This window comes from Ruegeria sp. YTSA219 (assembly GCF_059609985.1).
On the sequence record NZ_JBXWMT010000012.1, the window covers coordinates 54,769 to 111,985 of the forward strand.

Annotated in this window: 54 protein-coding genes (2 of these 54 running past the window's edge); 27 read left to right on the forward strand and 27 right to left on the reverse strand. The window is 57.5% G+C overall.

The genetic code is table 11. From position 1 onward, the window contains the following. The 5 genes from AC2FFB_RS15675 to AC2FFB_RS15695 form a co-directional block, all read right to left on the reverse strand. Window positions 1–2,097 carry the 5' portion of a response regulator gene (locus tag AC2FFB_RS15675; RefSeq protein WP_496875153.1) on the reverse strand. It extends 120 nt beyond the left edge of the window, so only the first 2,097 of its 2,217 coding nucleotides appear in the window; it begins with the start codon at window positions 2,095–2,097; the stop codon falls past the left edge of the window. A gap of 313 nt (window positions 2,098–2,410) precedes the next feature. Next, window positions 2,411–4,453 carry a hypothetical protein gene (locus AC2FFB_RS15680; RefSeq protein ID WP_496690276.1) on the reverse strand — a complete coding sequence of 681 codons (2,043 nt, stop codon included), beginning with the start codon at window positions 4,451–4,453 and terminating at the stop codon, window positions 2,411–2,413. Beyond that, complete coding sequence (locus AC2FFB_RS15685) at window positions 4,450–7,230, reverse strand: DUF4159 domain-containing protein (protein ID WP_496875154.1); 2,781 nt, start codon at window positions 7,228–7,230, stop codon at window positions 4,450–4,452. The genes AC2FFB_RS15680 and AC2FFB_RS15685 overlap by 4 nt, the downstream gene beginning before the upstream one ends. Continuing rightward, window positions 7,227–8,102: a DUF58 domain-containing protein gene (locus tag AC2FFB_RS15690; RefSeq protein WP_496694308.1), complete on the reverse strand. Its 876-nt coding sequence runs from the start codon at window positions 8,100–8,102 to the stop codon at window positions 7,227–7,229. Before AC2FFB_RS15690 ends, AC2FFB_RS15685 begins: the two co-directional genes overlap by 4 nt. Next, window positions 8,099–9,106, reverse strand: coding sequence for an AAA family ATPase (locus AC2FFB_RS15695; protein WP_496875155.1), 1,008 nt, complete (start codon window positions 9,104–9,106; stop codon window positions 8,099–8,101). The genes AC2FFB_RS15690 and AC2FFB_RS15695 overlap by 4 nt, the downstream gene beginning before the upstream one ends. Before the next feature lie 64 nt (window positions 9,107–9,170). Here AC2FFB_RS15695 and AC2FFB_RS15700 point away from each other — a divergent pair, with 64 nt between their 5' ends. Beyond that, window positions 9,171–9,746, forward strand: coding sequence for a DUF1285 domain-containing protein (locus AC2FFB_RS15700; RefSeq protein WP_496789786.1), 576 nt, complete (start codon window positions 9,171–9,173; stop codon window positions 9,744–9,746). Here the strand turns inward: AC2FFB_RS15700 and AC2FFB_RS15705 are convergent. Beyond that, window positions 9,729–10,673, reverse strand: coding sequence for a DMT family transporter (locus tag AC2FFB_RS15705; protein ID WP_496875156.1), 945 nt, complete (start codon window positions 10,671–10,673; stop codon window positions 9,729–9,731). The two genes, AC2FFB_RS15700 and AC2FFB_RS15705, sit on opposite strands and share 18 nt — an antisense overlap. A gap of 178 nt (window positions 10,674–10,851) precedes the next feature. On the opposite strand from AC2FFB_RS15705, the gene AC2FFB_RS15710 reads away from it, so the two are divergent. After that, the gene (locus AC2FFB_RS15710; protein ID WP_496875157.1) at window positions 10,852–11,607 is read left to right on the forward strand and encodes a hydroxypyruvate isomerase family protein; all 756 of its coding nucleotides are present in this window, start codon (window positions 10,852–10,854) and stop codon (window positions 11,605–11,607) included. Window positions 11,608–11,678: 71 nt separating this feature from the next. Beyond that, a complete protein-coding gene (locus AC2FFB_RS15715) occupies window positions 11,679–11,909 on the forward strand; it encodes a DUF2798 domain-containing protein (RefSeq protein WP_142638700.1) in 231 nt (76 codons plus the stop codon). A 42-nt stretch (window positions 11,910–11,951) separates the two neighbouring features. Here AC2FFB_RS15715 and polA read toward each other — a convergent pair whose 3' ends face one another. The 3 genes from polA to AC2FFB_RS15730 form a co-directional block, all read right to left on the reverse strand. Further along, complete coding sequence (gene polA / locus AC2FFB_RS15720; RefSeq protein WP_496875158.1) at window positions 11,952–14,750, reverse strand: DNA polymerase I; 2,799 nt, start codon at window positions 14,748–14,750, stop codon at window positions 11,952–11,954. 70 nt (window positions 14,751–14,820) lie between these two features. Beyond that, window positions 14,821–15,288, reverse strand: coding sequence for a hypothetical protein (locus AC2FFB_RS15725; RefSeq protein WP_496690282.1), 468 nt, complete (start codon window positions 15,286–15,288; stop codon window positions 14,821–14,823). Between the two features lie 411 nt (window positions 15,289–15,699). Further along, window positions 15,700–15,879, reverse strand: coding sequence for a zinc-finger domain-containing protein (locus tag AC2FFB_RS15730; RefSeq protein ID WP_142638543.1), 180 nt, complete (start codon window positions 15,877–15,879; stop codon window positions 15,700–15,702). 87 nt (window positions 15,880–15,966) lie between these two features. On the opposite strand from AC2FFB_RS15730, the gene AC2FFB_RS15735 reads away from it, so the two are divergent. Beyond that, window positions 15,967–16,959 carry an ABC transporter ATP-binding protein gene (locus tag AC2FFB_RS15735; RefSeq protein WP_281995753.1) on the forward strand — a complete coding sequence of 331 codons (993 nt, stop codon included), beginning with the start codon at window positions 15,967–15,969 and terminating at the stop codon, window positions 16,957–16,959. Here AC2FFB_RS15735 and AC2FFB_RS15740 read toward each other — a convergent pair. Next, on the reverse strand, window positions 16,956–17,423 hold the full coding sequence (locus AC2FFB_RS15740) for a DUF1203 domain-containing protein (protein ID WP_281995733.1): 468 nt from the start codon (window positions 17,421–17,423) through the stop codon (window positions 16,956–16,958). The two genes, AC2FFB_RS15735 and AC2FFB_RS15740, sit on opposite strands and share 4 nt — an antisense overlap. Before the next feature lie 165 nt (window positions 17,424–17,588). Between AC2FFB_RS15740 and AC2FFB_RS15745 the strand changes: the two genes are divergently transcribed. Together AC2FFB_RS15745 and AC2FFB_RS15750 are read left to right on the forward strand one after the other, a co-directional pair. Beyond that, complete coding sequence (locus tag AC2FFB_RS15745) at window positions 17,589–18,020, forward strand: group III truncated hemoglobin (RefSeq protein WP_281995734.1); 432 nt, start codon at window positions 17,589–17,591, stop codon at window positions 18,018–18,020. 112 nt (window positions 18,021–18,132) lie between these two features. After that, the gene (locus AC2FFB_RS15750) at window positions 18,133–19,071 is read left to right on the forward strand and encodes a DMT family transporter (protein ID WP_496690284.1); all 939 of its coding nucleotides are present in this window, start codon (window positions 18,133–18,135) and stop codon (window positions 19,069–19,071) included. 53 nt (window positions 19,072–19,124) lie between these two features. On the opposite strand, the gene AC2FFB_RS15755 is transcribed toward AC2FFB_RS15750, so the two are convergent. Further along, the gene (locus tag AC2FFB_RS15755) at window positions 19,125–20,237 is read right to left on the reverse strand and encodes an S-(hydroxymethyl)glutathione dehydrogenase/class III alcohol dehydrogenase (RefSeq protein ID WP_142638535.1); all 1,113 of its coding nucleotides are present in this window, start codon (window positions 20,235–20,237) and stop codon (window positions 19,125–19,127) included. Window positions 20,238–20,367: 130 nt separating this feature from the next. Here AC2FFB_RS15755 and AC2FFB_RS15760 point away from each other — a divergent pair, with 130 nt between their 5' ends. Then, window positions 20,368–20,655 carry an I78 family peptidase inhibitor gene (locus tag AC2FFB_RS15760; protein ID WP_142638533.1) on the forward strand — a complete coding sequence of 96 codons (288 nt, stop codon included), beginning with the start codon at window positions 20,368–20,370 and terminating at the stop codon, window positions 20,653–20,655. A 34-nt stretch (window positions 20,656–20,689) separates the two neighbouring features. On the opposite strand, the gene AC2FFB_RS15765 is transcribed toward AC2FFB_RS15760, so the two are convergent. Then, entirely contained in the window at window positions 20,690–21,415 is a 726-nt protein-coding gene (locus tag AC2FFB_RS15765; RefSeq protein ID WP_142638532.1) for an SDR family NAD(P)-dependent oxidoreductase, read from the reverse strand. Between the two features lie 178 nt (window positions 21,416–21,593). Here AC2FFB_RS15765 and AC2FFB_RS15770 point away from each other — a divergent pair, with 178 nt between their 5' ends. From AC2FFB_RS15770 to AC2FFB_RS15790, 5 genes are read left to right on the forward strand one after another with little or no spacing between them, the layout of a single operon-like run. Next, window positions 21,594–22,928 (forward strand): NAD(P)/FAD-dependent oxidoreductase, encoded by a 1,335-nt coding sequence (locus AC2FFB_RS15770; protein WP_496690285.1) that lies wholly within the window; start codon window positions 21,594–21,596, stop codon window positions 22,926–22,928. Continuing rightward, entirely contained in the window at window positions 22,879–23,424 is a 546-nt protein-coding gene (locus tag AC2FFB_RS15775; protein ID WP_496690286.1) for a hypothetical protein, read from the forward strand. The genes AC2FFB_RS15770 and AC2FFB_RS15775 overlap by 50 nt, the downstream gene beginning before the upstream one ends. Further along, window positions 23,424–24,647 (forward strand): MFS transporter, encoded by a 1,224-nt coding sequence (locus tag AC2FFB_RS15780; RefSeq protein ID WP_496875159.1) that lies wholly within the window; start codon window positions 23,424–23,426, stop codon window positions 24,645–24,647. The genes AC2FFB_RS15775 and AC2FFB_RS15780 overlap by 1 nt, the downstream gene beginning before the upstream one ends. After that, window positions 24,644–25,261: a DUF3833 family protein gene (locus tag AC2FFB_RS15785; RefSeq protein ID WP_496714013.1), complete on the forward strand. Its 618-nt coding sequence runs from the start codon at window positions 24,644–24,646 to the stop codon at window positions 25,259–25,261. Before AC2FFB_RS15780 ends, AC2FFB_RS15785 begins: the two co-directional genes overlap by 4 nt. Beyond that, a complete protein-coding gene (locus AC2FFB_RS15790; protein WP_142638524.1) occupies window positions 25,258–25,800 on the forward strand; it encodes a DUF3833 domain-containing protein in 543 nt (180 codons plus the stop codon). The genes AC2FFB_RS15785 and AC2FFB_RS15790 overlap by 4 nt, the downstream gene beginning before the upstream one ends. Window positions 25,801–25,860: 60 nt before the next feature. Here AC2FFB_RS15790 and AC2FFB_RS15795 read toward each other — a convergent pair whose 3' ends face one another. The 6 genes from AC2FFB_RS15795 to AC2FFB_RS15820 all read right to left on the reverse strand — a co-directional run bounded on the left by AC2FFB_RS15795 (window position 25,861) and on the right by AC2FFB_RS15820 (window position 30,277). Then, window positions 25,861–26,868, reverse strand: coding sequence for a porin (locus tag AC2FFB_RS15795; protein ID WP_142638522.1), 1,008 nt, complete (start codon window positions 26,866–26,868; stop codon window positions 25,861–25,863). Window positions 26,869–27,310: 442 nt separating this feature from the next. Next, a complete protein-coding gene (locus tag AC2FFB_RS15800) occupies window positions 27,311–28,444 on the reverse strand; it encodes an energy transducer TonB family protein (protein ID WP_496875160.1) in 1,134 nt (377 codons plus the stop codon). Beyond that, entirely contained in the window at window positions 28,441–28,818 is a 378-nt protein-coding gene (locus AC2FFB_RS15805) for an ExbD/TolR family protein (RefSeq protein ID WP_496875161.1), read from the reverse strand. Before AC2FFB_RS15805 ends, AC2FFB_RS15800 begins: the two co-directional genes overlap by 4 nt. Window positions 28,819–28,822: 4 nt before the next feature. Beyond that, on the reverse strand, window positions 28,823–29,188 hold the full coding sequence (locus tag AC2FFB_RS15810) for a biopolymer transporter ExbD (protein WP_271951790.1): 366 nt from the start codon (window positions 29,186–29,188) through the stop codon (window positions 28,823–28,825). Then, entirely contained in the window at window positions 29,181–29,846 is a 666-nt protein-coding gene (locus AC2FFB_RS15815) for a MotA/TolQ/ExbB proton channel family protein (RefSeq protein ID WP_142638516.1), read from the reverse strand. The genes AC2FFB_RS15810 and AC2FFB_RS15815 overlap by 8 nt, the downstream gene beginning before the upstream one ends. After that, on the reverse strand, window positions 29,843–30,277 hold the full coding sequence (locus AC2FFB_RS15820; protein WP_496694292.1) for a hypothetical protein: 435 nt from the start codon (window positions 30,275–30,277) through the stop codon (window positions 29,843–29,845). The genes AC2FFB_RS15815 and AC2FFB_RS15820 overlap by 4 nt, the downstream gene beginning before the upstream one ends. A gap of 448 nt (window positions 30,278–30,725) precedes the next feature. Between AC2FFB_RS15820 and AC2FFB_RS15825 the strand changes: the two genes are divergently transcribed. The 6 genes from AC2FFB_RS15825 to AC2FFB_RS15850 all read left to right on the forward strand — a co-directional run bounded on the left by AC2FFB_RS15825 (window position 30,726) and on the right by AC2FFB_RS15850 (window position 39,417). Further along, window positions 30,726–33,929 carry an adenylate/guanylate cyclase domain-containing protein gene (locus AC2FFB_RS15825; RefSeq protein WP_496875162.1) on the forward strand — a complete coding sequence of 1,068 codons (3,204 nt, stop codon included), beginning with the start codon at window positions 30,726–30,728 and terminating at the stop codon, window positions 33,927–33,929. A gap of 53 nt (window positions 33,930–33,982) precedes the next feature. Continuing rightward, window positions 33,983–34,864: an encapsulin gene (locus AC2FFB_RS15830; RefSeq protein ID WP_496824029.1), complete on the forward strand. Its 882-nt coding sequence runs from the start codon at window positions 33,983–33,985 to the stop codon at window positions 34,862–34,864. 14 nt (window positions 34,865–34,878) lie between these two features. Next, the gene (locus AC2FFB_RS15835) at window positions 34,879–35,706 is read left to right on the forward strand and encodes a DUF3237 domain-containing protein (protein ID WP_496824028.1); all 828 of its coding nucleotides are present in this window, start codon (window positions 34,879–34,881) and stop codon (window positions 35,704–35,706) included. Next, window positions 35,699–37,747, forward strand: a complete 2,049-nt coding sequence (locus tag AC2FFB_RS15840; RefSeq protein WP_496678489.1) for a hydroxysqualene dehydroxylase — start codon at window positions 35,699–35,701, stop codon at window positions 37,745–37,747. Before AC2FFB_RS15835 ends, AC2FFB_RS15840 begins: the two co-directional genes overlap by 8 nt. Window positions 37,748–37,750: 3 nt before the next feature. Beyond that, window positions 37,751–38,821 carry a polyprenyl synthetase family protein gene (locus AC2FFB_RS15845; RefSeq protein ID WP_496875163.1) on the forward strand — a complete coding sequence of 357 codons (1,071 nt, stop codon included), beginning with the start codon at window positions 37,751–37,753 and terminating at the stop codon, window positions 38,819–38,821. Between the two features lie 131 nt (window positions 38,822–38,952). Then, complete coding sequence (locus AC2FFB_RS15850) at window positions 38,953–39,417, forward strand: hypothetical protein (RefSeq protein WP_142638504.1); 465 nt, start codon at window positions 38,953–38,955, stop codon at window positions 39,415–39,417. Between the two features lie 470 nt (window positions 39,418–39,887). Here the strand turns inward: AC2FFB_RS15850 and AC2FFB_RS15855 are convergent, their stop codons facing one another. Both AC2FFB_RS15855 and AC2FFB_RS15860 read right to left on the reverse strand, forming a co-directional pair. Beyond that, window positions 39,888–40,784 (reverse strand): alpha/beta fold hydrolase, encoded by an 897-nt coding sequence (locus AC2FFB_RS15855; RefSeq protein WP_496875164.1) that lies wholly within the window; start codon window positions 40,782–40,784, stop codon window positions 39,888–39,890. Window positions 40,785–40,807: 23 nt separating this feature from the next. Next, a complete protein-coding gene (locus AC2FFB_RS15860) occupies window positions 40,808–42,058 on the reverse strand; it encodes an MFS transporter (protein WP_496714020.1) in 1,251 nt (416 codons plus the stop codon). Window positions 42,059–42,128: 70 nt separating this feature from the next. Here AC2FFB_RS15860 and AC2FFB_RS15865 point away from each other — a divergent pair, with 70 nt between their 5' ends. Further along, window positions 42,129–42,545, forward strand: a complete 417-nt coding sequence (locus AC2FFB_RS15865) for a helix-turn-helix domain-containing protein (protein ID WP_142638500.1) — start codon at window positions 42,129–42,131, stop codon at window positions 42,543–42,545. Window positions 42,546–42,640: 95 nt separating this feature from the next. Here the strand turns inward: AC2FFB_RS15865 and AC2FFB_RS15870 are convergent, their stop codons facing one another. Beyond that, a complete protein-coding gene (locus AC2FFB_RS15870; protein WP_496694285.1) occupies window positions 42,641–43,663 on the reverse strand; it encodes an alpha/beta hydrolase family protein in 1,023 nt (340 codons plus the stop codon). Between the two features lie 137 nt (window positions 43,664–43,800). Here AC2FFB_RS15870 and AC2FFB_RS15875 point away from each other — a divergent pair, with 137 nt between their 5' ends. After that, window positions 43,801–44,823 carry a helix-turn-helix domain-containing protein gene (locus AC2FFB_RS15875; protein WP_496875165.1) on the forward strand — a complete coding sequence of 341 codons (1,023 nt, stop codon included), beginning with the start codon at window positions 43,801–43,803 and terminating at the stop codon, window positions 44,821–44,823. 237 nt (window positions 44,824–45,060) lie between these two features. After that, window positions 45,061–45,717: a helix-turn-helix domain-containing protein gene (locus AC2FFB_RS15880; protein WP_185956716.1), complete on the forward strand. Its 657-nt coding sequence runs from the start codon at window positions 45,061–45,063 to the stop codon at window positions 45,715–45,717. Here the strand turns inward: AC2FFB_RS15880 and AC2FFB_RS15885 are convergent. The 5 genes from AC2FFB_RS15885 to AC2FFB_RS15905 are packed head-to-tail and all read right to left on the reverse strand — an operon-like array spanning window position 45,695 to window position 50,057. Continuing rightward, a complete protein-coding gene (locus AC2FFB_RS15885; protein WP_496714021.1) occupies window positions 45,695–46,192 on the reverse strand; it encodes a GNAT family N-acetyltransferase in 498 nt (165 codons plus the stop codon). The two genes, AC2FFB_RS15880 and AC2FFB_RS15885, sit on opposite strands and share 23 nt — an antisense overlap. A gap of 28 nt (window positions 46,193–46,220) precedes the next feature. Then, window positions 46,221–47,288 carry a heme-dependent oxidative N-demethylase family protein gene (locus tag AC2FFB_RS15890; RefSeq protein WP_281973361.1) on the reverse strand — a complete coding sequence of 356 codons (1,068 nt, stop codon included), beginning with the start codon at window positions 47,286–47,288 and terminating at the stop codon, window positions 46,221–46,223. Between the two features lie 13 nt (window positions 47,289–47,301). Next, window positions 47,302–48,264, reverse strand: coding sequence for a PDR/VanB family oxidoreductase (locus tag AC2FFB_RS15895; protein WP_281973362.1), 963 nt, complete (start codon window positions 48,262–48,264; stop codon window positions 47,302–47,304). Continuing rightward, window positions 48,261–48,857, reverse strand: a complete 597-nt coding sequence (locus AC2FFB_RS15900) for a dimethylamine monooxygenase subunit DmmA family protein (RefSeq protein WP_496824017.1) — start codon at window positions 48,855–48,857, stop codon at window positions 48,261–48,263. Before AC2FFB_RS15900 ends, AC2FFB_RS15895 begins: the two co-directional genes overlap by 4 nt. A 54-nt stretch (window positions 48,858–48,911) precedes the next feature. Further along, entirely contained in the window at window positions 48,912–50,057 is a 1,146-nt protein-coding gene (locus AC2FFB_RS15905) for an aminomethyl transferase family protein (protein ID WP_496875166.1), read from the reverse strand. Window positions 50,058–50,397: 340 nt separating this feature from the next. Between AC2FFB_RS15905 and AC2FFB_RS15910 the strand changes: the two genes are divergently transcribed. The 6 genes from AC2FFB_RS15910 to glnT all read left to right on the forward strand — a co-directional run bounded on the left by AC2FFB_RS15910 (window position 50,398) and on the right by glnT (window position 56,519). Next, complete coding sequence (locus tag AC2FFB_RS15910; protein WP_142638482.1) at window positions 50,398–51,771, forward strand: ammonium transporter; 1,374 nt, start codon at window positions 50,398–50,400, stop codon at window positions 51,769–51,771. An 11-nt stretch (window positions 51,772–51,782) separates the two neighbouring features. Beyond that, a complete protein-coding gene (locus AC2FFB_RS15915; RefSeq protein ID WP_142638480.1) occupies window positions 51,783–51,998 on the forward strand; it encodes a hypothetical protein in 216 nt (71 codons plus the stop codon). 148 nt (window positions 51,999–52,146) lie between these two features. Continuing rightward, window positions 52,147–53,076, forward strand: a complete 930-nt coding sequence (locus AC2FFB_RS15920) for a class II glutamine amidotransferase (protein ID WP_496824015.1) — start codon at window positions 52,147–52,149, stop codon at window positions 53,074–53,076. Between the two features lies 1 nt (window position 53,077). Continuing rightward, complete coding sequence (locus tag AC2FFB_RS15925; RefSeq protein WP_281995750.1) at window positions 53,078–53,761, forward strand: GltB/FmdC/FwdC-like GXGXG domain-containing protein; 684 nt, start codon at window positions 53,078–53,080, stop codon at window positions 53,759–53,761. 20 nt (window positions 53,762–53,781) lie between these two features. Then, window positions 53,782–55,110, forward strand: a complete 1,329-nt coding sequence (locus AC2FFB_RS15930) for an FMN-binding glutamate synthase family protein (RefSeq protein WP_142638687.1) — start codon at window positions 53,782–53,784, stop codon at window positions 55,108–55,110. An 80-nt stretch (window positions 55,111–55,190) separates the two neighbouring features. Further along, window positions 55,191–56,519, forward strand: coding sequence for a type III glutamate--ammonia ligase (glnT, locus tag AC2FFB_RS15935; RefSeq protein ID WP_142638474.1), 1,329 nt, complete (start codon window positions 55,191–55,193; stop codon window positions 56,517–56,519). Between the two features lie 435 nt (window positions 56,520–56,954). Here glnT and AC2FFB_RS15940 read toward each other — a convergent pair whose 3' ends face one another. Next, on the reverse strand, window positions 56,955–57,217 hold the 3' portion of the coding sequence (locus AC2FFB_RS15940; RefSeq protein ID WP_281995751.1) for a group II truncated hemoglobin. 172 nt of this gene lie beyond the right edge of the window; the window shows 263 of its 435 coding nt (coding positions 173–435); its start codon lies beyond the right edge, outside the window — the gene reads right to left on this strand; its stop codon occupies window positions 56,955–56,957.

Sequence of the window (57,217 nt, forward strand, 5' to 3'; positions counted from 1 at the left end):
CGATAAAATACCCTGGTCATCTCCGCTCATTGCATGTGCGGTCAGGGCTACGATCGGGACGTGCTGATTGGTTTCAACCTCGCGGCGGCGGATTTCACCTGTGGCCTGTTTACCATCCATTCCGGGCATCGAGATATCCATGAATATCAAATCCGGGTCGAATTCCAGATGGGCGGCGACCGCCTCAAGCCCGTTGCCCGCAAAGCGAAGATCAATGTTCAGATCCTTGACCATCTTGCGCAGGATCAGCTGGTTGGTCTTGTTGTCCTCAGCAGCCAGAACCCGCATGAGCCTTTGATCCTCGGCAATCGGTCTGACCTGCGCAACCGTTGGGTTTTGCATGTCGGAACCATTCGATATCGAATCCGCTGATCGTCCCAGAGCGGTCAGACGTGCATATAATTCTGAACGAGGGATCGGCTTTTGCAACACTCCGTCAATGAGCTGGCAGGCCGGATGAGCATGAATCACGCCGGGATTGGCCGACATGACCACGACAGAGATATCCGTCCACCCCCGGCCCTTTATCGTGGCCGCCAAATCCAGCCCGTCCATGTCCGGCAGATCGTGATCGCACAGCACCAGATCTACGGTGTCATCAAGCGTAGCCAGCGCCTCGGTTCCGGTGGTACATTCGGTAACCTTGGCACCCAGGCGACCAAGTTGCTTTGACAGGATCGCTCGATTGACAGCCAGATCTTCAACCACGACCACATGGCGCAGACATCCTTCCAGATTCGGGGGGGCGGGTTGCGGACCTTCGACCGTCGGCAGCGTTATCCGAAATCCAAAACAGGACCCCTGGCCCGGCTCGCTTTCGACCCAGATAGCACCGTCCATCAATTTAATCAGTCGTTTGGTGATGGCCAGACCCAACCCGGTCCCTTCAAACTGTCGGTTTTGTTCATCCTCGACCTGATTGAATTCACCAAAGATATGCGCCGCTTTATCCTCGGCAATACCGATACCGGTATCTTCTATGGCAACATGAATATCACAGGCCTGGGCCTCCGCGCGAGGGACCCCCGTGACGCGGATCAAGACATGCCCTTCCGCGGTGAACTTGACAGCGTTGCCAACCAGATTGGTCAAGACCTGACGCACCCGGCCCGGATCGCCTACGAACAAGGTTGGCAAAAACAAGTCATAGTCGACTAAAAGGCTTAAACCCTTGTCACGAACACTGGGCTGCAGCAGCATCGCCACCTCAAGGATACAGCGTTCGAAATCGAACTGTTCGGGGTGCAAGACCAGCTTATCCGCCTCAATCTTCGAGTAATCCAGAACATCGTTGATGATCACCAGCAAGGCTTCACCGGAATTGCGGATCGTGTTGAGATAGAGCCGTTGTTCTTCATCCAGCGCGGTTTCGGTCATCAACTCGGTCATGCCAACAATACCGTTCATGGGCGTGCGGATTTCATGGCTCATATTGGCCAGGAATGCAGATTTCGCGCGGTTTGCAGCCTCGGCCCGTTCGCGCGCCGCGGTCAGTTCGGCCTGATGCCGGACCGAGGCGGTTATATCAAGCGCAAGGCTGACCACATCGCCACCGCCACCGCGTTGATCAATCAGCTTGATATAGAGCCCGTTCCACAGCTTGACGATTTCTGACGGCGGGTTGGACAACTTCCAACGGGCCAGCATCCTGGCGCGCCAATCATCCTGCGCCTCGTCCACGGTATCAATCAGACCCTCCTGCGTGAGGGTTTCCAGAATTCTGCCATAGCTGATGCCGGGCGCTACTTCATCCAGCCCCTCAAACAGGCTGAAATATGAAGTATTTGCCCCGATCAACCGGCTCTCTTCGTCGAAGAATGCAAACCCGTCTGGGAAGGTCTGGATCGAATGCCATAGCCGCCGTTCGGCCACTTCGATCTTGGCATTGGCCAATGTCAGGTCCGATTTAACTTTTTCATTTTCATCGCGCACCGTCTCAACCTCGGCCCGCGTTTCACCAATGCGTTTAGTCAGAGCCATCGCGTGCAGGCCCAATTTCCGGTTGGCCGCTGATAGCTCGGCTTGTTTCATCTCAAGCAGACGTTCAGCGGCAAGCCGTGCGCGTCTTTCCTGTGCCAGTTTGGTTGCAAGACTCATCAAAGGTGATCCCGGTACAATCTGCCCACAGCATCCCAACAGAGCGTGAAAAAGTGTTTAAGTCGTTGCCTGTTGCAACAGACCAAATGCAGGCTCAGAGGCCGTAAACGCCCAAAACTGCCTGCCTCGCCGGTACCTGCCTTTTCCTACTCAACGCAAAATCTGCGGTATCTGAATGCGCTACAGGCGCTCAGATCAAAGAAATTGTGTGGGATTACACGACAAACCTGACGCAGCAAAGCCGGTTCAAACGGTGCTTTACCAAGACTGATGCTGGTGGTTGGGGCCACAATCAGCGTTGTGGTCGAATGACCTAACGTCGACCTTCACGCAGCCAACCCGCCAGAAGGAAACCGCCGGCCAGCAAAAGCACCAGCCAGGGCGGTAGAACACCAGCCTGTGTTACAGAGCTGGTCTGGTAGGCATCGCGCGGGGTCAGCCCGATCCAACCGCGCCCCGATGCTGGCCGCCCAGCGCGGACATTTCGGATCGAAGGCAAACCGTCCTCGACCCGGATCACACCGCCGCGCAATTCGGCCAGAACCGGCTCAAGGATCTGATCAGTAGCAATCGTGCGCTCAAATTCTTTGGGGGCCGCAGGGCCCAACCCAATTACCGCCGAATGTTCACCCTCTTGCAGCCGATAGAGGCCAATCTCGGGGCCGAAGATCTGAGCTTCGAACCGCCCCGGAGAAACTTCGTTCAGCGTCACCTCAAGTGTCTCGCCATTGGGCTGCGTGATGGTAACTGTTCCGACGTCATCCCCCAGGGTTTGACGGATGACGCGCATGATTTGACCATTTGCTTCGGCCCACAGAGCCTCTTCCTCAAGCTCGGGTTCTTTCATCATCCAATGTGCCAATCGCCGCAGCAGTTCAAGCTGCGGACCACCGCCGTCGAAGCCACGGCTCCAGAGCCAGGCGTGGTCAGAGGCCAGCATTGCCACGCGCCCCTCTCCGACCCGGTCTAGCACCAGCAGCGGCCGGTCATCGACGCCGGTCATCAGCGTTTCACCTGATCGGAACAGGACATCAACCTGGCGCAACCATGCTCCCCAATGCTCGGAATCGCCCAGATCCGTCGTCACCGGGTGCCGGTGCCCCATATCTGTAACTGTGGGGACAAAGCGTTCTTCGATGACCCGCGCGGTGGGTTGGGCCGGAAGAATCGGCGCCAGCGGCGAGCGGAAGATACTGTCGGCACTGGCAAAATCAGGGCCAGCCGCAATCAGAACCGCACCACCATCATTGATGTAATTGGTGACATTCTCCAGATAGACCGCAGGCAGAATACCGCGCCGCTTATAGCGATCAAAGATGATCAGATCGAAATCGTTGATCTTTTCCAGAAACAGTTCTCGAGTCGGAAAAGCGATCAAAGACAACTCGTCCACAGGCACACCATCCTGCTTTTCAGGCGGTCGCAGGATCGTGAAATGCACCAGATCGACCGAGCTGTCGGATTTCAGAAGGTTCCGCCAGGTCCGTCCACCGGGATGCGGTTCACCCGAAACCAGCAGCACCCGCAGACGGTCGCGCACACCATTCATCTGAATCAGTGCGGTGTTGTTGCGGTCGGTCAACTCTCCTTCGACGCCTGGTACGGTAAACTGGATGACATTCCGCCCGCCATGGGACAGCTTGACCGGTAGCTCGACATCGACACCGATTGGAATGGTGAAATGCTCTGGCGCATTGCCATCAACCGAAATTTCCAAAGGCGCATTCGCAGCCGCAACAGGAACTGCGCCGCTATCCTCAACCCGCAACGTCAGCGTGACCGGTTCTCCGATAATGGCAAAAGCCGGTGCATTGCGGACGATCAGACGGCGGTCCCAGTCGCTGGCCCGCCCAGTCTGCAACAAGTGCATCGGTGCAGGCAGGTCAGGGGCCTGATCAACGTCATGCACGATCCCATCCGAAACCACGAGGATCCCCGCAATGCGCGCACGGGGTTCCTCGGCCAGGACTTTGTTCAGCGCAGCCATGACCTGTGTGCCCTCATCCCCATCGCTGTCAGCCACCCGGATCCGGCGCAGCTCGGTATTGTCGCGCGTGTCGATCTCGGCCGCCAGTTCGGCAGCGGCCTGTGCTGTCTGTTCCGGGCGATCGGACAGGGTCTGGCTGGCGCTTTCATCCTCGATCATCACCACGATGTCGGTCAGCGGAGTGCGATCTTCGACCTGATAAACAGGCCCCGCCATGGCCGCGATCACGACCAGGGCGGCCAACCCGCGCAAGGCCCAGCCAGACAGGCCCCGCCACAGGGCTAGAACAACGCCTGATATGGCAATCGCGGCAACGACCATCAGAACGGGCCACGGAATCAGAGGGTCAAATATAACGGTTCCGGTCATTGTCCCAACCTGTCCAGCAGCGCAGGCACATGGACCTGATCCGATTTGTAATTCCCGGTCAGCACATGCATCACCAGATTGACGCCAAACCGATTGGCCAATTCCCGCTGCCGCTCACCGGCATATCCGCGCCCGACCGGCAACAGGGCCTGCCCGTTTCGGTCGACGGCCCAGGCTCCGGCCCAGTCATTCCCGCCGATCACTACCGGGGTCACATTGTCGTTTAGGTTGCGGAACGGCATGCCGTCGATTTGTTCCGCATCCGGCGGGGCGGCTTCGACCCAAATCTCGGTACCGGCATATCGGCCCGGGAAATCCTGCAGCAAATAGAAGGCCCGCGTCAGAACATGGTCATCCGGAACAGGCTCTAACGAAGGGATATTCAGCGGGGCGGCCAGTTGTTGCAGCTTGCGGCCATTGGGGCTGGCTGCACCGAAACGCGCCACATCCGCGTCGCGCGTGTCGAACAGGATCATGCCGCCCGAGCGGAGATAGGCATTCAGCTTGGCATAGGCTTCGTCCGAGGGTTGCGGCTGTTCTGGCGTGATCGGCCAGTACAGCAGCGGGAAAAACGCCAGCTCGTCCCGTTCCAGATCAACGCCGATGGGCTCTGCCGGTTCGACCGAAGTGCGGAAGAACAAAGTTTGCGCCAAGCCACGCATCCCGGCGCCCGCGATATCGTCAACCTCCGCGTTTCCGGTCATGACATGAGCCAGTACCAGCTCTTGCGTTGCCATCAGGGCAAAATCGGTTTCCTCGGGCGTCTGAGCCTGAAGGTCAGGTGCAATCAGCAACGCACCCAGCGCCATCGCCGCGGCCCGGGCCAGCCCAAGTCGCCCCGACAACAGAAGTGACGCAATGACGTCCACTGTCAGCAAGATCAGCGCGAGGCTAAGCAAAATGCCCCCGACCGGCGTTTCGGCGCTGATTTCCTGCCCTTTGATCGGCACATCAGATGGCCAGATGGCTGGCGTCAGCACCGTATCCGCATCCAGTACATTCAGCGCCAGTTTTTGCTTGCCGCTTTCATACAGGCCCGGCCGCAGGTCCGGCCCGATTGCGCCCGAGGCCAGATCAACCCCATCGACACCGGCCAGGTTATCCGCATCCGACAAACCTCCGAACCCATCCATGACCTGCAGCGGTTCCCAGGTCGTGCCCTGTAGTTGCGATTCTTCCCGGGATTTCGCAGCCGAGGCAACGGCGAGCCGGTCCAGCATCTCGACAAACAGGCCCGACAGAGGAAGGCTCGACCATTCGGCATCAGCGGTGACATGGAACAGCACCACCTGCCCCAACCCCAACGCCTTGCGCGTGACCAGAGGTGTGCCATCCGAGAGCGATGCAATCACCCGATCGGCCAAATTAGGGTCTGGTTGCGCCATGACCTGCGTGGTCACCGAAACATCCGGTGGCACGCGCAGCCCGTAGAAGGGTGAGGTTTCGGGGAACGGGGCCAGACCTTTGGCCTCACCCCAGCTCATCGCGCCGCCGACCGAACGGCCACCGCTGCGCAGGCGCACCGGCAGCAAGGTATCCTCGACATCCCGCCCCAGATCGCTGGCGGCCATGCGCGGCCCGGCAAAGCGCAACAGCAGCCCACCCTGTTCGACCCATTCGGTCACCGCCAGTTGTTCCGCTTCGGCCAATTTCGCCACATCCGCCAGAACAATCACATCCGGATTGGCGGGCAACACATCCATCAACCCGCCCTCGACAAAATCCGCGGTCGGGACCAAAACCTGTGTCAGATAATGCAGCGGCGACAACAGCTCTAACCCTTCACGGTTCAAACTGCCCGCAAGCAGGGCCACCTCACGCCTGCGCAGGCTGTCATCGGTCAGCGTTACGGCACCCGCCGACCGCTGGCCCTGAATCTCAAACCGGGTGATTCTGGCCCGTAGTTCCGAGGGCAGCGCCAGCTCCACCTGAGCAAGCGTTTCGCCTTCAGCAAAGACGATATTGGCGGATTGCAGAACCCGCATTGCGCCCGCCGGATCGCGCCCCTGTGCCAAAATGGTCAGGATGTTTTCCGGACCAGCAGTGGCGCGTTGGGCCGTCAGTTGAATGACACCATCCTGATAGGCGGCGGGCAGAATCGCATAAACAGGCGAGCCTGACTGGTACACGGTCACTTCCCCGCGCGATTGCAACGCAGCCAGAACCGTTGCCCGACCCGCAAATTCCAGACCGTCGCTGAACCAATATGTATCAAAGCCACCATCAAGCTGATCCAGCACATCAAGCTGATCCAGCACATCGAGCACCTGATCCATCTGCAGCTGAGTTGGTTGCCAGGGCATCGGAGTCACCCCCGGAAGCCGTCCCCGCCATGCTTCGGCGGCCTGAAAGACAGGGGCTTCTGGCTCCGTCAAGTTGAGCAAGGCCACCGTGCGTCCGGCGCGTCCGGCCTCGGTCAGCTGCGTATCAAGCTGGTCCTGAAGCGATGGCCAGCCGCTTGCACCTGCCCAGCTGGCATCCAGCACCAACAACAGCGGCCCCGAACCCACCTGATCCCGCGAGGGATTCAAAACCGGCCCGGCCAGACCGATAATGATCGCCGCCGCCGCCAGCATTCGCAACAGCAGCAACCACCATGGTGTCCGATCCGAAACACTCTCGTCGTCCTTCAGCCCCAGCAGCAGCGTTACGGCCGGAAACATTTGCCGGATCGGCGCAGGCGGCACAGCGCGCAGGACCAGCCACAGGATGGGCAGGGTCAACAATCCCAGCAACACCCAGGGCGCGGTAAAGCCTATCCCAGCCAAAACCGTCATACTCTGCCCCCGTCCAAAGCGCGATACAGCCATAACAGAGCCGCCTGTGCGCTGTCGCCAGTGTGGTGCAGCCCCAGTTGCCATCCCGTCACCCGACACAAGCGCATCAAGGCATCCTTTCGTTCGGCAAGGCGCGCAAGATACCGGTCACGAAGATCAGAAGCCTTGAGCGTTTCATGCCGGGCCGAGCCGCCAACGCTTTCGAAAATGGTGCGCCCGCGATAGGGGAAATTCTCTTCACCGGGATCCAGCACCTGCAGGACCACCCCGCGGACGCCACGATCCGCAGCTTTGGACAGGGCCAGTTCGACCTCTTCCATCGGGCCGAGAAAATCAGAGATGAACACCGCCCGCGCATGTGGGATCATCGCGCGGTGCTCGGGCGGGGCATAATCGGCCTGATCATCCTCGGACCAGGCCTGCGCAAGCCGGATGATCTGGGCATTGCCGCGCCGGGGCGGCAGGGTTGTGCCCGTCAGGCCCACACGCTCACCACCGCGCGCCAACAGGATCGAGGTTGCCAGCCCCAGCAAGCGCGCGCGATCCGCCTTGGTGGGCAGCGAAGCGTCCGAGGCAAAGCGCATCGACGCGCCCTGATCCACCCACAGCATCACCGATTGGGCAATCTGCCATTCGCGTTCGCGCACAAATTGTTGATCGCCACGGGCCGAGCGGCGGTGGTCGATCATCCGGCGGCTGTCGCCAACCTGTGCCGGGCGGTATTGCCAGAAATCATCGCCCATCCCGGACCGACGGCGCCCGTGGTCACCCAGCAGGACTGTTCCGGCCAGATGCTCTGCCCGCGCCAAAAGGGGCGGCAGCCGGGATGCCTCGGCCTCGGATCGTTCACGAAGGGTCAGCCCGGCATTCACGCCGCAGCCTCGGTTCGGATCAGCCCAAGTGCGGTCGAGTCAATCAGATCGGCCAGGCTGTCACCGCGCGCCCGGGCCGCAAAGTTCAGCGCCATACGATGGCTGAGAACCGGGCGGGCCATCTCAAGAACATCCTCGGCGTTGGGGGCCAGTCGCCCCTGCAACATGGCGTTGGCACGCACCGTCATCATCAACGCCTGCGCCGCGCGGGGGCCAGGGCCCCAGGCCACGGTTTCGGCCACACGATCGGACACGCCTGCTTCGCCGGGGCGGAATGCGCGGACCAGATCCAGAATCAGTTCGACCACAGACTCGCCAACCGGCATCCGGCGCAACAGAAGTTGCGCCGCCAGCAATTCCTTTTTGGTGAAAATCTGATGGGCGTCGTCTTCTTCGACACCGGTCGTGGCCAGAAGGATATCCCGCTCGGTCTGACGATCCGGGTATTCGACGTCAATCTGCACCAAAAAGCGGTCCAACTGCGCCTCGGGCAGCGGATAGGTGCCTTCTTGTTCAATCGGGTTCTGCGTGGCCAGCACGTGAAACGGCTCATCCAGCGCACGATCCTCGCCCGCAACGGTGACGGTGCGTTCCTGCATCGCTTGCAGCAAAGCCGACTGTGTACGCGGGCTGGCGCGGTTGATCTCATCCGCCATCAGCAATTCACAGAAGATCGGGCCGGGAATGAACCGGAAGTGGCGACTGCCATCCTCGGCCGTATCCAGAACCTCGGACCCCAGAATATCAGCCGGCATCAGATCCGGCGTGAACTGGATACGGTTGCCATGCAGGCCCATCACGGTCGACAAAGTCTCAACCAGCCGGGTCTTGCCCAGCCCGGGCAAGCCGATCAGCAACGCGTGCCCGCCGCATAACAGCGCTGCCAGCGTCAGGTCCACGACCCGCTCTTGCCCGATAAAGCGTCGGGTGATCGAGGCCTTGGCCTCTTGCAGTTTAGTTTCCAGCGCTTCGATCTCGGATACGAGGTCGGCAGGTTCGCTCATGACTTTCCCTTCCGTGGACGAGTATGGTTGAAGTGTATCGCGCGAAAAGGAAATGGCAAAAGTAATGAGCGGACAAATCCCTGTGACACCTTCTCCTGATGGCATTGCGGCATCAGTCAAAGCCGCGAAAACACGGGATTTACCCCCTGTTCACCTGTGGAATCCCCCGTTTTGTGGCGATCTGGACATCAGGATCGCAAAAGATGGTTCTTGGAGTTATTTAGGCTCGCCGATCAACAGGTTCGAGCTTGTGAAGCTTTTTTCCTCAATTCTTAAGAAAGAAGAAGGCAAATATTACCTGGTGACCCCGGTCGAAAAGGTGGGAATCACGGTCGAGGATGTCCCGTTCGTCGCTGTCGACTTTGATGCCGCAGGCTCAGGCGCGGCGCAGATTTTGACTTTCAGCACCCATGTGGGTGACACGGCCAAGGCCGGTCCGGATCACCCGATCCGTGTTGAGTTTGATCCGAAGACCCAGGAACCCTCGCCCTATATCCTGATCCGCGCAAATCTAGAGGCGCGCATTGACCGCAAAAGCTTTTACCGGCTGGTCGAGATCGGCACCGATCATGAAGACTGGTTCGGGGTGTGGTCGGGCGGTCAGTTCTTTCCGCTGATCCGCTCAGCCGATCTGGGCTGAGCGCGGCCTGCGATCCTGCGCCAGAACAACAGCGACCGCCACGATGCCCGCGCCAAGCGCGCGGGTTGAATTCCACTCATCCCCCAGCACAATCATGATCAGCATCACGTAAAATGGCGCGATGTTCATATGGAATGAGGCCAGCGCCACGCCCAGCTTGCCAACCGAAGCAACGAACAGGATCTGGCTCAGCCCCAGAGAAATCAGCGCGTAAATCCCCAGCATCCCGATCTGCTGCCCGTCAATCGCAACCTTAGGCACCACATCCATACCCATCAGCCCAGCGGCAAAGCAAAAGATCACGGCCATGGCAAAGCCCCCGATCAACGTGATCGTCGCGCGCCCGGTCTGGCTGAGTTCAGGAAAATCGCGCGCTGTGGTCATGCTGCCCCAACTGAAAAAGACGACCGACACGACCGCGCATAAGGCCCCAAGGCCCAGCTGCGCCGGGGCGACGGCGCTGGTGGCGATCAGCCCGCCGATAATTGAAACCAGAACGCCCAGGCCAAAATTCCAGCTCAGCCGACGTGTGCCCGCCTTAAGCTCTAGAAGGGTTGCGATTAGTGGCGCGCAAGAGGCGATGATGACGACGGTTACCGGATCGGTCAGCTTTTGCGCCAGGATCAGCAGGAACATCGGGCAGCCAAAGCCAAACGCTCCGACAATCATCGCCCATCCCCATCTGGCCCTTAGAATACGGCTGGGACCGTCCAGCATCAGCCAGATCGGCAGCAGCACCAGAACCGCCAGACCCAGCCGTGCCGCCAGCAAGCCCACCGGCGACCAGCTTTGCAACAAGACCTCCGCCGCCGGAAAGCCTGCGGCCCATGCCAGCATCGAGGCAACCGCCAACCCGTTGCCAGACAAGGCGGAGTTGCGGTCGGCGGACATAGGAATAGCGGTCCCGCGCACGGGGTCGGGGCTCATTGCCATGGGTCATACCTCTGGTCAAAGCGGCGTCAGAAATGATTCGCCGCATTGTCCCGAACGTCACTGAATTAAACCGGGTGATCTGGCCGATTTTCGACAATCTGTCGTTTTCAGTCCCTTTCGCTGAAATCACCCGACCGATATGGTCCGGCGAACAGACACGCAAAGGCCATCCATGCCCAAATTCGCTGCAAATATCTCACTGCTCTTTGCCGAACTGCCCTATCTCGACAGGTTTCAAGCTGCCGCGCAGGCCGGGTTCAAGGCTGTTGAGGTTCTGTTTCCCTATGATCTGGCTACCAAGGAAACCCGCCGTGCTCTGCTGGCTAATGGGCTCGACCTGGTGCTGATCAACGCGCCGCCACCCAACTACACCGGCGGCACTCCCGGATATGCCGCCGTTCCGGGCGGTGAGGCGCGGTTCCAGTCCGACATCCGCCGTGTTCTACGCTATGCTCAGGCGCTACGGCCCGAAAAAATCCACATCATGTCCGGATATTCCTCGGGCGCGGATGCTATGGATTGCTTTGTTCAAAACCTGCAATGGGCAGCAGACCACGCGCCCCAACAGCCGTTCACGATCGAACCGCTCAACCCGGTGTCACAGCCTGAATATTTCCTGAACTCTTACGATCTGGCCGCCGAGGTTTTGGATCGCGTGAACCGGCCCAATGTCGGCCTGCAATATGACAGCTTCCACGCCCAGATGATCCATGGCAACGGGCTGCAAGTCTGGAAGGATTACCAAGACCGCATCGTACACGCCCAGATCGGAGCGGCCCCGGATCGCGCAGAGCCCGGTCGAGGTGAGATGAATTTTGCCGAGTTGTTCCGAGCGATTGATGACAGCGGCTACACCGGCTGGGTCAGTGCCGAATATCAGCCCTCGATCCAACGTACCGCCGAGACGCTCGGCTGGATGCACCTTTGATTGTCCGCTCGCACTGGTATTACCCGGAAAAATGGCGCAGATCATTGCCACCTCACACCAAGGATGTCCGGATGATCCCTGCCCGCTATGCCCGCGCCCTGTTCAGCCTGATCATGTCAGGCATGATGTCCTGCATCGTCACCGGTATCGCCACGGCCAAGGCCGTCGGCTTCGGTCCCGCGACGCTGGGCGACTGGATGGGCTCATGGGTTTTCTCCTGGCCCATCGCGTTCACAGTTATCCTACTGCTGGGCCCCAGCGTGCAACGGATGGTCAACCGCATGGTCAGACCACAGGGCTGACCCGCCGCGAAGAGGGCCCGCAGGGCTTGATGAACGGCGGCGCTAGTGCGCCTCGGCCCAATTCGCGCCCTGTCCCGCATCAACGTTGAGTTTCACATCCAGTTTCACTGCTGGGTCCGAAGCCCCCTCCATCACGTCGCGCGCCGCGTCGATCAGCGGGTCAACGGCGTCCTCGGCCACTTCGAACAGCAATTCGTCATGCACTTGCAGCAACATTTTCGCCGGCAACCCATGGATCGCATCCGGCATCCGCACCATGGCGCGTCGGATCACGTCGGCCGCGGTGCCTTGAATCGGAGCGTTGATCGCTGCCCGACGCGAAAATCCCGCATGCGGCCCCTTGGCATTGATTTCGGGCGTATGGATTTTGCGCCCGAATAGGGTCTGCACATAGCCATTCTCTTTGGCAAAGGCGACGGTGTCGTCCATATAGGTCCGAATGCCGGGGAAGCGTTCGAAATAGCGGTCGATGAAGCCCTGCGCCTCGGCCCGTGGAATACGCAGGTTGCGCGCCAGACCAAAACCCGAGATGCCATAGATCACACCGAAGTTGATCGCCTTGGCCTGACGGCGAATATCCGGCGTCATCTCATCCAGCGGCACGTCGAACATTTCGGACGCAGTCATGGCGTGAATGTCCAGCCCATCGGTAAACGCCTGCTTCAAGGCCGGAATATCGGCAATATGCGCCAGAATGCGCAGCTCGATCTGGCTATAATCCAGGCTGACCAGCACATTTCCCGGCTCGGCAATGAACGCCTCGCGGATACGGCGGCCTTCTTCGGTGCGCACAGGGATGTTCTGCAGGTTCGGATCGGTCGAGGCCAAACGACCGGTGTTCGCCCCGGTGATCGAATAGGATGTATGTACCCGGCCCGTATCGGGGTTGATATGGGTCTGCAGCGCGTCCGTATAGGTCGATTTCAGTTTCGATAGCTGCCGCCAATCCAGCACCCGACGCGGCAATTCATGCTCGGTCGCCAGATCCTCAAGGATATCGGCCCCGGTTGAATATTTACCGGTCTTGCCCTTCTTGCCGCCTTCCAGACTCATCTTGTCGAACAGAATCTCGCCCAGCTGAGCGGGCGAGCCGACATTGAAGCTTTCACCAGCCAATTCGTGGATTTCAGCCTCTAACCCGGCCATTTTCTGGGCAAACGCGTTGGACATGCGGCTGAGGACATCGCGGTCAACCTTGATGCCATGCATCTCCATTTCGGCCAGAACCGGCACCAGAGGGCGCTCCAGCGTTTCATAGACGGTCGTTACCTGAACCTGATGCAGCTGAGGTTTGAACAGTCTCCACAGACGCAGCGTTATATCGGCGTCCTCGGCCGCATAGGCGGTCGCTTCATCAATCGGAACCTTGTCGAATGTGATCGCCGATTTGCCGGATCCCAACAGCGGTTTGATCGGAATCGGCGTGTGGTTCAGATAACGCTCGGACAGGGTGTCCATGCCATGCCCATGCTCGCCGCCATGCATCGCATAGGACATCAACATCGTGTCATCAATCGGCGCCACATCCACGCCATAGCGGGTAAAAATCTTGGCATCGTATTTCATGTTTTGCCCGATCTTGAGGATCGACGGGTCCTCTAACATCGGTTTTATCAGTGTTAGAGCCTGTTCAATCGGCATTTGCCCCTCGGCCAGAGCGTCCGAGCCGAACAGATCGTCGGTGGCGCTTTGACGATGGATCAATGGGATATAGCAGGCCTCGCCCGCCTCAATGCAGAGCGAAATGCCGACCAGATCTGCGATCATCTCGTTCAGCCCAGTGGTCTCGGTGTCCACTGCAACCCAGCCACGCTCATATGCCTGGTCTATCCATTTCTGCAAAGCCCCCGCGTCGCGGACGCATTCATACTTCGACGCGTCGAATGGAATGTCTTCAGCCTCGGCCACATCTGCAACGGGCGCAGGCGCGTCTGCAATCACCGGTGCCTCGGCCCCCAGCTTGTCCGCTATGCGCTTGGTGAGGGTGCGGAACTCCATCTCAGCAAGAAAGCCCAGCAGAGTGTCCGGTTCTGGGTCTTGCACCTCAAGATCGTCTAAGGTGAAATCCAGCGGCGTATTCTCATCCAACTGCACCAGTCTTTTCGACAGCTCAATCTGGGCGCGTTTGCCGATCAGGGTCTGGCGGCGTTTGGGTTGTTTGATCTCTTCGGCGCGGTCCAGCAGGGTTTCCAGATCCCCAAATTCATTGATCAAAAGCGCCGCCGTCTTGATCCCAATGCCCGGAGCCCCCGGCACATTGTCCACGCTGTCCCCGGCCAGCGCCTGCACGTCCACCACACGTTCAGGCCCGACGCCGAATTTCTCGAACACGCCATCGCGGTCGATGCGTTTGTTCTTCATCGCATCCAGCATTTCGACCCCATCGCCGACCAGCTGCATCAGGTCCTTGTCGGAACTGACGATCGTGACGCGACCACCGGCCTCACGCGCCTGTATGGCAAGGGTGGCAATGATGTCGTCGGCCTCATAGCCCTCAAGCTCTTTGCAGGCGATATTAAAAGCGCGGGTCGCCTCGCGTGTCAGGGGCATCTGAGGGCGCAGATCCTCGGGCATGGCCTCGCGGTTGGCCTTGTAGAGGTCATACATGTCATTGCGGAACGTATGAGAGCCCTTGTCAAAAATCACCGCCACATGCGTCGGCGCGTCTGGCCCGGTGTTTCCTTCGACATATTTCTGCAGCATGTTGCAAAAGCCCGACACGGCCCCAATCGGCAACCCATCCGACTTCCGCGTCAGCGGCGGCAGCGCGTGATAGGCCCTGAAGATAAAGGCCGATCCGTCAATAAGATGAAGGTGACACCCTTTTCCGAAATTGCTCATGCGCGCGCTCCCTGTCGGTCAGGGATGGTTCTGCCACAGGGGCGCACGGGTGACCAGTACAGAAGGTGAACTATCCGCCGAACAGGCCGCCAAATACATCCGAAAAGCTGTTGAGCAGCGCCATAATGACCAGCACACCGAGGAAAGCGAAAAACGCAAAAGCAAAGAACTGAAACAGGATTGCGCCGATGCCGATTGCGATACCCGCAATGGCCGGGCGCAGTTTTTCGTGGCGCAGAATGCCTATGGCCGACAGGATGACGGCCAATCCTCCCAAAAGGGCTATGCCGATCTGCAGAAAGTCGTCCAGATCACGGACCCGGGCCACCGGCTCGGGTTGGTCCAGCCCGGCGGCCGAACGCAGGGTGGATTTTCCAAGCTCGGCTGCAAGCTCTCCCAAAGACACGCCAGTCGATTGTTGCGGTGCGAATGGCCCGGCCCAGAACAGGAACAGGGCGCCCAACAGGGCCATCGCGGAAACACTAAAACCAATCCATCCGAAGACCGGTTGGTTGGTATTTTGGATACTGGCGTCCATCAACACACTTCCTCCATTGAGCCGGCGCAAAGCTATCGTCAGAACACGACATTAGTTGGGCAGGTTAGACCTTGCCTGATTGGTTTATCAAGCAGGACAAAGTGATCGAGTAAGGCAATGGCATCCTTGTGCCGAAGTCTTCATTCGCAGCCCACAGCACCTCACCGGCCCAGACATGGCAGGTTCGCAGCGCGTTGAAACGCCCTCTGGCCTTAAAACTGATTTCGGTCGAAAAAACCCGGCACCCAGGAGGCCTGTAGATCGGCCCGCTGACCAGGTGATTTCGATCGTATCATCGCCCTGCGCCCGATTTCCTGATCCGATTAGAAGCATTCCGATAGCGGCGGCCAGACAATAGCCAACAGCTCCAATGATCAGGCAGAGGTCAAACCTGCCCGCGGCTTTGCACAATCAGGCGCTGGCCTCGTGCCCTTTTAAGACAAATTTGCAGTCGCAATAGGGGCACTCGACCCAGCCGGTGTCTTCGGGGATCTGTAACCAGACACGTGGGTGGCCTAATGCACCTTCGCCACCATCACAGGCGACACGAGAGGTTTCGACGATCTTGGTTTCCGGCGCTTCGATTGTCACGGCTGGCGATCCTTCACTGGTTGTCGGCCTCGCGGGCATGCATTAGGTGCGTTTATGAGCGATGAGCAAACCGGGGGCAAGAGCCACATGGACAATGCGGCAATCAGGATCGAAGGGCTGCGCAAGACCTATCGCGGCAGCAAGGGCCAGCCTGAAAAGCAGGCGCTGAGGGGCATCGACCTGACAATCCCGCGCGGTTCAGTCTTTGGATTGCTGGGGCCGAACGGGGCTGGGAAATCGACCCTGATCAACATTCTGGCCGGGTTGGTGGTGAAATCTGCAGGCCATGTGTCGATCTGGGGTCATGACCAAGACCGCAACCCGCGCCAATCTCGCGCTGCCATCGGCGTTATGCCGCAAGAGCTGAATCTGGACCCTTTCTTTACCCCGCGCGGTGCTTTGGAGGTTCAGGCTGGCCTATATGGTGTACCAAAGGCGCAGCGGCGCAGTGATGAAATCCTCGAACTGGTTGGCCTCAGCGACAAGGCCGAGGCCTATGCCCGCACCCTGTCCGGCGGTATGCGGCGCCGGTTGCTGTTGGCCAAGGCTTTGGTGCATAACCCCAAAGTGCTGGTTCTGGACGAACCCACGGCGGGCGTGGATATCGAGCTGCGCCAAATGCTCTGGGCCAACGTGCGCAAGCTGAACCAGCAGGGCATGACCATCATCCTGACGACGCATTACCTGGAAGAAGCACAGGAGATGTGCGACCAGATCGCCATCATCAACCATGGCGAAAAGATCGCACAGGACAGCACGGCAGACCTGCTGAGCCGCATGGATGGTCGGACGATGGTAATTATTCCGGATGGCCCCGTCACTGAACTGCCTGCGACCGAGGGAGTCGAGGCCACACTGCGCGACGATGGCAGCCTGGTGCTGCGCTATCGCAGTGCCCAGACCAGTGCCGAACAGGTTCTGGAATCCGTCAGGGCCGTGGGCATCCGTATCCGGGACGTTCGCACCGAAGAAGCGGATCTTGAGGATGTGTTCCTGGCTCTGACCTCGACCCGGGCGGGCGATGTCCCGGCAGCTGATCTTGATCAGCCGCGCCGGGGATTGCACCGGGTTAAGCTTTAGGCGCGGTCGATCCGCGCGTGATAGCAGTTATTCGACGCGGATCTGATGTGGATATAGGCGACATCCGCGCGGGCAAAGATACCCCCGGCAGCGTTTTGCAATTCCGCCTGCGGCGTAATGATCCCGGTGCCGTAAACAATCCTGTCGTCCGATCCGTACCCTTTAATCAGATAATTGGGTGAGGCGGTCAGCGCCTCGGGCAGGTTGGTGAGATCCTCATAGCGCTGACAATGCTCTACACAAAGGTAAATCGGCCCGGTTTCAGCAAAAGGTTGTGTCGCTGGAAAGGGCCGGTGGGCCAGCACCAGCATTTCCTTTCCCCTGGGAATATAGGTCAGGCAATGACGGCAGGGGTTTCCTTCCCCGTTCGATATCGCCCGTTCGGGCGGGTTGCCATAACCATCAGGCGCGCCTTGGCGATAGGCCTGAACCTGCGCGGTGGGGAGGGCAGATATTTTGTGCATGTTAGGTCTCCTTCTTTGTACAAAAGATGCCTGACCCGGCGAGGGGAACCGACCCGTTTCCTGCGCAAACGCTTCTTTGAGACAGCGCGACATATACGCGCCGTGGCTTGACAGCACGGGCTACAATCCGATCTGAACGGGGCGCAATTCAGTTTCGGAACGCCCATGTCCAAACCTACCCCTCCTGCCCGCCCAGGAATTCCTCCGAGGTTTCCCGCCACCGCTGAACAGATCATGTCGCAGGTGAGCGCATTCTACGCCCGCGTCCGGCAGGACGAGGCACTGGCGCCGGTCTTTGCAAACCATGTCAGCGACTGGCCCCCGCACGAGAACAAGATCGCCGCGTTCTGGCGCAACGCCATTCTGCATGAGCGTTGTTATGACGGAAATCCGCAGCGTATTCACATCGAAAGGCCCGATATCAGGCCCGAATTGTTCGATCATTGGCTGGACCTGTTCGAGGAGGTGGCCCATAGCACCCTGCCCGCAGAAACCGCGCTGCCCTGGGTGGCGCTGGCCCGGCGCATCGGCGTAGGGATGAAAGTGGGTGTACAATCCGCGCGCCAGCCAAAGGACGCGCCACCGATCCTGCGATGATCTCAGATCATGGCCGGTTGCCATGTTAGCGGTAAAATAAGGGCTATCAGACTCTGAAAAATGGGTTTATGCAACGGATGAACCCACCATTCCGCTGCCCAAGGCCAGACCGATGAGCACTCAAAACACCACCCTCAGGGGCCTTGGCTATGCGTTTCTGGGCTTTGCTGTCTTTGCCAGCCACGATGCGCTGATCAAGGTGCTGGGCGGAACCTATTCGGTGATGCAAATCATCTTTTTCGCCACGCTGTTTTCCTTTGTGCCGATGGCCGTGACAATCCTGACAGACCGCTCTACCGGCAACTTCCTTCCGCACCATCCCTGGCTGGTCCTGCTGCGGTCGGGGTTGATGGTCACAGGCATGTCCTGCGCATTTTATTCCTTTTCGGTCCTGCCTTTGGCCGAGGTATATTCACTCCTGTTCTCTTTCCCGCTGATCGTCACGGTCCTGTCGATCCCCATATTGGGCGAGGTGGTCCGCGCCCAGCGTTGGGCCGCGGTTGGCGTGGGCCTGATCGGCGTGTTGATCGTTCTGCGCCCGGGTACCACGGACATCACGCTAGGCCATCTGGCGGCGCTGACGGCCGCGTTCTGCAGCGCTTTCGCGTCAGTTTTGGTCCGTAAGATCGGCAATGAGGAACGCTCGGCCGTTCTGATCCTTTATCCGATGCTGCTGGCCATAGTGGTCATGAGCATCGCGCAACCGGCCGTTTATCAGCCTCCGTCCCTGTTGCATCTGGCCATGATGGCACTGGTCGGAGTGTTTTCTGTCATTGCCCAACACCTGATTATTCTGGCTTATCGTGCCGCGCCAGCGGGGGTCATCGCCCCCAGCCAATACAGCCAGATCATCTGGGCCACGATCTTTGGCATGGCGTTTTTCGGCGAAAAGCCAGACGGCTGGGTTGCCGTCGGCGCCAGCATCATCATCGCATCTGGTGTCTTCGTCGTCTGGCGCGAGAGCCGGTCGAACACCACCTCAGCCAACACCCCGGTTCTGCGGGTTCGCTCACCGCGTTCGGATACAGGGGCGACGCGACCAGGAGAATGACAAACGGCGCGCCAGAAGCGCGCCGTAACAACTTTTCCGTCTGGATTAGAGCCTTAGTAAACCACAACCGAGCGGATGCTTTCGCCCTTATGCATCAGGTCGAACCCATGGTTGATGTCGTCCAGTCCCATGGTGTGGGTGATCATCGGGTCGATCTCGATCTTACCTTCCATGTACCAATCGACGATCTTGGGCACATCCGTGCGGCCACGGGCGCCGCCAAAGGCCGTACCGCGCCAGGAACGACCGGTGACCAGCTGGAACGGGCGGGTCGAGATCTCGGCCCCAGCAGGTGCCACGCCGATGATGATCGATTCACCCCAGCCCTTATGTGCAGATTCCAGCGCCGTGCGCATCACGCCGACATTGCCCGTTGCGTCAAAGGTGTAATCTGCGCCGCCCTTGGTCAGATTGACCAGATAAGGCACCAGATCGCCTTCGACCTCGGACGGGTTCACGAAATCGGTCATACCGAACCGGGTGGCCATTTCCACCTTGGAGGGGTTCAGGTCGACGCCGACGATCTGGTCGGCCCCTGCCAGTCGCAGGCCCTGGATCACGTTCAGGCCGATGCCACCCAGACCAAAGACAATGGCGCGGCTGCCGATCTCGACCTTGGCGGTGTTGATCACCGCGCCGATGCCGGTGGTCACGCCGCAACCGATATAGCAGATCTTGTCGAAAGGCGCGTCCGGGCGCACTTTGGCAAGCGCGATTTCCGGCAGGACCGTGTGGTTGGCAAAGGTCGAGCAGCCCATGTAATGCAGGATCGGATCACCATCCAGCGTCGAGAACCGCGAGGTGCCATCGGGCATCAACCCTTGGCCCTGCGTCGAACGGATCGCCTGACACAGGTTGGTTTTGGGATGCAGGCAGTATTCACATTCGCGACACTCGGGGGTGTAAAGCGGGATCACGTGATCGCCCGGCTTCAGGCTGGTCACGCCCGGGCCGACCTCGACCACCACACCTGCGCCTTCATGGCCCAGAATGGCGGGGAACAGGCCTTCGGGGTCTGCACCCGACAGGGTGAATTCGTCGGTGTGGCAAATGCCGGTCGCCTTGATCTCGACCAGAACCTCGCCCGCCTTGGGGCCTTCGAGGTTCACATCCATCACTTCCAAAGGTTTGCCGGCCTGCACGGCGACGGCGGCACGGGTGCGCATGATGTACTTCTCCCAGTCAAATTTGGCCTGACCCTGCGTTAAATGCAGGATTTTTTCAACTGCGCTTTGATGGCAGCAATGCTAAATATTTGATATTACAGAAACGACATTGCCAGAAAAAGGAGCGCCAATGCGCCGTTTGACCCCTGTTTTGATTTTGCTGGTCGCATGTACGGAGTCGCCCGCTCCTGAGGACGCGCCACTGCCACTTGAACCCACCCCGGTAGATTTGGCCTTTTGCAAAGGAGAGCCAATTGCCGATGCGATTGGCAAGCCTGTATCGACCATTCAGTCGCAATTACCCGAACGGTCGCGCGTTTTAGGCCCCGATGACATCGCCACACAGGATTATCGCATCGACCGGCTGAACGTCTTTGTAAACGGCTCGGGGATCATACAGAGCCTGACCTGCGGTTAAGCCTGGCAGAATCTCAAAACCCCAATGTTAGGGCCTATCTTCCGCGATATATCACCCAATCCGGCAAATAGCCTACAAGGCGGATCAGCCATGAAAACGGCGCTGGGAAGTCTGTGCGGAATCTGTGGCGGGACATTGCCCGAACCACATGCTGGGCCGCGCCCTGAGGCGTCATCAGCATCGGCATCCGGAAACTGTTCTTTTCGGTCAGGCGAGTCTTGATGAAGCCGGGATTTACGATCCGAACCGTGACGCCCGAACCCGCCAGATCATGCCGCATGGTTTCTGCCAGTGAAATCAAAGCCGCCTTGCTGGCACCATACCCGACTGCAGATGGCAGGCCATGATAGCCGGACAGCGACCCGATCAGCGTGATCTCCCCCTGCCCGGCCTTAACAAACCCAGGAAGTATTTCGCCCAGAACCCGCAAAGCGCCCTGAAAATTCACATCGGACATCCGAAGAGCGGCCTCGGTGTTCCACTCAGTGCTGCGCATCGGGTCATAAGCTCCGGCATTATAGATAAGGCCATCCACTTTTCCGGCAGCGGAAGCGGCACGTCGAACAGAGTCTAAATCAGCGACATCGCAACGAATGGCTTTTGAATTTGGCAGAATGCTGCAGATTTCATCCAGGCGTTTCGCGTTTCGCGCCGACAGGATCACCCGGGCGCCGCGATTGCTTAGAGCTTGCGCCAATGCACGACCCAGACCTTCGCTTGCGCCAACTATCCAATAAGTTTTCCCGTCAAAGCTGTTCATGCCGACCATTTCTGAATTGTGTTATTTCAATACGGTTACACGGCCAGTTTGGATCACCTTCGGTTGCTCGCGGTGAGGCCGCTAAATTGCAGCCGCACCTGAAAAACCCATGTCTTGAATGATCCAATCCTGCCCCTACTGCGTATTCAATATCAAAACGTCACGTAACGAGGCTATCATGTTCGACGAAACCCAAAGGGGCAGGAAAAAAATCGCCATAGTTGGCGCAGGCATTTCAGGCCTTTCAGCAGCTTATTATCTTTCCGAAAACAATGACGTGACACTCTTTGAGGCTGAACCCAGGCTTGGCGGGCATGCCCGCACGGTCATGGCGGGAAAAAATGGCGATCAGCCCGTCGATACCGGTTTTATCGTCTTCAACTATGCCACCTACCCTTACCTGACACGGTTGTTCGATACGCTGAACGTGCCTGTCGAAAAATCCGAGATGAGCTTTGGTGCGACCATCGACAACGGGCGCATCGAATACGGGCTGAACAACCTGCGCACTCTTACGGCGCAGAAACGCAACCTTGCGCGGCCGGCCTATTACAAGATGATCGCCGACATCCTGCGTTTTGGCAGAGAGGCCCCGGACGCAGCCAAGGACGATGACACAACGATCGGAGAGCTGGTTGATCAGTTGCGGTTGGGGCACTGGTTTCGGCACAATTACCTGATGCCCATGTGCGGGGCGATCTGGTCGACCCCGGTTGAATTTGTGGATCAATTCCCGGCGCGGTCGCTGGTGCAGTTCTTTCGCAATCACGCTCTGCTGGCCAATGGCCGCGCCAATCAGCACCAATGGTACACGGTCAAGGGCGGCAGCATTGAATATGTCCGCCGGATTGACGCCACCCTGCGTGCCCGCGGGGCCGAAATACGTCTGGCCAGCCCCGTTCAGAGGGTGCAGCGCAATGAGATAGGCGTGACCGTTCACAGCCAAGGCCAGTCGGATCAGTATGATGAGATCATTCTGGCCACCCACTCGGATCAATCCCTTGCCATTCTGGGCCAGGATGCCACCCCAGCCGAAGCAGCCGCGCTTGGCGCGATCCGGTATCAGCCCAACACGGCCATCCTGCATTGCGATCCGTCGCAGATGCCCAAACGCCGGGCCTGCTGGTCCAGCTGGACCTATCGCTCGCAGGCCGGGAATGTCGGGGTGACCTATTGGATGAACCGGCTGCAGAATATTCCCGACAGTGACCCGCTGTTTGTGACGCTGAACGCCTCATCCGAGATCGCCGCCGACAAGATCTATGATAAGGTCGAATTCGCCCATCCGGTTTTTGACAAGGCCGCACTTTGGGCACAGGGGCAAATCCGCGAGATGCAGGGACAGAACCGCACCTGGTTTGCGGGCGCCTATAACCGGCACGGGTTTCACGAAGACGGGATTGCCAGCGCCATGCATGTCGTCGAGCGGATCACTGGCGGCCCGCAAACCATCGGAGCAGACAATGGCACCCCCGAACAGATCGCGGCCATCCCTGTTGCGGCCGATCTTTGAGCTGTTGCGCCAGGCCATTCTGGCGCTGGCGATGGTGCTGCCCTGCGGTTTAGCGGCGTCACCTTTGGCTGAACGGTTGGGCGATCCGCAGGTTCTGGGCAGCTCTACGTTCCGGTTCCTGGGTTTGCCGGTTTACGATGCCAGGCTTTATACGCCCGGCGGCGCGCCGTTTAACTGGAATCAAGAGTTCGGACTGAAACTGACATACCGCAGATCCATCGCGCAGAAGGCTCTGATCAAGTCGACGCTTGACGAAATGGTGCGACAGGGCAACCCGCCTCCAACCGCCGATCAGTTGCAGGCCTGTTTTCAGGCCGTCAGCAAAGGCGACAGCTATTTGGCAATCTCGAAGGGGCCGGACAAGATCGGGTTCTGGCGCAATGGCAGCAGAACCTGCACCTTGTCGAGCCCGGGCATCACGCGCGCATTCATGTCGATCTTTCTTGGCAGCAACACCAGATCGGCCAACTTTACCCGGCAGTTGAAGGGTCAGTGATGCTGTATCCCCGGGTCAGTCTCTATGCGTTGATGCTCGCCGCTGCAGGCATCCCGCTTTACATTCACCTGCCGCGTTTTGCGGCGGTCAATCTGGGTATTGGCCTTGGGGTGATCGGCGCCGTCCTGTTGCTGATCCGTTTGGTTGACCTTGTGCAGGATCCCCTGATTGGCTGGGCGATTGACCGGTGGCCTGGTGGCCAGCTTTTGTTTGCTGCCCTCGCCGCACTTGGGCTGGCGGTTGGCTTCCCGCTGCTGTTCACTCTGTCTGAGGGCGCGTCCGTTGCCAGTTTGGTGGCCATCCTTATCCTGCTGTTTTCAGCCTACAGCCTGGGAACCATCCTGCTCTATGGCCGCAGCGCCACGTTGGCCAAAACGCCCACCCCGTCCGAGCTGATGACACTCGCCGCCTATCGCGAGGGCGGGCAGCTAACCGGCGTGATACTTGCCGCAAGTGCCCCCGCGCTGTTTGTCGCCTTTGGCGCGCAGGCGCAGGGCTATCCTGCGTTCGGGCTGTTTTTGGGCCTCATCGCCATTCTGACCTTTGTCCTGACGGCCCCGATCTGGCGACGCGCGCCGATAACCGGACAAGCCCTGACCTTTTCCGGGCTCGGCGATGCCGGTGCGCTGCGCCTGCTGGTTCTTGCGCTGATCAACAGCTTGCCGGTCGCCATCACCTCGACTCTGTTTCTGTTTTTTGTCGAAGACCGGCTGCAACTGCCAGGCATGGCAGGACCGCTGTTGATCTTGTTCTTCCTCAGCGCGGGGGCAAGCGTGCCCCTTTGGGCGCGGCTCAGCAATCGGATTGGCCCGAAACAGACCCTAATGATCGCCATGCCGCTGTCGATTGCGGCCTTTGTCAGCGCCGCGACGCTGTCAACCGGCAGCCTAGCCGGGTTCGCCCTGATCTGCATTGCATCGGGCGCCGCACTTGGGGCGGATATGGTGGTGCTGCCGGCCATGTTCTCGGTCGCTCTGACACGCGCAGATCTGAACGCATCCGCCGCATTCGGCATCTGGTCCTTCGCGGGCAAGCTGGGGCTGGCCCTGGCGGCCTTCTTCACCCTGCCATTGCTGGAACGCAGCGGATTCACTCCGGGACAGGCAAATTCAGCCGAGGCGCTGCAAACGCTCAACCTCGCCTATGCCATTTTGCCCTGCATCCTGAAACTCGGCGCGTTTGGAATGGTCCTGACGCTGCCAACTGAGGTCTCAGCCAAATGAAACTACTTGCCATTGCCCTGCTCATCATCTTCGCCCTGTCCATCGCAAAAGGGCGCTATCTCAGCTTTCGGGCCCAATCGCCTGAGGATTACAGCGGCACCGGCCCCGCGTTTAAGATGACGGAAAACCTGAACGGGGAGATCCTGTCCGAAGGGCTGATCTATGGCCCCGACGGTAAGATGTCGAACAGCTTTGTCGCCCGTATGGTCGGGGAATGGGACGGCAACACAGGCACTCTGACCGAGAATTTCACCTATTCCAACGGCAAGAAGATGGCCCGCAAATGGTATCTGACTCTGGGCACAGGAAACACATTCATCGCGACAGCAGATGACATCGTGGGCGAAGGGCGCGGCACGGTCTCGGGCTCGACCGTAAAGCTGACCTACAAGATCATCCTGCCCGAGGACGCAGGGGGACACACGCTGGACGTAACCGACTGGATGTACCTGACGGAAAGTGGCGTGATCATGAACCGGTCCGAGATGCGAATGTTCGGCATCAAAGTCGCCGAGCTGATAGCCACCATGCGCCCGGCGCCCTCCACCAAATCGACCTATCTGGACCGGGCGAATGGCCATGACACCGCCGCTGAAACACGGGTGCTGCAATGAAACCACGTCGTCTTGTCATCGCGGGCCTTGCTGTTCTGGGGCTGACCGTTCTGGCTGCCTGCTCCGCGAAACCCCGAACCCCCAAGACCTTTTTGTCCGATCGGCAGTTGAACCTGGAAGAGTTCTTTGAGGGTCAGACTGTGGCCTATGGTCAATTTCAGGATGTTCTGGGCAATGTGCCACGCCGGTTCACTGTTGATATCAATGGTACATGGGATGGCGAGACGCTGACCCTGATCGAGGATTTCGTTTATGACGACGGCGCAACCGAGCAGCGCGTCTGGACCCTGACCAAAACCGGCGAGGATACCTGGACCGGCACAGCCCCCGGCGTGCTGGGCACCGCCAGCGGGATCGAGCGTGGCGATACCTTCAACTGGACCTACAAGATCGACCTGCCCGTCAAGGATGGGACCATGCGGGTCGATTTCGATGACTGGATGTGGCTGCTGAGCGATGACCGGCTGCTGAACCGGGCCTATGTCTCGCGCTATGGCATCCGGCTGGGTGAAGTCATTTTGTTCTTTGAAAAGAAATAGTCAGACAGAAAAAGGGCGGACCCGAAGGCCCGCCCTTAGATCAATATGGTTCAGATCAGCTTAGAAGTTGAACTGAGCACCAAAGTCGGCACGGATCTTGCCGTCGTCATCGCCGTCTTTGATCTCGCCAACTGCACCACGCAGCGATACACCGCCGCCCAGGTCATAGATGGCGCCAACACCGATGTTGCGGGTGTCGTCGTCAGCCGAACCGTCACCGTAAACCAGCTGCAGCGTGGTTGCCGCACCCAGATCATAGGCGACCGAGAAACCATAAGCGGTGCCGTCTTCGGCGTCGTTGTTGACGTCATCGTCAGCCACGAACAGGGTGCCGTAGAAATCGCCCAGTTCTGCACCCAGGGTCAGAACAGTCAGGCTTTCCTTGTCAACGCCTGCGCCTTCATCAGTTTCACCATATGCCAGCGAGGCGGTGAAGTTGTTGAAGGTGTAAGTTGCGCTTACGTCCCAGCGATCACGGTCGTCAGTGATGCCTGCGCCCAGGAATTTCGTGTCCTGGTCATAGGATGCCGAGAATGCCAGATCGCCAACGGTGTAGCGGAAGAACACAGCATTCGCGCCCGTGCCGGTTGAGCTGTATTCTAGGAAGGAATAGTTCACGCCCGAATACTGACCCAGGAATTCTTCCAGGCCCGGCTCGGTACCGAAGTAGTCATCCAGGTTGTCGAACGAACCCGAAACGTTACCGGCGTCAACACGCAGGCCGCCATAGATAACCGAGAAACGGGCGCCATTCAGGCCAGCTTCGTTCTGCTCGCCGGTGCTTGAATCGTCATCCGCCTGCAGACGAACACGGCCCTGGAATTCAACGCCGCCATCTGTTTCGGCACTGGCGTCGATGTTCAGACGAAAACGCGATACCAAAATGGTATCGTCGGTCGAGGCGTTGTTCGAATTGACCGCACCAGACGCGGTCGTTGTGGTGGTGGTTGCTGAACGGTCTTCTTCATAGCCCAGACCAAAGCGGCCATAGCCGCTGAATTTGACTTCCGCGGCAGCAACACTGGCGGTTGCAATCAGCGCGGTCGATGCGATGAGTACGTTTTTCATGGTTAATCCATAAGTTTTGAGAGGAGTAGTGCCACCGAAGCGGCGGCTAAATTCGTCGAATAATTTCAACATGGGCACAATAGCGAGACGGGATTTTCCACGCCCTCTGCCTGCAACGGTGTTGCCACTTTGCACCGGGCAAAAAGGCCGCAGGGCGTAGATATTCAAGCTTTTCGAGCACTTTGTTCGCTCATTGGAAACGTTACAAAAATTTGAACGCAAAAAAGCCAGACCACCTCTTTAAACCGGGAATTATTGACAGGTCGCATGATTCAGGGATTCTCGGTCCCTACCCCTGTTGTGACTGCAGCCCAATTTCAGGTGAGTCGCAATCTGAGAGTCCGCATTCCGGGAATTGCCACGCCCAAGAGCACGCCCAGTCACACAGCATAATGCCCAGCCGCGCTTCGGGTCGGATGCGATCCTGCTACGGCACCATATGCTAGTTGCTGTTATAGAAAAATGACAGGCTGCGGCTGACACCGCCAGGGGGCAACGGGAAAGGTGACGCCGCACGAACCTGCGCCTTGGCAGCGCGGTCGACTTCGGGGGATCCAGAGCTGTCGACCACATCGACAAAGGCCAAGGTGCCATCCGAGTTGATCTGAAAAAAGACTTGAGCGAAACCGCGTGCCGAAACATAGACCAAAGGCGCCCGGTTCAGATGCATGAGCACACGGCCAGCATAGTTGGTTTTGGTGGAATTGCCTGGCCCCCTTCCCCCTGAACCTGCACTGGTGTTGCCGCGTGTGAACGGGTCAATTCCCGCGCGTTTGTACTGCGACAGCGGGGATTCGACTTCTTTCTCTGGGAACCGCAGATCACTGAAATCGTTGGAGCCCGGCAAGACGCCCTGCGGTTTGGAACTAGGTCGTTGATCCGGTAGCTTCGGACGCACCGAAGAGGTTAGTGCCGTCGCTGTCTCTTCTTCCGCCTCAGGTTCGGGTTCGGGCTCGACAAGTGGGATGTCGACGTCGGGTATGTCAGCTATCAGCGGTATGTCGGGAACCGGCGATGGCTCGGGCGTGGGAACTTCGGCCGGGGCCGGGTCAACCGCTGCCTGTTCTTCGGCTTGCACCGGGCTGGCCTCGGGCACTCCTTCGGGTGTTTCGGCCTGCTCATTGGGTTCGGCCTGAGGCGTGGAATCTTCGTCCTGGCTGGCGGCTTCATTTGCGTCCGAAGGTGTCTCAGATGTGGTTTCCGACGGCTCAACCGTTTCCGTCACAACCGGGCGCACGATTTCGGACTTGCCCAGATCGGGTGAAGGGACCTGCTGAGGGTTATCAGAGGCGACCAATGCTTCGCTGACCGGCACTTCTTCGGGTTCGGGTGCCGGTTCGGGCTCCAGCGGCTCTTCCGGTTCCGGTTCGGATTCGGGGGCGGGCTCGGGCTCAACCGGGTCCGCAACGACATCGGCAATCTCTTCGAACTCATTGCCCAGCGCGATGGCATCGGCCGGGCCTGCAGGTTCCGTGGTTTCAGTCAGACGGGGCGCCGTCACGCTCAACCCGACTAAGTGAATTAACAGGGACACCAGGACCGCAATAGCCGCAATGACAACCGAGCGTCTGATCATTCCAGCGCCTTTTCGGTCACTACAAAGACCGACGTCGCCCCCAACCGCCGCAGAGTCCCCGTCACCTCAATCAGGCGGTGGCCCGGTGCTTCACGGTCGGGCACGATGCGCACCGGCGCGGGTTCGCGACCGGCCATATAGGCTTCGGGGGTCATCGGGCGGCCCCGAAAGCTGAGCAATCCGTTCTTGTGCAGAACCAATGCGTCGGGAGGCTCACTGCCATCCAGTTCTGACGTATCCACAAGTTGCAGATCCGGATCCAGCGGCGGCGCTATCGTTCCGGTGATCAAAAAGAAGATCAGCATCAGAAACACGACATTGATCAAAGCAATGGTCGAATCGCGTTTGCGGCGGGGTCGAAGATTGCGGATCATCGCCTCACTCCAACACCAGAACGCTCAACCCGTCGCGCCCACGCAGCCGCACCAGCAGATTGACCAGCCTTTGCGAGGTTGTATCGGGGTCGAGGCTGACCAGGACCTGACCGGTGTTCACCTGTTCGACCACGTCGTCCAATGTGACCGGCACACCGTTCAGGATCAGGCGCTCTGATCCCAGCTGCAGAAACACCCGCTGACCCGTAACTTCGTCGGTCGAGGCGCCGCCGGTCGCACTGCTCAATTCGATCTCGGCATATTTCGAGAAGGTCGAAGTCAGCATGAAGAAAAGCAACAAAAGGAAAATGATGTCGATGAGCGGCGTCATCGACATTGGCCGTCGCACAAATGGTGCCCGATTACGCATGATCTGCTGTCGTTGGGACAGCGGCCATCTGGGCAGGGTCTGACGATCCCCGCCCCGGAACAAGAACGGTCCTCAAGGCCTTGTCGGCGAAAACCCGTTCGCGCGCAGTGCGACTTTCGAACCAGGACAGAACCATCGAGGTCGGCATCGCCACGGCCAGACCAACCGCTGTGGTGACCAGCGCTACCCAGATACCGCCCGCAAGCAGCGAGGGATCAACCGACGATCCGGCAGTCTGAAGGCTCTGGAACGCTTCGATCATGCCAAGGACGGTGCCGAACAGGCCCAGCAGAGGCGCCAGCTGTGCCACGGTGTCCAGCAGGCGAAAGCCGCGTTCAAGGCCCGCCAAGGCCAACCCGGCCTCGGCATCCAGCCTTTGGTCCAGCCCGGGCATGATGGGCGCATCCATGGCAGTTCTGACTAGCGGCGCAAGATAACTGCGGCTTTCCGCCAGCTTGGCCCTTGCGGCCTGCGTGTCACCTGCATCCCAGGCCGCAAGCGCCTGGGACAGGATCTTGTGCCGACCGACACCGGAAACGGTGAACTGCCAAAGCTTGTACAGCGTGACGGCCAGCGTCACGATCGACATGGCGATCAGGACCGCAACCACCGGCCCGCCAAGGGCAACAATTTCACGCAAAGCATCAAGCGGGCTCATCTGAGAAACTCCACATCTGTTCGGTTGTTTAGCGTAAGGGCTTCGTCGCAAAGATCGCTTTCGGCGCCTTCGACCGTACATGTATTGGATCCGTTGATCAGAATCCGGCCAACATCGCCGCAGCTCATGTCCGCGATGCTGAACTGCCGCACCCGCAGACGTCCCGCAGGAATATCGCGGAAATTATACAGCGACAGGCTGACAACATTGCCCTCGGCGTTGAAGATCACGGTTTCATAATTGGCGGCCTCAATCTCGGCACCGGTCTGATTTTGCAACAGAAATGACAGTCGGCAGTTGCCATCGACCTGTTGCAAATTGTTCAGTTCCATCAACAGCCCAGCGCTTGGGTCCTCGGCGGATTGCGCAAGGGACATGGTTGGAATGCCAAGACAAAGGATCGCGAGTTTCGCCAGGCGGAAAGACGTCACAGGTATTCTCCCGGTAATTCAATGAAGACATCGAAGGCCGGCGTTTCGGTGCTGGCGCGTTATTCTTTTATCCAAGAGCTATGGCCCGCGAAAGGGCTCGCGACGCATTTGTGACCAACCGGCATATTTACGGCCATCCGGTCAGACCACTGGTTTCCGGCCGGATTAACCTGAACCCCTGAGGCCTTGTACCTGGTGCCAATTAACCTCGGACCGACCGAAATTGCGTCTGAGTGGTGCGACCACACCGGGCTGGTTCCGATTTGACAACAAAACCATTCATTTGGGAGGCTTGACCGCAATATCATAGCAATTCGGCCTGACATCTGCCACACTTGTTACCAAATTGGTCTGATACCACGTCAATCTTTTGGATTCGGCGCGATATTGACGCGAAAGAGGCATGCAACGATGTGCCGAAGAAGTACCAGGGGGCAAGCGCTGATCAATGACGACTGTCATCGGGAAATCCACACGCCTTTCAACTATTCTGCAAAACGCCGATCTACATGACTTCAGCGCGCGGTTTCTCGAAGAAGGGATAGACGACGTAATATTGGACGAATTGACAGACCCGGAACTTCGAGATCTGGGTTTGACTGTCGGTCAAAGGAAACGTTTTCGGCAAACACAGGCACAACTGAAGCTTCAGGAAGCGTCCGACAGACCCGCAATGTCCCGCGTTGCCGAACGGCGACAGCTGACGCTTGTATTCTGCGATCTGGTCGGGTCCACGCAATTAGCACAGCGGCATGATCCGGAAGAGCTGATGCAGATCATGAATCTGTATCTGGACACCGCCATCGGCACGATGAAACAACACGGATGCCACCTGGCTTATAAGCAGGGCGATGGCATCATGATGTATTTCGGATATCCGAAAGCCACTGAAGATGATACCGAGCGCGCGGTGCGTGCAGTTTTGGAAACCATCGAAGCGGTTCAGAATCTGGAAAACAAGTTCGGTGAAAACCTGGACCTGCGCGCGGGAATCGCAACCGGAGTTGTCGTTGTCGGGGTTGTTTCCTCTGCCAGCCTGGGAACACAGGATTTCATTGTTGGCGAAACGGCCAACCTTGCCTCACGCCTTCAGGGATTGGCCAATCCCGGTGAAGTTGTCGTCTCGTCCGAGACATGGCGCCTGACAAAAGGGGCCTTTAACTTTGAACCGCGCGGCAATCACGAATTGAAGGGATTTGATGGTGAGCGCTCGGTCTTCCGCGTTATTGACGAAAAGATCGCCGCCAGCCGGTTCGACGCACGCACCGGCAAGTCGACGGTCAAATTGGTTGCCCGCGAAGACGACCTGACCGGCCTGACAGGGCTTTGGGATCATGTGCTGCGCGGATCGGGTCAGGTTGCGCTGGTTGGTGGCCCGGCCGGTATCGGGAAATCGCGGCTGATCAATTCCCTCAGCAAAACGCTGGGACAAAGGCCTATGACCCTGCAATGTGTCCCGCATCTTGCCAGTTTGCCCCTGCACCCGCTGCGTGCCGAGCTTCGGCGGTTTGCAGGGGATGAGACTGATACCGACAAGGTAACCGAGTCGATCAGGGAATACGCGAAAAACGCCTCTCGTTTGACCGAAGAAGATGCTGCGCTGCTATTGGATTTGGCCGGGTTTGAAACTGACGCTCCGGTCGAACCCGATCCGATCAAGAAAGCCCGCAAATCTTTGGATTTGCTGATCCGCTGTGCCGGGAGCATCTGCGATGAACGCGGGTCATTGCTGTTGGTATTCGAAGATGTGCACTGGGCGGACGCAACCACGCTGGATGCCTTGGACGCGCTGATCGACGCCTTGGATCAGTTGCCCATCCTTGTGGTTCTGACGCACCGCCCTGAATACGAGCCTCCGGAACATTTTGAAGGCCGCGCGTCAATCGTCGAATTGACACCTCTTTCGGTTCTCGAAGCGTCTGAACTGGTGCGCCGTGTTGCCGTACCGCGCAGCCTGCCGGTCACTTTGGTCAGACAGATTGTCGAAAAAGCCGATGGTGTACCGCTTTATATCGAGGAAATGACCAAGGCGGTTCTGGATCAACTGCCGCAGGACGTGCCCATCGACGCCGGGGTAATGGGAACCCTCAGTATCCCCGCAACTCTTCATGACTCGCTGATGTCGCGGCTGGACCGGATGGAAAATGCGCGACCTGTAGCGCAGTTGGGATCCGTGATTGGCCGCAGCTTCACGTCGGCGATGATCCATGCGGTAGCGCCCAAGGAAACGGATGTGGAATCGGCATTGATCCAACTGATCGGTGCAGGTCTGGTATCCATCACCAGCGAAGCCGGGGCGCCGACTTACACGTTCCACCATGCGCTGGTGCAGGACACAGCGTACCAGTCGCTTTTACTTGAAGACAGGGAACAGATTCACCTGAAAATCGCCAAAGAATTGCTGGCCGGTCACAAGGCTTTTGGTAACCCGACACCGGATACCGTGGCGCATCACTGCGATCTAGGCGGTCTTAAGGGCGAGGCTGTTACCCACTGGGTTCTGGCGGGTGAACAGGCCCTCAGCCGCCTTGCGAACCTACCGGCGATTGCCGCTTTTCAGGCCGCATTGCGCAATATCGAAACGATGCCCGGCGGTCCCGAACGAGATGGAGTAGAGCTTGGCGTCCAGATGAATGTGTTGCCTGCGTTCATGGCGATACACGGTTGGTCATCCACACAGGTTGGGCAGACCGCAGCCCGTGCGATGCATCTTGCACAGGCGCTGGGTGCGGGCGAAACCCTGTTTGCCGCGACCTTCTGCCGATGGACGCATTTCTTTGTGTCGGGCCAGATGAACCGCGCACTTGAGATGGCGCAGGCCCTTGACGGCATGGCCAGCCTTGCACCGGATCCGGTTACAAACGTCCTTGCTGCTCGGGCGCTCAGCTATACTCATTATTTCCGCGGCGAGTTTGCCGATTGCGAAAGACAGCTTGAACGGGGCCTTGCCCTGATCACGCCCGAGCTTGACATGGCCATGATGCCGATGACCCAGTCCTCGACCAGCGCGTCGTTCTTTGCCATTCAGGGCTGTCTTCTGTGGCAGCTTGGCAAATTCGACGAGGCCGAAGAGGCCCGCTTGAAGTCGATCGAAATCAGCAAGCCGTTCGAACACGCCCCCAACCTTGTTTACATTATGGGCGCGTCGTCGATGTTCCTTCCGTATGCGGGCGAATGGGACTTGCTGGACGATACGATGAACGAAGCGCGTCGGATCGCGGACGAAGAAGGGTTCCTGTATCTTCACGCAATGCAGGATATCTATCTGGGTCTGGCTCAGGCGGGCAAAGGTGACGTGATCGGGGGGGCTGCTCGTGTCGGGACCTATATGGACCTTGTGTCCCAGGCTGGCGGCAACTTTACCTTCCCGCAAAACCAGATTGTCCTGTCGGAGCTGTTGATCGATCAGGGTCATATCGAGGTTGCCCTGAACCGGCTTGAACATGTTTGCACGCCCGGGTGGGAGCGTGGAGAGATGCTGAACAAGCCGGAATATCACCGTGTGCGCGCCAAAGCATTGGCCGCCCGTGGCGACCTTGACCAAGCTGTCACTGAGGCAAATCAAGCCCTGCAGCTTGCACATGACATCGGGGCAGTTGTTCAAGAGAAACGCGCTCTGGATTGCCTGAACAAACTTGCTAAAACGTTATGAAATTAGATAGCTGCCAGATTTAACCGCGCAGTGCCATCCAGAAGGGGGAGACGATGACCGAAGCACTTGAATTGGACCAGCAGCAGTGGGACGCTGTGAACAAGGCCGTCCACGATGAAGCGTTGCGCGCGCGTATTGCTGCCAGTTTTCTGCCGCTCTACGGCCCGCTACCGGCTGATACCCAATCGGTTCCTCTGAACAAGCTTGAACTGGTTCCCGAAGCGACCGGTCCAAAGATGCGCTTTGGCGTGAATGATTTTGATACGACGCGGCTGTCGACAGTGTCCGTGAACGTCCATGTCAAAGGCGCACAGCTTGCAGATCCCGAACTGGCCGCCGCGCTGATTATGTTCCGCCGGGCGGCTGCCATTGTCGCACGGGTTGAGGATGAGATCATTTTTAACGGTCAGGCCGGCACCGGTGAAGGCCCCCAACCCGCGCCCGGCACACCCGTCACGCTGCCCCCGGTTTATACCGTAAGCGGTGGTGGAAAATACGAAGGCCTGCTGGAAGCGGGGGAGGCACAACCCATTTCCAGCGGTTCCAAGAAAAAGCCTACCGGCCCCGAGGTTTTCGAGGCCGTGGTTGCGGGGATCAGTCAACTGGAATCCCTGGGTCATCTTGGACCCTATGCTTGTGTGATGGGTAACGGCCTGTTCCAGGCGGTCACGACACCGATGGAAAACTCGATGGTCCTGCCCCGCGACAGCATTTTGCCATTTCTGGACGGGCCGCTGCTGCGGTCTGGCGCATTTCCGGTGAACAAGGCCGTGCTGGTGTCTTTGCAGGGCGCACCGGTTGAGATTGTTGTACCTTCTGACATTGCGGTCAAATATCTGCAGACCTCGGCAGATGGCGATCATATCTTCCGCGTTCAGCAGAAATTCCGCCTCAGGATCAAAGAAGCTCAGGCTATCTCGACCATCACGTGCTGACCGGCGCGATGGGTATGCGGGAATTCAGCGACGGCGGGGTCACCCTGCGCTGGTCCGAGGCCGCCTTTCAGGCAGCCACCGGGGTACAGCGGGTTCTGGTTGAGGCCGGGCCTGCGATATCTCCGCATGACACGCTGCGCCTGTTCTATCGCGAAGGCGGCGGACCTGAGCGGGCTGTCCGTGGGTGGCCACTGGGTCAGGATCAACAAACGGGGTTGCAACAATTTGCAGCGGCCCTGCCCGTTCCCGCTGTGGGAAAACAGATGACCTGGCGGCCGGTTCTGACCTCGGGCGGGCGCGATTATGACCCCGGAAACGCGGTCGCACCGAAACCAGAAGATCGCGCGCCAAAACACGAGACATCCAGTCCGGTGCTGGATCATATCGCCCATTTTGAGGTGCCGTTTTCGGGCAACTTCAACCCATCGGGTGAAACTCCCGATGGCATATGGCTGCATTTTGCGATCAAAGAAGGCGGTACCGTGACCGGCCCGAAACTGAACGGAACGATCGAGCCCGTGGGCGGAGACTGGATGCGCGTGCGCCCTGATGGCGTGGGTATTCTGCATGCCAAGGCGCTTATCAATCCGACAACCGGCGGTGCCCCGGTCATGTTCGACGATACCGGGATCTGCGATTTCGGTACGGATGGCTATGCCGCCCTTGCCAAGGGCAAGCTGCCACCCAGTGCCCCGGTTCGGCTGGCACCCCGGTATCTGACCTCGAATCCGCGTTATATGTGGATCAACCGTTTGCAGGGTTTCGGGATCGGAGAGGCCAGCCTGTCCGACATCACCCTGCGATTTGACGTCTATTCCGCGAAAGGAACATCCGATGGCTGAAAAGGTGGTCATATTAGGCGGAGGCGTCGGCGGGATGAGCGCCGCGCATGAGCTGATCGAACGGGGTTTCGAAGTCGAAGTCTACGAGCGCCAGCTTATCGCTGGCGGCAAGGCCCGCAGCATTCCGGTGCTTGAAGGCGAAGACGATCACGGTTCGAAAGAGGAACATATCAGAGCGCTGAAAGACTGGATCGGGATGCACGGCTATGACCTGCCACCCGGTGTCAAACGCCCCTGGTTGCCCGGTGAACATGGGTTCCGGTTCTTCCCTAACTTCTACCGGCACATCACCAATACGATGTCGCGCACGCCCTATTATGACAAGGGCACCTGCTACGACAATCTGGTTCCGACAACCCAGGTATTGGTCAGCCAGTTCGACCACCCCGGTATCATCGTACCCGAGCGGTTTCCACAATCGCTAAAAGAGGTCGCCAATGCGCTCAAGACCTTTGCCTATACAATCTCGCCGCGCAACGAAATCGACTTTGAGGATATCGAACATTTCATTGGTTGCATGTGGCGCATTGCGACCTCGTGCAAAGAGCGCCGGTTCGATGAGTATGAACGTATCGGCTGGTGGGAATTCATCGGCGCCGCGGAGCGGTCCGAAGCCTATCAGAAGTTTCTGGCAATCGGCCTGACCCGGTCACTGGTGGCGGCCAAAGCGACAACCGCAAGCACCAAGACCGTCGGCGATGTCGCCATTCAACTGCAGCTTGGGATCGCAACACCCGAGGCGACCAGCAACAGGCTGCTGAACGGGCCGACCAACTTGGTCTGGATTCAGCCTTGGTTGGAATATCTGAAAAGCCGGGGTGTGGTGTACCATTTCGATTCCAAGGTCACCGGGATTGAATGCCGAAACGGCCGAATTGCCAGCGCCACCGTTGAACAGGACGGCACGCAAAAGCAGGTCACCGGTGATTGGTTCATCAGCGCCTTGCCCATTGAACGCATTGCACCTTTGGTGACGCCGGCCATGACAAAGGTAGATCCGGGTCTGGCCAAGCTGCCATTGCTTGCCGAAGACGTGCAATGGATGAATGGCATACAGTTTTACCTGACCAAGGATGTTGAACTAGCCCATGGCCATGTGATCTTTATCGACAGCCCTTGGGCGCTGACGGCTGTTTCGCAAAAACAATTCTGGTCCCAGATAGATTTTGAAAACTGGGCCGATGGTAAGACCAAGGGATTGCTCTCGGTCGATATTTCCGAATGGGACAAGCCGGGCACGAACGGAAAAACCGCGCGCGACAGCTCTCGTGAAGAAATCGCCAAAGAGGTCTGGGAACAGCTCAAACGCAGCCTGAACGTTGATGGCAACATCGTCCTCAGGGATGAAGAACTGCATTATTGGTTCCTGGATCCCGACATCGTTGAGGACCCCGATCATCCTGCCCGAGAAAGCAATGTCGAACCGCTGTTGGTAAACCGCATTAACAGCTGGCGGCTGCGGCCCGAAGCGGCGACGCTGATTCCGAACTTTATGCTTGCGTCCGACTACGTCCGGACCAACACCGACCTGGCCACCATGGAAGGCGCAAATGAGGCTGCCCGAAGAGCCGTCAATGCCATCCTACGGCGCAGTGGTTCTGAGGCGCAGCCCTGTGAAATCTGGGATCTGCATGAGCCCGACATCCTGCAACCCCTGCGGGCCTATGACTATGCCCGATATCAGGCGGGTGAGCCCTGGGATGAACGCTTTGCCATCGCTGTCGAGGCCGCTTTGCGCATGGGACAAGACGCCACCGGCACCAAACGTGGTGGGCAAGGACCGCTGGCCGCGATTGGTCCGCTAACGGCCGAATACTCCAAGCCCGGCGGAATTGTCGAAGACCCTGCGATCTCGGACGCGTTGCGCATGGTCGCGGCACCTCCTGAGCTCTATAATCTGATGGCCGCGCATCTGCCGGGCCGGGACACACCGATCCCCGGCGCGGACTTTGCCGAAGATCTGGCGATCGGCATTGTTGAGGCGACCTCACCGCCAACCGACACGTCCGGTCGCAAAGTCATCATCACACAGAAGGGCTGACAGGTGACTGTTCCCAAGGCGCAGCCGGCATCCGCGGCCACGCAAGGCTTCCTTGACCAACTGACGCGTTATGGCGATCAGGCGCGCAAGGTACTGTTGGACAAAATGCCAACGGGTGAGCCGCAAGCCTATCTCTATGGGCCTATGCGGGACTATATCGAAACCTCGGGCAAAGGGCTTAGACCTGCCCTTCTTTTGGCCACGTGTGAAGCATTCGGCGGAAAAGCCGAGGATGCCGAAATTGCTGCTGCGGTCATCGAATTGCTGCACAATGCATTTCTGGTTCATGACGATATCGAAGACCTCAGCGATTTCCGACGGGGTCGGGAATGTATGCACAAACGTCTTGGTGTGCCCTTGGCGATCAATATCGGCGACGGCATGCAATCTCTGGCGCTAAGCCTGCTGCGCCAGAACCTCGGCCCTCTGGGCCCGATTACCGGCGCGCGTGTGGTGGACGAATTTGATCACCTGCTGAAAGAGTCGATCGAGGGCCAAGCCCTTGAATTGGGATGGATAAAAGACAATCGCCTTGACCTCAGCCCGTCCGACTATCTGACCATGTGTCTGAAGAAAACCTGCTGGTACAGCTTCATTCACCCGATGCGTATAGGTGCCCTGATCGCGCGCCCGGACGATGTCGCCTCCGGGGCGCTGAATCTGGATGACTTCAACGCGTTCGGCTTTTTTCTGGGGGCCGCCTTTCAGATCCAGGATGACGTTCTGAATCTTGTGGGAAGCCAGGGTAAATACGGCAAAGAGATCGGTGGGGATATCTACGAAGGCAAACGCACGCTGATGCTGGGACGTCTTGGGGCGCAGGCGGATCGGCAGGAACAGTCCCGACTGTCAGAGTTTCTAGAAAAGCCAAGAACGGCCCGTTCGGAGCAAGAGGTCGAATGGGTATTGGCGCGGATGAACCACTATTCTTGCATTGAATATGCTCAGGCCGCAGCAAATGACCTGCTTGCGGCGGCCCGTCGGGAATTCGATGTTGTATTTGCAAATACCAACGCGGCGCCGCGCGCGTTTCTTGGTCAGTTCATGGATTATCTGGTGGCGCGTCAGGTCTAACACTCGCCCTATTTTTTTGTAGATATTCAATATCTTAAATTTCGAAATCCCGTGAATCCACCGCCGAATCCAATACGCATTCCTTTCAAGTTTGTCATTTACTAAACGCTGTAGGCTGTGCACATTGAGCTATGCCTTATTTCGAGCGAAAACCATTTGTCAGCGCTCTCCGCACGGCCACCAAGGCCGTTCCGGAGCAGGATACACTTCCGATATCTCAGATCGCACGGGGCATTCTGAATGCGGAAAACAGCACCACACAACAGCTGGACGGACCCTTTCACTGCCGCAAGCCCTGCAGGCCCGGTGAGACAGGAACCATTCTCTTGTCCTTTGCTGCACCTGCCGGAGCAGACGTTGTCGACTTGCAGTTCGAACCGGGCGACATGATCAGCCGCGACGGCAACGTGTTGCCAACCGACAAGATGAGCATCCAACCTTCCGCAGTCCGTATTCCCCCGGGACAGGCCGTCGACGTTGCCGTAAGCCTCACCATTCATGATCTGGCAGAACCCGGCCAGTATCAGGGGCGCGTATACACCAAAGGCAGCGAAAACACCGCCATCGTTGTCACCTTTGAGGTTGTGGCTGACTAAAGTGATCCTGCCCCGAAGGTAGGGTGCAGTATTGCCCGTGGTCGGAGTTTTCTATTTCGATTTGTAATCATCTGCCTCATACGAAGCTGGCACCGGGCGAGGCTAAACATGCGCCTCATAGATAGCTTAACTATTCCTGCCATTGGGCTTTTAGGTGCCACAGCCAACGTGAATGCCGAGCAAGAACAAACAGCTTTTTAAATCGGGTGAGATGGGTCGCCTTGGCACAAAATTCGACCAAAAGATTACCGGCAAAACGATATAAACTGCTGAGCAACATCGACGCGCGAAGCGAAATGACCAGCCAGAATTGTCCCCTGTCTCTCGCATACGGAATCGAAGGCGGTCAGGCATCGCGCTTTGCTTCAGCCACCTCACGCAACCAAAAAAATGACGATGCCCTGAACCCAAATTGCGCGCACTCGGTATTGCCGCGATTGTCCTGTTAGAGAACGCGCTTTGCTCGATTCTCAACCGCTCAAGTCTTCGACGGCTTGGCGCACAGCAGCGATCATCTGCGGCGCCAAACCGTTGTGACCCAGTCTCTCAATCTCCTCAAATTGAAGCTTTCCAGCTTGGGCAAAGGCACGGGCAGGTTCAATCGGGCATATTAGGTCATCCGCCCCATGGATCAAACGATGTGGAAGTACGGCGATTGTATTTGGATCTCCGGGGCCGGTAGCAGGTAGGAAGAAATTATTAAGCCAGTACCAAAGGTACACGCGGGTGCGATTTATGTCGCTTTGGGTGACGGCTGCCGGAAGCCGCACAGTGCCGGGTTGCGGTCCATGAAACGCATCTTCAAGGGCCATCACACGGCGGGCTGCCTCACGTGCTTGCGCGTCATTATCTTCCATACGGGCAAACCATGCTATGGCAGGATGGAGCTGTTCTGTCTCATCGAGAGGATCGAGAAACAGGCCGCGCGCACGCTGCCCGGCTTCGAAACGCTTTGCCCTATCGCGCAACATCCACTGGTCCATTGAAGGGCGGCAGATATGCGTGCTGCGCACGATCAATGCGCGTACCCGATCAGGATGAGCGGATGCGTAGGCCAATGCCAGTGCGCCACCCCATGAACCACCCAGCACTATCCAATCTTCATATCCCAGGGCCATCCGGATAGCCTCGGCATCGCGTAGGGTGTGCTGGGTCGTGTTTGCAGTGACCCGACCAGCTCTGCCCGACAACCCTGTTCCGCGTTGGTCAAGAAGAACCACCCGATGGCGGTCGGCGTCGAAATAGGCTGTGTGCTGCGGGTTGAGACCCGACCCTGGCCCCCCATGGAAAAGGAGCGCGGGCGTATCGCCATGCCCCCAAATCTGTACGTTCAAGCCGTCTATTGGGACAGGTTTAAAAGTGTTCATCGGTAGGACTGCGACCTCCTTTATCATAATCTCGCGACTGTCTTACTGGTGATGCTCTTCAACGAAGTTCGACGCGAAAGCCAATACGCCACGATGGCCAATACCCCGCAGATTACAAAGGTGAGCTGCATCCCGTTGGCAATCGCTTCAGCAGATGCTGCCTCGACGGTGCGGGCCCCGATCCCAAAGGAAAAGACCGTCCCCATGACAGAGGCGCCGAAAATAAGGCCCAGATTGCGCGACAAGCCAAGCAGCCCTGAAACTGTCCCCCGCTGATCTGCCCGAACCCCCACCATGATCATGGTGTTGTTGGCGGCCTGAAACAACTGGTATCCCGGTGTCAGGATGCTGATAGCGCCAATGTAACCAATGACACCGAATGCGACTGGCAGGACCGCAAGCGCAAAGGTCCCGGTGGTCAGAGCAATGAGCCCAAGCGACAGAACACGCGCCGCCCCCCATGCATCCACAAGGCGACCCGATGGGACGCCGAGGAAGATCGATATGATTGGTCCGACCGACATGACAAGCCCCACTTTCGCCGCGCTCAGCCCAAGAGACTGCCCCAGAAAGAAGGGGCCTATCAGCAAAGTGGTCAACATCACATTTGCCACCAGAAAATTTGCCGCAAGGCCGGGGATTGCGCCGCTCTTTCGCAGTGCAGTTAGTCCGACCAGAGGTGTTATCCCAGAGGCAACACTTGCGGGCAAAAGCCGAACGGCCAAAACGGCCGTAGTCAGGCTCATCGGCACCAGGACAAAGAACACTCCTTGCCACCCGAGTTTTCCAATCAGCACCCCACCCAACGAAGGTCCCAGTGCGGTTCCGACCGCCGACATCGTGCCCAACAGGCCCATGGCTTGCCCGACACGCTCTGTTTCAAAAATATCGCGAACGAGTGCGACGGTCAGCACCATGAGGAATGCAGCACCAATTCCCTGAAGAGACCGCGCGGCACTCAACACCTTAAGGTTGGGCGCCAAGCCGCAAAACGCAGAGGCCAGCGCGAAAAGTATAAGCCCGAAGATCAGCATCTGCTGTCGTCCAAAGCGGTCCCCAAGTCGTCCAGCCAGCACAGAGAACAGCGTCAGTGTCGCGAGATATGCGATCACCACCCATTGCACTTGATGTACCGGCGCCTTCAGGTCCTGGGCGATTGCAGGCAAGGCAATATTGGCAATGCTGGTGCCCAATGAGGCCAGCAGCATGGACAGGGAGAAACACAACAAAGCGCCGGGTCTCGTTGTCTTCAATGCATTTGATTTGATGTGCACCACTATTTTCCTCTTGTCGGAATCGCTACAGAAGGTGACGTTACGAATTCAAGTCGACTTGAGGTCAAGCATGAAACTTTTGGATATAGGCGAGGTGTCGAAAAAGACCGGCACCCCAACTTCAACGCTGCGTTACTATGATGAGCTTGGCCTGATCTCGTCTGTTGCGCGGCACGGGCTTCGTCGGCAGTTCACGCCGGATGTCTTATTGCAACTAGCCCTGATCACGATGGGCAAATCTGCGGGGTTTTCACTTGAGGAAATCTCGGGGATGTTCGGCCTTGATGGAACTCCGAATATCCCCCGGCAAGAGTTTCACATTCGTGCGGATGCGCTGGATCGGCAAATCCGCGAGCTGACGGCGCTGCGCGATACCCTGCGACATGTGGCGGATTGCCCGGCGCCATCGCATTTGGAATGCCCAACATTCAGACGGCTCATCGACCTCGCCCATCACCGGGGCACGAAGAAAGCCAGTGGCAGGTAGCGGCAAGCCAACTACGAATTTTTGGTATACCGCTGAGGGGTATGGTCGGCCCGCACGATTGGATGCAATGCCGATATGTAAGTGTCCGAAATACACTAATTCAGATCGAAGTGAGCGGCCAAACTGTCAATTATCATGTCAAGAACTTGGGCGCGGTCCGTTCCCCCAGGATCAGTGCAAACAGGATCGTCCTGCTCTTCGATCAAAATCGCTTCACCGGCGGGCTTACATAATCCAAGCGCGGTGAAATGCGTTGCGGGCGCGATCGTCATCACCGCGGCCTGAGGAACCAGCGCCTCAAAATTGCTTCCCAGGGCGCTCGTGTCTGTTGCATTCAGCCTGTCGGCCCCGTCACCCAATCCAATCAGAAAAAGCGAGGCTGTCACGTCCCGCACATCCTTATGCGCAAGATCCCAAGTTAGTCCCGGATCAATGGCTGCGACGGCACTGACCCGTGGATCCTTGTAAGATGCCTCATATTTTTCCTGATCGATTGCGGTTACATCGACGCCCTCTGCCGTCAGCTTTGCGCAAAATTGTGACCCTGCCCCTGCGGCCTCGCAATAATCGAAAAATCCGTCACGATTGCCCTGGACGCCCGCAAGCGAAAGGGCTGTCCAGCCACCATAAGAGAAACCCGTTGCGTAGATCCGTGAAGTGTCGATGAGGGGGGCGAAAACCGGGTCTTGCAGCGCGTGATCCAACGCGGTGGACATGTCCTGGGCGCGGGTCCAATGATTAAATGCGGTATCGAAATCCAAATCTAAGGTCGTGCTGCCTGGATGGTTTACTGCCACTACGATTGCACCTTGCGAGACCAACCCCGCACTAAGCCACGCCATTCGTGCATAATTGCCGCCCCATCCGTGTGAGAGAAGAACAACCGGATGTTGCCCTGGCACCGGCCTGGCGTTTTCGACTACTGCTGTTCCATAGAACACTGCATTTTCTGCAAACATAGTCTGGCGCTGACCTGCCGCAGGGAACATGACAGCCATTTGCATGTCCTGATCATGATGAGGTGCGGCAATCGTCAATTCGACGAGGCCGACATCTTGTGCAGCAATTTCCGTGCCCGCCGAAAGGGTCATGACGAGGGTAAGAAGAGGAAGTTTCATGGCGCGCCTTTTTTGTAGGGTGGCATTAGTGTCGGCCTACATTCAGACGCTGTCGGGATTTCATACGACCTGAATCCGGTTTAAGGTCGCGCAGATCAGGATTTAGGTCCTATGACAGACGAAAACGGACCCCCCTGATGCCAGTTCTACCAATCCCAATGATTACTGCCCTGCTGCTTTCGGGCTTTCTTTTACATCGCTTTCTGACCCGCAAAACCCATCCCACGCTTTTGGTCCTCATCGGATGCTGCGCAGCACAAAGTGCGGTTATCGCGCTTGTGCAATATTATGGCTTTACGGGTCTCAGGGTCGTTCAGCCCATTCTTGCGACTGTAATTGCCGCATCCGCGTGGCTGTCCTTTCGTCAGGCCTCGGTGGGTTATCTGCGCAGACAGGACTTGTATTTGCATGCGGTAGGTCCGGCCCTTGCGATAAGTTTTCTGGCAACCCAACCCGAAGCGCTGGACGTGTTGATCCCCTTTCTCTTTGCGGCATACGGTATCGCCATCGCGTTTATGCTCTTGCGCGGCGAAGATTGTTTGCCCCATAGCCGCTTAGAAAACGGGCGCATGATTGTTTGGGTTTGGCGTGTTCTGGCCATCGCTTTGATCGCCTCAGCAGGCAGCGACATATTCATTGCAGTCCGCCTTGCATCAGGAGACACCGAGGTCTTGCTCTGGCTGCCAAGCCTGTTTTCCGCAATCACATTGCTCATATTAGGGGCGCTCAGCCTATCGCATGCAATCGAAAGCCAGAGCATTGGTTCTGACACGCGCGATGCGTATTCCAAGCAAGATAAAACCCGTGACACCGCTATTGTCGAAAAGCTCGACGCCTATATGGAAACACATAAGCCATATCTCGATCCCGATCTCACACTGGCCCGGTTGGCCCGAAAATTGCAGGTTCCAGAAAAGCAGCTTTCAAGCGCAATCAACAAAGGCAAAAGCGAGAATGTGTCTCGCTACATCAATAGGCATCGGATTTCTCACGCTTGCGCCGTAATGAAGACTGGAAAATCGGTGACCGAGGCGATGCTGGCCAGCGGGTTTAACACCAAGTCGAACTTCAACCGCGAGTTCTTAAGGGTGATCGGCGTCAATCCGCGTCGCTGGTTGAGGTGTCTTGTGGAAGTGCCCGATGAAAGGGTCAAAACCTAAGACGTTCCGGTGCACCAAGCATCCTTGCCACAGCTACCGAACCTTGATTTAGGACATCGGCGTCAGAGCCGTGAAAGCCGTCAAACAGTGAGAATCCGATCTCTATTCTGTTTTCTGTCAGCTTGATTATATTACTATCAGGAAAAACTGATGCTATGGTAATCCGAATTGAATTGGGTATTGCGCAGGGCCTGCTTGCAGAACCGGTTTGGACACGTGTAGCAAGACGTTGAAAGAATGAAATTGAAAAAACGCGACAAAGAAATGGCAGCAAACCTGACGCAGGACCCACATTCCGTTCGTTCGGGTGACAGAGAGAAAGTTCTTGAAGTTGCCATCGGCCGCGAGGTTCGTGCCTTTCGCAAACAGCAGAACATAACGGTCGCAGAGCTGGCCCAGTTGACCGGCCTGTCGATTGGCATGCTGTCCAAGATCGAAAACGGAAATACGTCGCCGTCATTGACGACTCTGCAATCGCTGGCGGATGCGCTTTCGGTTCCTTTGACAAGCTTTTTCCGACAGTTTGAAGAACGCCGCGAGGCGGTTCATACAAAAGCAGGAGAAGGCGTCGAACTGGAGCGTGAAGGAACACGTGCGAACCATCAGTATAACCTGTTGGGACATATTGGTGCCAACGGATCCGGCGTGATCGTAGAACCGTATCTGATTACCCTGACCGCTGAATCAGATGTGTTCCCAACTTTCCAACATGGCGGGATCGAAACGATTTACATGCTGGACGGTGAGGTGGATTACCGCCACGGGGACCAGATTTACCCGCTAAAACCCGGCGATACCCTGTTCTTTGATGCAGATGCTCCGCATGGGCCCGAACGGCTTGTCAGTCTGCCGGCGCGGTATATATCAGTTATCAGCTATCCGCAGACAAACTGATCGGTTTGCGCAATAAGAAATCTGTGGGTCTGTCATAGCCTTCGCGACTGCCCGTGCTTACGATCGTGAACCCCAGCCTCGAAAATACGCGATGGTTCTCAGTAAGTTCCACGCGTGTTTCCAGTTCCAGCGCAGGTAAGCCAAGCTCTGCTGCACGGCGTGCAGCATGATGCACTAGCCTGCGGCCGATACCCTGACCCCGCAATCCATCCTTCACCGCAAGCTTTCCAAGGTACAAACTGTCGGGCTTGGGCGTCAGAAACATACACGCGAAAAGTGGCCGCCCAACGGCCCAGATTTCGCCGCCACCCTGACAATGCGCCTGCATTCCTTCCACGTTCAGACTATGGATAGAAGACGGAGGGTCGATCCGGGCATCCATGTACTGAAATGACGCGCGAAGCAGCGCAAGCACGTCATACAAAGCAAAATCGTCACTCGAGATGAGCCAAGGCGCTTCGACCGGATCAATCATATGAGTTGAGAAATTTCGCAAGTCTCGCTTACTTAGACAAAGGTGGTTCCGTTTCCAAATCCGGCCAGATCCCCGGAGACGTGGGCAACCCGTCGTCAAACTGGCTGAGATAGTCCAACATCATGGGGCGGTTATCGATGAACCCTTTATAGGTTGCCAGCTCGACCGGCAGGTCCCGGATGACCCGATGCAGACGACGGCCCCATTTGGGAACGGTCATCAGGTCCTGAAAACTACACAGGTAGCAGCGGATCGGGAATACCAGGGCGTTGGATCGCGGTAGACGGAAAAAGGTTTGCAACTCGACCCGCAGATACTGTTTGTGCGCTATGTTTTCAGGTGTCAGCGTCGTCTTCTGGATACCCCATTTGTGATAGTTTTCCGGGCTGGTATCCAGCAGCGGATTCACTGTCATAGTCCAATTCAGACGCCGTGCCGGGGCACCCTGTTGAATGTTCAGCAGGAATTTCAGGGCGCGTTGGAAAATGCCCATTTCATGGGCTTTGGGAACCGGCGCGTGCCATTCGAAAAAGTTCATTCCGATGTCAAAATCCAGGCTCCAATCCGCTTGGGTCGTCACCATTCCCGCGTCCATCCACAGCATCTCGTCACGCTGATCCAGCACGGCGAAATCACCCTGTGCCTGACGGGTGATGTATTCCATCGGCCCGTACGGAAGCGTGGTTTCGTCCATGAAGGTAAAGCTGTGATCAATGCCCATCGGTTTGTTGACCCAGCGCCACTGGTTCCCATTGCGATGCAGTTCGAACAGATCGGGATAGTCTTCGGATTTGCTGACCATGATCAGCTCCAGCAAGTCCCAACCGGCCAAAGTCATATGCGGCAGTGACTGGCAGCGCAGCGGGTCCTGATCCAATACCATGGCGCGGTCTTTCATCTCGGACACATAGTGTTCGTCGACGTCAAACCGCATCTCGTAGACCGATCCTTTGGGCCCGCCGCGATGCTGTTCCATGTTGACCGAATACATATAGCTGTCTTCGTGAAACGGAAACGGAAAGCGTTTGATCGCCCAGTCCGAGTTGTGAAACGTATAGTCGTCGCGGAAGGATTCTTCGTTGAATTGAATGGTCATGTTGGGCCTCCTCTCAACGGTCCAGCACGAGGGACTTGCCCTCGAAACGCGATACACAGGGCATGATTTTCTTGCCCGCAGCCTTTTCTTCGCCGGTCAGCCAGTGATCGCGGTGAACGAAATTACCTTCATGGTCGAGCACAACGGTTTCGCACTGACCGCAGGCCCCACCGCGGCACAGATATGGTGCGTCCACGCCTTCACGTTCGATGGCCTCCAGCAGGCTTTCGTTTTCACCCACATGAATGACCTTATCCGATGCCGCCAAGCGCACCTCGAACGGTTTGCCGGGCTGAGGCGCCAGGAACTCTTCGTAGTGCACGCAATCTTCGGGCCAGCCTTCGGCGGCAGCCGTGTTTCGGACCCAGTCGATCATGCCCTTTGGACCACACACATACACATGCGTTCCCAGGGGTTGCCCGCTGAGTAGATTTTTCAGATCAATCGCCTGGCTCTGATCGTCATAGTACAGATGGGTTTCGTTCGGATGTCTGTCTGTCAGTTGCTCAGCATAAGATGCCAAGGCAGTGTTTCGGCACGCGTAATGCAACTCCCAATGCCCGTGCAGCAATTCCAACTGTTTAATCTGTGCCAGAAACGGGGTGATCCCGATGCCACCGGCCAGAAACAGATGCTTGCGGGCGCGCAAGTCCAGTGAAAACAAGTTGACCGGATAGCTGATGGTCATCTCGTCGCCCAGCTTGACCTGGCGGTGCATGAACAGCGAACCACCCCTGCCCTCATCATCGCGTCGAACCGAAATTGTATAAGATGACTGATCAAACGGATCTGACATCAACGAATAGGGGTTAAGCCGTGTAATGGCACCATCCTGCATTTCGACCACAGTATGTGCCCCGCCCGAAAAGGTTGGTAATGGCGCGCCGTCGATACGTTCGAACCTGAACCGCGTCACCAATTCGTTCAGCGGAGTGATCTCGGTCACCTTGACTTGAATTTTCTCAGCACCGCTCATTCGTAAATCCCCTTCGACTCGGGCACATTACCATGATCCTCGGCGTCGATACGGACGCCCTGATAGGCGGCAAGACGGCGGGAGTAGTGATCGCGCACAAACAGGTTTAGGCCGCAATGTGAACAGACAAACGGGTCAATCTCGACGTCTTCGGTGATGCCTTTGCAATGCACGCATTGCATCCGACGGGCGACCGATCCGCGATGTTCGGTCTGGATCGCCGTGTGTGGCAGACCCACAGCCATCACTTCATTCATGGCCTGCCCCATCATGCCTTCGGTGCCGGTCAGGTAGACCTGCAATCCCATATGCGCGTCCTCCAGAACCCTGCGAATGCGCGGCAGAGACGCCTCGAAAGACGGGCCTTCATAGAACTGAGCAGGGTTCAATGCCCTTATCTTTTCCGCGAAATCCGTGCCTTTCGGGATATAGATCAGATGGGTTTTGGCCATCAGGTCAGGTGTTGCGATGTCGAGAATGGCTTCGGCCCCTTGGGCCTCGGCTATCATGAGATGATGTTCGCCCTGGCGAACCTCTAGCGCGCCCCAGACCGGGCGGCTTGCGATTGACTTGGGAAATTCGAACTTTGACATTGTGCCCTCAATAGGAAAAGGGCGCCACGGTGTGTCCGTCGCGCCCCCTGAAACTCAGCCCTTTGCGGTTCTGATCGATTTGTCCTGATCGTAGAACGGCATCTCTTCCGCAGTTGCCGTTATTTCTGTCCCATCGCCGTTGCGCACCGTCAGCTTGGTGCCGGGTGATGCACATGCGACCGGCATCCGCGCGATACCCACATTGTGACCATTGATATCAGAATACATGCCGAAGGTGACAACGCCGACTTTCTCGCCGTTTTGCAGCAGATCCGCGCCTTCATCCGCCGGCGTCGTGCCGTTCAGTTTGACGCCATAGATCTTGAACCGCTCTTTGCCTTGCGATGCATAGTGGTTCTCGGCGCCGATAAAGCCGGTTTTTCCAGGTGAGACAGTGAAATCCAGGCCCAGTTCCCACAGTGTATCGCCGCAGGTATCGCCATCGAACGGATAGGTTTCGGAATTGTCGCCGGGGTAAAACAGCAGGTAGCTTTCGGTGCGCAACAGGTCGAGCGTCGAGAACTGGACCGGGACGATGCCCATATCCTTGCCATCAGCCAGAATGCTGTCCCACAAGTGAACGGCGTGCTTGGCCTGACAGAATATCTCATACCCGCGCTCGCCGGTATATCCGGTCCGCGAAATCATCACCGGGCAGCCATAGAGTTTGGTCTGCATGATGCCGAAATAGGCCAGATCCCGAATTCCGGGGATGTGCTTGGCCAGGAAATCAACAGCCACTGGTCCCTGCAGCGACATGTCATGCATGTCGTCATCAAAAATGACCGAGCAGTTCTTGCCTGCCGCCACCGATGTCAACTGCTCCATGCCTGTGCCGGTGCCGTGCACAACAAGCCATGTGTTCACTGACAAGCGATAGATGATGCAATCGTCAACGAATTTGCCTTCGGCATTCAGGATCGAGGCATAGGTCGAACGACCCGGCATGATCTTTTCGACGTTCCGCGTGGTGACCCGATCAATGACATAGGCTGCATCTTCGCCGACCACGTGAACCTTTTTCAGGCCGGAAACATCCATGAGGCCAGCTTTGGTTCGAATTGCCTCATAGTCAGCTTTGGCGCGCTCTGGGCTGTGGTCATAGAACCATGCGGTTCCCATGCCGTTCCAGTCCTCAAGTTCGCCGCCGATCTCGGCATGGCGCTGCGCAAGGGCGGACGTCCTCCAAAGAATGGCCATGGTTCAGCTCTCCCGTTGATTGCTTTTTGTTGCCCATATTGAGGCCGATGTTGAGTTGAAAATCAACACTTGTGTGCAGAATTTTTTCCTGTTGGGAATATTTGCCTGCAATTTTTGCACCCTAAGAACATTTGGGAATATTGATATTTCTTTTCTTTATCTGTGGCTTAGTGCGGTTTTGGACGTGTGAGGACATACATCATGCACAGACCTTAAAGATGTTTGCCCCACATATCTATTGACAGGTCGCCAATGAGATTGTCCCCTTAGTATATAATTATTCCCAGCAGGAAATGCTTCGCAGAAAGACCTCCTGCTGCAACAACAGGGAGACTACGAAGTGGATGGCAATCTAAATGCACTTACGACGGTCTTTACCGAGTTTTATTACTGGGTAACGGTCGTCTTCATGTTCCTCATCCATGTGGGCTTTTGCATGTACGAAGTCGGCGCCAGCCGGGCCCGTAACCATATGCACACATTGATGAAAAACATCATGATCATCCCGCTGGTGACGGTCACGTTCTTCTTCTTTGGATGGTGGATCTACTGGGCGTTCCCGAACTTTCCGTTCTGGGGCGGTCTCGACACCGAAGCAGGTGCCGCAAATCTACCGTGGGCGAACACAATGGCAACCAATTTGGACGACAGAATCACAGGGGTCTTCTGGGCCGCGTTCCTTCTGTTCTCGTGGACAGCCGCCTCGATCGTTTCTGGTTCAGTGATCGAACGGATCAGGTCATCGGCTTTGTGGGTCCATGCAGTCATGATCGGGTCCGTCTGGTGGATCATCGACGCTGCTTGGGGCTGGCACTATGGTGGCTGGATGGTGCGTATCTTGGGGTATCACGATGCTTATGCGTCAGGCGTTATCCATGCAATCGCAGGTGGTTACGCACTTGGTGTGATCATGGTACTGGGTCCACGACTTGGCAAGTTTGCCAAGGATGGAACGCCGCGGGATATTCCTCCGCATAATCCATGGTTGCTGACCATCGGAATTTTCCTGATCTATACCGGGTTCTGGGGCTTCTATGCCGCCTGTAACGTTCCGGTAATCTCGCCCGAGGTTATCGACGGTCAGATCGTTGGCGCCACCTGGACTGCAACCAACATCTATCTGGCTCCGACCACGCTGTCGGCGATTACCTTTAACTTCCTGATGTCGCTGTCGGGTGGGTTGATGGCAGCCTATGTCGTCTCGAAGGGGGATGCCTTCTGGACCTTCTCGGGCGGTCTGGCCGGAATCATCACCGCGTCTGCTGGAAACGATTTGTATCACCCGATCCAAGCGATGATCATTGCCGCAATCGGCGTCGTGATCGTCTATAATCTGCACTACTGGGTAGAGCGTCGGTTCAAGCTGGACGATGCCGTTGGTGCCGTTGCCGTGCATGGCTATGCAGGTGTCGTCGGGCTGGTCATCGCGGGCTTTGTCCTGTGGGGCGTGCCTTCGTCACCATATGAAGGTTATGCAACCATCAACCCGATCGGTCAGATCACGGGTGCGGTCATCATGTTCTTTGTCCTTGGGTTCCTGCCAGGCTGGGCTCTGGCGAAAATGCAATCCGCTGCCGGCGTACTGCGCATCCCGGAAGAAGTTGAACTTCAGGGTCTCGATTACGCTGAACACCATGCCTATGAGGACGCCAAAGCTGCCATTATCGAAGCCGATAAAGAAGAACTGGCCGCCCGTGGCGTAGCAGTGAAATGAGGGAGTAAGATATGTCTACGAATGGTTATACAAACTGGGCCGTGGATCTGGCCGAAGTCGGGCCGGTCTATCCCTTCCAAGGTTACGAAGTTCTAATGGTCATCATTGGTGTCGTCTTCTGGGTTGGCTGGCATCGCATCCAATTCGTCCGCGAAGCTGAGCACCTGGAAAAGGCGCGCCATACCGGTGACGAAGAAAAGGTGAAAGCACAGTTGGAGCGATATTGATCCAGCCTTGAATGCTTGCAATGGGCGCGAAAAACACAGGTCGCGCCCATTGCCTCTTAGGAAAAAAACTTTCCTATGATTATTGATGTCCCACTGATTTGTTGGTACCGTCGAATCATAATGAAACACATAAGGAGATCTGCCAGCCATGTGCGGAATTGTTGGATTATTCCTCAAAGACCAGTCTCTTGCGCCCCAACTGGGCAATATGCTGACAGACATGCTGATCACGATGACAGATCGTGGCCCCGATAGTGCCGGTATTGCAATCTACGGCTCTGAGTCCGATGGCAAAACCAAGATTACAGTTCAGTCCCCCAACCCCGAAACGGACTTTGTCGATCTGGCTGATGAGCTAGGCAAAAGACTTGGCGTGACGGTTGGTCAGGCAGACAATGATACACATGCCGTCTTGGAAATTCCCGCCCGTCAGTTCGAAGCCGCGCGCGCCGCGCTGGCTGAAATCCGGCCGACGGTTCGTATCATGAGTCGTGGCGAAAGCCTCGAAATCTACAAGGAAGTTGGCCTGCCCAAGGATGTTGCAGACCGCTTCAGCCTTAGCGGCATGAGCGGCACTCATGGCATTGGACACACACGCATGGCGACGGAATCCGCCGTGACAACAATGGGCGCACATCCGTTCAACACGGGGTCCGATCAATGTCTGGTTCACAACGGGTCGCTGTCCAACCACAACTCGTTGCGCCGCAAGTTGCGCCGCGAAGGCGTTACCATCCAGACAGAGAACGACACCGAAGTTGGTGCCGCATACCTGACCTGGAAAATGATGAATGGCGCCACTTTAGGGGAAGCTCTGGAATCCAGCATTGATGATCTGGACGGGTTTTTCACCTTTGTAGTAGGGACCAAAGACGGGTTTGGCGTCGTACGTGACCCAATCGCTTGCAAGCCTGCAGTGATGGCAGAAACAGATCAATATGTTGCCTTTGGCAGCGAATACCGCGCCTTGGTGAACCTGCCAGGAATCGAAGACGCCCGAGTTTGGGAACCTGAACCGGCCACCGTATATTTCTGGTCGCACAACGACAGTCCCACAACCCACGAAAAGGCCGCCTGAAATGCAGACCTATGATTTAGAGGCAGACGGACTGCGTGGATTGAACTCGTCCCTGCAGGAGCAAAACGCCGAGACCAACCAAACCAGCTGGGAAATTGTAAATCCAAAAGGCAGCCATGCGATTGCTGTCGGACTGGACGCGCCGATCGAAGTGACGGTCAAGGGGTCTACCGGATACTATTGTGCCGGCATGAACCAACAGGCGACCATCAAGGTTCAAGGCTCAGTTGGTCCGGGTGTGGCTGAGAATATGATGTCCGGCCAAGTCATCGTCGATGGCGACGCCAGCCAGTATGCCGGGGCCACAGGCCATGGTGGGTTGCTGGTCATCAAGGGTAACGCAAGCTCGCGCTGCGGTATTTCGATGAAAGGTATCGACATCGTGGTGCATGGCAATATCGGCCACATGTCCGCCTTCATGGCACAGGCAGGAAATCTGGTCGTCTGCGGAGATGCGGGCGATGCGCTGGGGGATTCACTCTACGAGGCACGGCTGTTCGTGCGTGGTTCGGTCAAAAGCCTCGGTGCTGATTGCATCGAGAAAGAAATGCGCCCTGAGCATCTGGATATTCTGAGGGATCTGCTGGACCGCGCTGGCAGCGACGCCAAGCCGGAAGAGTTCAAACGCTATGGCTCGGCTCGTCAGCTTTACAATTTCGACATCGACAATTCCGCAGCTTACTGAGGAAGAAGGGTATGAAAGATATGGACGATCAGATCCCCCGCACCCTGCCGATTCAGTCGGCGACATTTACCAATCCGATCAATGCTGAGATCCGTCGCGCCGCTGCGACAGGTATCTATGACATTCGTGGCGGTGGCGCCAAACGGAAAGTTCCTCATTTCGACGATCTACTCTTTCTGGGTGCGTCGGTGTCGCGCTATCCGTTGGAAGGCTATCGGGAACGTTGCGATACCTCAGTAACGTTGGGCACGCGCTTTGCCAAAAAGCCGATCGAGCTGGATATCCCGATCACCATTGCGGGTATGAGCTTTGGCGCGTTGTCCGGTCCGGCGAAAGAAGCTCTGGGCCGCGGCGCATCCGCAGCGGGCACGTCAACCACCACCGGTGATGGCGGCATGACGCCCGAGGAACGTGGCCACTCAACCAAGCTGGTGTATCAATACCTGCCCTCACGCTATGGCATGAATCCCAACGATCTGCGTAAGGCTGATGCGATTGAGATTGTGGTTGGCCAAGGCGCCAAACCCGGCGGGGGCGGCATGTTGTTGGGTCAAAAGATCAGTGACCGTGTGGCCGAGATGCGGACCCTGCCCAAAGGCATTGACCAACGGTCCGCTTGCCGCCATCCAGACTGGACAGGGCCGGACGACCTTGAGATCAAGATCCTCGAACTTCGGGAAATCACTGATTGGCAAGTGCCTATCTATGTGAAAGTTGGCGCCACGCGCCCCTACTACGACACTGCATTGGCAGTGAAAGCCGGGGCGGACGTTGTCGTCATGGATGGCATGCAGGGCGGCACCGCTGCGACGCAGGACGTATTCATTGAACATGTCGGGTTGCCAACACTGTCATGCATCCGCCCTGCCGTTCAGGCATTGCAGGATCTGGGCGTACATCGTGAGGTTCAGTTGGTCATCTCAGGCGGCATTCGCACCGGGGCCGATGTGGCCAAGGCATTGGCACTGGGTGCAGATGCAGTTGCTATTGGCACGGCTGCTCTGGTGGCCCTTGGGGACAACGATCCCAAATGGGAATCCGAATACCAGAAGCTGGGCACAACCACTGGCGCTTATGACGATTGGCACGAAGGTCAGGACCCGGCAGGGATCACCACGCAAGACCCCGACCTGGCTGCGCGTCTTGACCCGGTTGCTGCGGGTCGCAGGCTGCGCAACTACTTGAAGGTGATGGCGCTTGAGGCCCAAACCATCGCGCGTGCATGTGGCCACAATCACCTGCACAATCTCGAACCTGAAGACCTGTGTGCCCTGACAATGGAGGCGGCCGCCATGGCGCGTGTCCCCTTGGCGGGCACCAGTTGGTACCCGGGCAAGGAAGGGTTCTGAACCGATGCTGCGCGGCTCCCTGATGGGGGCCGCGTTTTTGCTTTGAAAAACTAGAATTCAACAGGGAAAGGAAAGCAATCGTGACGACAGATCTCGCAGCTTTCGCAAAAGAAAAAGGCGTCAAATACTTCATGATCTCGTTCACCGACCTGTTCGGTGGACAGAGGGCTAAACTGGTTCCTGCGCAGGCGATTGCCGACATGCAACAAGATGGTGCAGGCTTTGCCGGGTTTGCCACCTGGCTGGATATGACACCGGCTCATCCTGACATGCTGGCAGTTCCAGACCCATCATCGGTCATTCAGCTGCCCTGGAAGCCCGAAGTGGCTTGGGTTGCTGGCAACTGCGTTATGGAAGGCAGCGATGTCGCGCAAGCCCCTCGTAACGTATTGCGCCGCCTGATCGACGAAGCTGCAAGCGAAGGAATGCATGTCAAAACCGGTATCGAAGCCGAGTTCTTCCTGATGACGCCGGACGGAGAACAGATTAGCGATCCTTTCGATACAGCTGAAAAGCCTTGCTATGACCAACAGGCCGTGATGCGCCGGTATGATGTCGTGCGTGAAATCTGTGACTACATGCTGGAACTGGGCTGGGGACCTTATCAGAACGACCACGAGGACGCCAACGGCCAGTTCGAGATGAATTGGGAATTTGACGACGTTCTGCGCACTGCTGATAAACACTCTTTCTTCAAGTTCATGACCAAATCGGTTGCTGAAAAACATGGGCTGCGTGCGACATTCATGCCGAAACCGGTGGAAGGCCTGACCGGTAATGGCTGTCATGCGCATATCTCGGTCTGGGATGCGCCAGGCGATGCGGCCAAGACCAACGTGTTTGCAGGCGAGGGCGACGGCCCGACCGGTGAAGTTGGTCTGGGAGAGCGTGGCAAGCACTTCCTCGGTGGCATCATGAAGCACGCGTCAGCACTGGCCGCGATCACCAACCCCACGGTGAACAGCTACAAACGCATCAACGCGCCGCGGACGATGTCGGGTGCAACATGGGCGCCCAACACCGTGACATGGACGGGCAACAACCGGACTCACATGGTGCGTGTGCCCGGCCCCGGGCGGTTTGAATTGCGTCTGCCGGACGGAGCAACCAACCCCTACCTGCTTCAGGCCGTGATCATTGCGGCTGGACTGTCAGGTATCCGATCCAAAGCAGACCCTGGCAAGCGCTGGGATATCGATATGTATGCCGAAGGCCATAAAGTGCGCGGAGCACCAAAGTTGCCGTTGAACATGCTTGATGCACTGCGCGAATACGACAAAGACAAAGACCTGAAGGGCATGATGGGCGCCGAATTCTCGTCTGCTTTCCTGAAGATGAAGCATCAGGAGTGGAATTCCTTCGTGTCGCATTTCTCGCGCTGGGAAAAGGAAAACACGCTGGATATCTGATCCGGTAAAACTGGAAGACATCGAGGTTGCGGCCTGTGCCGCGGCCTTGTTGTTCATTCACCAACAACGATCACGCCGGGATGTTCTTTTCAGTCAACACGCGCCGGGCGAAGATCGAGGCGCGTCTTTTGCACACATATCGTCAAACGGGGATTCCGTTGAAATTGTGCGCCTTTAAGACGGGAACCCAATCCCCGCATTGCACAGCTGCTTTGGGCAGCCCCTTGGTTGTCTGGGAAATCGGAACCATCCCTGGCTTGCGGCCGAAAAGCAGTCAATCAGGGCATGGGCTAAGGGTGCTGTGCAAAAGATGACACACCTAAACGACGATATCGCGATCGAGCAAATCTTTATGACGTTCAATACTTAAGACCAGCTCCATCTAATCTGAACGGTCGGTTGTTTGACGACTGATTTCGAGACCCTGCAAATAGCCTATTCTGGGACTTCTTGTCCTTCTTCCCTATCCACCTCGATGCGCCAGTCGGGAACGTCGTTAACAAGCATCAATGCCGCACGTCGCAGGGAGGTTCGCATTTTATCCACCGCCGGGCCGCGCAGTTCACAATCTTCCAAAGCGGCGTCAAAGGTTTCCAGCCAAAGCTCTGCATCGGCCTCGCGAATAGGCACATGGGCATGTATTTCCCGTAAATCCATGTGGCCAAATCGTTCCCGGTAATAAGCTCGGCCGCCCAAAA

Coding starts and splice junctions, on each gene's coding strand:
- AC2FFB_RS15680 (WP_496690276.1), bottom strand. CDS start 4,453: ATGACCGGAACCGTTATATTTGACCCTCTGATTCCGTGGCCCGTTCTG.
- AC2FFB_RS15685 (WP_496875154.1), bottom strand. CDS start 7,230: ATGACGGTTTTGGCTGGGATAGGCTTTACCGCGCCCTGGGTGTTGCTG.
- AC2FFB_RS15695 (WP_496875155.1), bottom strand. CDS start 9,106: ATGAGCGAACCTGCCGACCTCGTATCCGAGATCGAAGCGCTGGAAACT.
- AC2FFB_RS15700 (WP_496789786.1), top strand. CDS start 9,171: ATGAGCGGACAAATCCCTGTGACACCTTCTCCTGATGGCATTGCGGCA.
- AC2FFB_RS15705 (WP_496875156.1), bottom strand. CDS start 10,673: ATGAGCCCCGACCCCGTGCGCGGGACCGCTATTCCTATGTCCGCCGAC.
- AC2FFB_RS15710 (WP_496875157.1), top strand. CDS start 10,852: ATGCCCAAATTCGCTGCAAATATCTCACTGCTCTTTGCCGAACTGCCC.
- AC2FFB_RS15715 (WP_142638700.1), top strand. CDS start 11,679: ATGATCCCTGCCCGCTATGCCCGCGCCCTGTTCAGCCTGATCATGTCA.
- polA (WP_496875158.1), bottom strand. CDS start 14,750: ATGAGCAATTTCGGAAAAGGGTGTCACCTTCATCTTATTGACGGATCG.
- AC2FFB_RS15725 (WP_496690282.1), bottom strand. CDS start 15,288: ATGGACGCCAGTATCCAAAATACCAACCAACCGGTCTTCGGATGGATT.
- AC2FFB_RS15735 (WP_281995753.1), top strand. CDS start 15,967: ATGGACAATGCGGCAATCAGGATCGAAGGGCTGCGCAAGACCTATCGC.
- AC2FFB_RS15740 (WP_281995733.1), bottom strand. CDS start 17,423: ATGCACAAAATATCTGCCCTCCCCACCGCGCAGGTTCAGGCCTATCGC.
- AC2FFB_RS15745 (WP_281995734.1), top strand. CDS start 17,589: ATGTCCAAACCTACCCCTCCTGCCCGCCCAGGAATTCCTCCGAGGTTT.
- AC2FFB_RS15750 (WP_496690284.1), top strand. CDS start 18,133: ATGAGCACTCAAAACACCACCCTCAGGGGCCTTGGCTATGCGTTTCTG.
- AC2FFB_RS15755 (WP_142638535.1), bottom strand. CDS start 20,237: ATGCGCACCCGTGCCGCCGTCGCCGTGCAGGCCGGCAAACCTTTGGAA.
- AC2FFB_RS15760 (WP_142638533.1), top strand. CDS start 20,368: ATGCGCCGTTTGACCCCTGTTTTGATTTTGCTGGTCGCATGTACGGAG.
- AC2FFB_RS15765 (WP_142638532.1), bottom strand. CDS start 21,415: ATGAACAGCTTTGACGGGAAAACTTATTGGATAGTTGGCGCAAGCGAA.
- AC2FFB_RS15770 (WP_496690285.1), top strand. CDS start 21,594: ATGTTCGACGAAACCCAAAGGGGCAGGAAAAAAATCGCCATAGTTGGC.
- AC2FFB_RS15775 (WP_496690286.1), top strand. CDS start 22,879: ATGGCACCCCCGAACAGATCGCGGCCATCCCTGTTGCGGCCGATCTTT.
- AC2FFB_RS15780 (WP_496875159.1), top strand. CDS start 23,424: ATGCTGTATCCCCGGGTCAGTCTCTATGCGTTGATGCTCGCCGCTGCA.
- AC2FFB_RS15785 (WP_496714013.1), top strand. CDS start 24,644: ATGAAACTACTTGCCATTGCCCTGCTCATCATCTTCGCCCTGTCCATC.
- AC2FFB_RS15790 (WP_142638524.1), top strand. CDS start 25,258: ATGAAACCACGTCGTCTTGTCATCGCGGGCCTTGCTGTTCTGGGGCTG.
- AC2FFB_RS15795 (WP_142638522.1), bottom strand. CDS start 26,868: ATGAAAAACGTACTCATCGCATCGACCGCGCTGATTGCAACCGCCAGT.
- AC2FFB_RS15800 (WP_496875160.1), bottom strand. CDS start 28,444: ATGATCAGACGCTCGGTTGTCATTGCGGCTATTGCGGTCCTGGTGTCC.
- AC2FFB_RS15805 (WP_496875161.1), bottom strand. CDS start 28,818: ATGATCCGCAATCTTCGACCCCGCCGCAAACGCGATTCGACCATTGCT.
- AC2FFB_RS15810 (WP_271951790.1), bottom strand. CDS start 29,188: ATGCGTAATCGGGCACCATTTGTGCGACGGCCAATGTCGATGACGCCG.
- AC2FFB_RS15815 (WP_142638516.1), bottom strand. CDS start 29,846: ATGAGCCCGCTTGATGCTTTGCGTGAAATTGTTGCCCTTGGCGGGCCG.
- AC2FFB_RS15825 (WP_496875162.1), top strand. CDS start 30,726: ATGACGACTGTCATCGGGAAATCCACACGCCTTTCAACTATTCTGCAA.
- AC2FFB_RS15830 (WP_496824029.1), top strand. CDS start 33,983: ATGACCGAAGCACTTGAATTGGACCAGCAGCAGTGGGACGCTGTGAAC.
- AC2FFB_RS15835 (WP_496824028.1), top strand. CDS start 34,879: ATGCGGGAATTCAGCGACGGCGGGGTCACCCTGCGCTGGTCCGAGGCC.
- AC2FFB_RS15840 (WP_496678489.1), top strand. CDS start 35,699: ATGGCTGAAAAGGTGGTCATATTAGGCGGAGGCGTCGGCGGGATGAGC.
- AC2FFB_RS15850 (WP_142638504.1), top strand. CDS start 38,953: ATGCCTTATTTCGAGCGAAAACCATTTGTCAGCGCTCTCCGCACGGCC.
- AC2FFB_RS15855 (WP_496875164.1), bottom strand. CDS start 40,784: ATGAACACTTTTAAACCTGTCCCAATAGACGGCTTGAACGTACAGATT.
- AC2FFB_RS15865 (WP_142638500.1), top strand. CDS start 42,129: ATGAAACTTTTGGATATAGGCGAGGTGTCGAAAAAGACCGGCACCCCA.
- AC2FFB_RS15870 (WP_496694285.1), bottom strand. CDS start 43,663: ATGAAACTTCCTCTTCTTACCCTCGTCATGACCCTTTCGGCGGGCACG.
- AC2FFB_RS15875 (WP_496875165.1), top strand. CDS start 43,801: ATGCCAGTTCTACCAATCCCAATGATTACTGCCCTGCTGCTTTCGGGC.
- AC2FFB_RS15880 (WP_185956716.1), top strand. CDS start 45,061: ATGAAATTGAAAAAACGCGACAAAGAAATGGCAGCAAACCTGACGCAG.
- AC2FFB_RS15885 (WP_496714021.1), bottom strand. CDS start 46,192: ATGATTGATCCGGTCGAAGCGCCTTGGCTCATCTCGAGTGACGATTTT.
- AC2FFB_RS15890 (WP_281973361.1), bottom strand. CDS start 47,288: ATGACCATTCAATTCAACGAAGAATCCTTCCGCGACGACTATACGTTT.
- AC2FFB_RS15895 (WP_281973362.1), bottom strand. CDS start 48,264: ATGAGCGGTGCTGAGAAAATTCAAGTCAAGGTGACCGAGATCACTCCG.
- AC2FFB_RS15900 (WP_496824017.1), bottom strand. CDS start 48,857: ATGTCAAAGTTCGAATTTCCCAAGTCAATCGCAAGCCGCCCGGTCTGG.
- AC2FFB_RS15905 (WP_496875166.1), bottom strand. CDS start 50,057: ATGGCCATTCTTTGGAGGACGTCCGCCCTTGCGCAGCGCCATGCCGAG.
- AC2FFB_RS15915 (WP_142638480.1), top strand. CDS start 51,783: ATGTCTACGAATGGTTATACAAACTGGGCCGTGGATCTGGCCGAAGTC.
- AC2FFB_RS15920 (WP_496824015.1), top strand. CDS start 52,147: ATGTGCGGAATTGTTGGATTATTCCTCAAAGACCAGTCTCTTGCGCCC.
- AC2FFB_RS15925 (WP_281995750.1), top strand. CDS start 53,078: ATGCAGACCTATGATTTAGAGGCAGACGGACTGCGTGGATTGAACTCG.
- AC2FFB_RS15930 (WP_142638687.1), top strand. CDS start 53,782: ATGGACGATCAGATCCCCCGCACCCTGCCGATTCAGTCGGCGACATTT.